The following is a 57,671-nucleotide window of genomic DNA, read 5'->3' as shown; positions in this document are numbered from 1 at the left end:
TATTGTGGCAATGCTGGCAAAAAGAACAAGTGTTGCCATATAGGAAATCTAAATGGCGTGCTGTGTTCGAACAAACCTTAGTGATCAGGCGTTGGGGAATCAAAGAAACCTTGCGCGAAACTGGCATGATCGAACGTTGGCACGATTTGCTCGACCCTATTAACCCAGCCCAGGAAATTTATTGTCAGATCGAATTATTCTATCGACAGAATCCTGAGAAGCGAAAACAAAGCGAATCAGCCATTACCAAATTGTTGGCTGAAATAGACGGTCAAACTATTAGCTCATTTATTGATATGCCCAACATTGCATTTCATGCAGTCAAAGCCAAATTACCTGCCGATAGAATTCGCCATTTACTGAAGATACTAGAATCACCTGCAAATGAGATAGATATCCAGTTATTCAAATTTCCTGGAGTAATGTATTTCCGCCCAACTGGACAAAGTCTGACAGATTCAGGAAATGAAGTTGGTGAGCCCGGTAAATTTCCAGAAGGTAGTCCGGAATTGCCGCCAGTAGTTGCCATTCTTGATGGTGCACCTAATATTTTGCATGATGCATTAAAAGACCGATTGTTATTCGATGATCCAGATAATTTGGCCGCCGAATATCAGCCCGGAGAGAAAAGACATGGCACGGCGATGGCATCCTTGGTAGTGCATGGAGAGTTATTGGAAGGTTTATCTGCTCCTTTAACACGGAAAGTTTATCACTTGGCAATAATGCAACCAAACCTATTAGCCAGGAGCTTTGGCGAATATGTTGAGCATTTTCCTGATGAAGTTTTCTTCGAAGATCGGATTGAACGCGCCGTACGCCGCATGTTTGAAGGTGAAGGCGCTACACCTGCTCAAGCTCCTGATATCAAAATCATTAATCTGTCGATTGGTGATCCAGAGCGTCCGTTTATTCATACTCCCAGCCCCTGGGCGAGGTTGCTTGACTGGCTATCGTGGAAGTATCGCGTGTTGTTTTGTGTAAGTACAGGGAATTTCTTAGGCGACATTCAAATTGATATTTCGCACAGCGAATTTTCTTCCTTGTCTGATACACAGAAGGTTGTTCGTATTTTAAAGTGTATGGAAGAACAATTATCCGAACGACGTTTACTATCACCAGCGGAGTCGTTGAACTCGCTCACTGTTGGAGCATTGCATGCAGATGAATCTGGAACCTATATGCTGGGTCAGAGAACTGAGCTGTTGCCGATCAGTGGACTGTTTAGTCCAATTTCACGTTTCGGACACGGCTTTCGTCGCTCAGTTAAACCTGAAATACTCTTTCCTGGCGGACGGCAGCTTTTTGCGGTTCCGATACTAACTGATAATCATCCTTATTCAATTGATACCTCACGGAGAAGACCTGGCCAAAGGGTAGCGTGGGATAGCTTGCAACAAGGAAATTTGTCCGAATCAGTTTATGCACGGGGCACTAGCAATGCTACCGCCCTGGCAACGCGAGGGGGAGCAAGAATTTATGAAGTCTTGGCGAAGCTGCAGGAAGAGCACGGCGAGGAGATTCCTGATAATCTGATTGCTGTGCTCATAAAGTCACTACTGGTACATGGCGCACAACACCATGCCCAAGCCGAGAAAGCATTAACAGAATCGCTGAAATCTCCAATAAACTCACGTCGCTTCAAGGAAGTAATGGCTCGTTATATCGGTTATGGTGCAGTTGACATTGATCGTGTGCTCGCCTGTACCGAACAGCGGGCTACGGTAATGGGGTGTGGAGAAATAAAGGAAAATCAAGTTCATGAATATCGTTTTCCTCTTCCATCCAGCTTGTCTGGAAGCCAAGTCTGGCGCCGTATGTTGGTCACATTGGCTTGGTTCTCTCCAATCAATTCTGCTCACCGGAATCTCCGTGAGGCAAAACTTGAACTCCAGCCAGGCGGGAGTTGGGACAAGTTGCCTTTGAAAATAAAAAGAATAAGTTCAGATCATAATCAGGTCTTGCGAGGTACTGTACAACACGAAATTCTTGAGGGGACAAGTCAGATTTCTGAGTATGAGGAAGATGGGTACATCTTATTACATGTGGCATGCAAGGCTGATGCAACTGAGAAGCTCGATCAATTGATTCCTTATGGCTTGGCTGTGACTCTTGAAGTGGCTGAGGGCGTTGAAATTCCAATCTATCAGCAGATTCGCGCTAAAATCAAGCCACAAGTAGCGATAAGAGCGCATGCGGGAGGCTCGTAATAAATTTTATACAAGGATTTGTTTATTAATCTGGAATTCGAAACCGAAAGGAAAGGGCGGTAATATTGATCCTGAGTGCTAATAAGAAAAAAATACTTGCTGATTTCCGAGTGAGGCATAGTCACCAGAAGGCGGTGATGGAGATGCTTACGATACGATACTATCAACAAATAAATTTATTAAAGAAGTATAGATGCTCAAAAAAACCGTCATTCTCTCCATGACTCTCATCGCCACGATTCTGATCTATGCTGCGATGCAACCGGATACTTTCCGTATCGAACGTTCTATCAGCATCAACGCATCACCCGAAAAGATATTTCCGCATATTAATGATTTCCATCGGTGGGAAGCATGGTCACCGTGGGAAAAGATTGATCCCGGGATTAAGCGAAGCTATAGCGGAGCTGAAAGTGGCAAGGGTGCTATCTACGAATGGCAGGGTAACCAAGATATTGGCCAAGGACGCATGGAAATTGTGAAGTCGACACCGTCGAGAAATTTGGTGATTGAACTCCATTTCTTGCAACCTTTTGAGGCAAGGAATACCGTCGAATTCCAATTGGAAGCTGGTGATAATGCTACGGCAGTCACGCAAGCTATGTACGGCTCGAATTCTTTTGTTTCCAAGTTAATGAATCTAATCTTTGATATGGATAAAATGGTCGGCGAGAAGTATGAGGAAGGTCTTGTCAGTTTGAAGACTATTGCGGAGCATTAGAATGAAGAAAAAATTGTGGTTTATGCTTATTTTTGTGATGATTTTTTTATTCATAGGATGCGGAACCATAAACACTGTGGTCCGCGATGATTCCGTAGCTCGTCGTGATCTCAGCCGCGTGAGCTCTCCCTGTGCAACGATCCCGCGAGTATATAGTGGTGTTGCCTACAATATTTGTACTTTACGCGGGAAGCCGTCGCGCACATCGCTATGGATCGGGGGAGTACCTGAACTTATGCTCGTTGATATAGTACTGTCCAGCGCATTGGATACAGTTATTTTGCCGTATACGATTTATGAGCAAGCCCTTGAAGGTAATCTTGAGCTCGAGTGAAAAGCGGCACTAGGTAATTGCCAGATGTGTGATGCCCGAATGGATATCCTGTGTTTTAGCTTCAGCGCCCTCGAGCTTGATTTGCAGGCGCAATTCATTCATTGAGTCGGCATTGCGCAGTGCATCTTCATAACTGATTTTACCGGCTTCATAGAGATCAAACAGCGCCATATCAAAGGTTTGCATGCCCATTTCACGCGAACTTTTCATGATGGTCTTGATTTCATGCACATTGCCTTTAAAAATCAAATCTGAAATTAACGGTGAGTTAAGCAGAACTTCGATAGCCGCAACCCTTCCTTTGCTGTCTTTAGCCGGGATCAATCGTTGTGCCACCAATGAGCGCAAATTCAGCGATAAATCCATCAATAACTGCGCTCTGCGTTCTTCCGGGAAAAAATTGATGATGCGATCGAGTGCCTGATTGGCGCTGTTGGCGTGTAATGTTCCCATGCAAAGATGGCCGGTTTCGGCAAACGCAATCGCGTGTTCCATAGTTTCACGATCGCGGATTTCGCCAATCAATATGACATCGGGGGCTTGCCGCAGTGTGTTTTTCAGTGCGGCTTCCCATGATTCGGTATCGACCCCTACTTCGCGCTGGGTGATGACGCAGTTAATGTGCTCGTGAACATATTCCACCGGGTCTTCGATGGTGATGATGTGGCCATAGCTATTCTTGTTGCGATGTCCAATCATTGCTGCCATGGATGTCGATTTTCCGGAACCGGTTCCGCCGACAAAAATTACCAGACCCCGTTTGCTCATCACAACTTCCTTAAGCACTTGCGGTAGAGCTAAATCATCAAACTCAGGGATTTTGGTGGTGATAGTACGTAATACCATGCCAACGCGTTGTTGTTGAACAAATGCGTTGACACGGAAACGCCCGATTCCGGCCGGGCTAATCGCAAAATTGCATTCTTGCGAGGCTTGAAATTCGTCGGTCTGCTTTTCATTCATGATCGCTTTAGCCAACATTTCGGTGTGCTGTGCAGTTAAGGATTGTTGAGAGACCGGGGTCATTTTTCCGTCGATTTTGAATGCAGGTGGAAATCCGGCTGTAATGAACAGATCCGAGGCTTTCTTGCCCAGCATTAAGCGCAGTAAATTCGATATAAATTTTGCTGCTTGTTCTTTGTCCATTGGTCGCTCCTGAAACATACATTAAACTTGATTGCTCGACTAAACCCTGAAATTGTCCTTATTCATTGCTTGCGTTCTGGCTTCTGCGACTGAGACGGCATTGCGTTTTACCAGGTCGGTTAGGTTTTGATCTAGTGTTTGCATACCTGCATTCTGACCCGTTTGTATCGCTGAATACATTTGTGCAACTTTGCCTTCACGGATTAAATTTCGAATCGCTGGAGTACCAATCATAATTTCATGCGCAGCTACGCGCCCCTTGCCATCCTTGGTTTTTAACAGTGCCTGAGAAATTACTGCGCGCAATGATTCCGATAGCATCGCGCGAATCATTTCTTTTTCTTCCGCCGGAAACACGTCGATTACACGATCAATAGTTTTAGCCGCCGAGCTGGTATGCAATGTTCCAAATACCAAGTGACCGGTCTCAGCTGCGGTCATCGCCAGCCGTATGGTTTCAAGGTCGCGCAATTCGCCTACCAGAATAATGTCAGGATCTTCACGCAGGGCAGAACGCAGCGCATTTGAGAAACTTAATGTATCGCGTCCTATCTCTCGTTGATTTATCAAGCATTTCTTGCTTTCGTGCACGAATTCAATTGGGTCTTCAAGTGTTAAGATATGGCCATACTCATTCTCATTGATGTCATTGACCATTGCAGCGAGAGTAGTCGATTTTCCTGAACCGGTAGGACCTGTTACTAATACAACTCCACGCGGTTGCTTGGCAATTTCAGCAAAAATTTTGGGTGCGCGTAAATCTTCCAAACTGAGCACCTTGGATGGAATCGTTCGCATAACTGCCGCTGCACCGCGTTGTGTATTGAATGCATTTACCCGGAAACGGGCGAGATTTGGTATCGCAAAGGAAAAATCACATTCCAGATGCTCTTCGTAAAGTTTGCGCTGACCATCATTCATAATGTCATATATCATCGCGTGTACATCTTTATGAGGCATTTCCGGCAAATTGATGCGACGGATGTCACCATGCACCCGGATCATCGGAGACATGCCCGCAGATAAATGCAAATCGGAAGCGTTGTTTTTAACCACAAAGGCGAGTAGCTCGACAATATTCATTAGGTGTCCTCTTGTGACGATGCAAAATGTAACGGGAGTGTTCTACAACTGATCAGCCTGAAAAATCGTTGTGAAAGGCCATCTGCACTGCTGTTGCAACGTTGAGAGCTAAACCTATTTTGCTCGCTTTTGCTTTGTGCAGACTGCCTTGAAAACGTATCTCAACTGCTTGTTAATGCGATCAATCATTAGCCAGCTCGTTTGTTAACGGACAGAGCAAATAAAAAATTGAGACAAGTTGGCACTGACTGTTTTCAACAATATTGCAAGATCAAATATAATTTTTACGTGGATTGATTAACCGCATCCTTGATTCGATTAGCCCACGCTGTGGCTTCCAATTCCAGCTTAATGAATTCATCCATGTTGATAAATCCCATTTCTGACAAAATTGATGACACTGTTTCATATTCACCTTTTTCATGGGCTTCAATTAATTCCAGTTGATGCCCCAAATAGCCCCGTCGTGTCAATAGAGCTTCGCCCATATCTTTTTGAATACTTAGCGTGCTAACAAGCTCGGACATTTCCATCCCGAGCAAAGTATCCAGTAACGATAGAACGCCTACCATAAAGGCACGATCCTGATGATTTTTATCGTGTGGACGATCCGCAATGGCAATTGCTTCTAACAATCTGCCACGCACTGTGGCTGTCTGCATTAACGCATCCGACGCGCCACCATCTCTTTGCTTAGCAGCATAGAGCAATATCTGGATCCAGCGTTGAAGCTGTTTCCGGCCAATAATCATAATGGCTCGCTTGATGGAGTTAATCGTGCTAGGCAAACCGCCCGCAGCGGAATTTACCATGCGTAACAAGTTATAGCTTAAGCCGGGCTGAAACTTGAGTTCGTTCTCAATTTCAGTTACTTCACCGTCTTTAACTACTAACAGCAATAATTTCAATAGAGATAGCTTCGAGGGGTCAATACGTTTTCCAGTAATAATTTCTGGTTTTGCAAAATAAAAGCCTTGCAGCATTTGAAAGTTCAGCGCGATACAATTTCGGGCGATTTCCTTGCTTTCAACTTTCTCCGCCAGTAATAACACCGGCCAACGCCTTAGATTCTTTATAAGATTTAGTAGGTTATTCTGGTTTAGTGCGGTAATGTTAATCTTCACTATATTAATGAGCGGCATGATGCGTTCAAACCGCTGATCTAGCTGAACGACATTCGATAGCGCCAATTGATAACCTTTTTGTTTTAAGAATAAACAGCGTTGTATGATTTCATCATTAATCTCTACGCTTCTCAAAATTTCGAGGACTACATGTTTCTTTGGGAGCATGCAGATTGCATCATTCATCAATAACTTAGCATCAACTTTAATAAATCCGCGTCGTTTGCCGATCACATTTTCTATACCTAATTGACCATAGGTATCAATGATGACATTGGCTGAAGCAGCAGAATTATCGGTGACCTCAACGATGTTATTTTGATTGGTGCGAAATAAAAGCTCAAACGCCACTAAATTTTGTTTGCTATCCAGAATCGGTAGTCTGCCAAGATAAACTTCCATCCTATTTTCCTCTATAACTTCACGTTATCCTGCATGCACCTGTTTATCGTCCAGAATTGAAACGAATTGAGTTTTTGTGTAATATTGCAAGCTTATGTAATAAAAGAAATATATAGCGCAAGGCGCGAGAAAGCACGGGTTGACTGAGGACATATTCTTTCAAGCTGTCAGTTAATGGATGGCATTGAATACTTCAATAACTTGCAATTTAGCTACGGTAATAACCGATTCTACAATTTCTGCTGTCAAGCCAAGATAACTCCATGTTTTAAGAGCGCGATCTGATATGGCTGTTTCGAGGTTTATCGGTTGATTAGTACAAGGCTGGATATAATTGGCGATACTTATAGCCGCACAAAGTGTGCTGGCATCAGATTGATATTCTTCATTTTTCATGGGGTCAGATTGATATTCGACCATTTTCCATATGTTAGGTGGTAATTTCCATTGCTTTAAAAGTTCGGCACCCAATTGTGCATTGGTGAAACCAAAAATCTTCCGTTCTTCTTGGATTGCGGCATCTTCCCCTTGATTCAAGCAATGCAATATTTTTGCAGATTCTTTGGGAAACTGACTAAAAAGAATTAATCTACCAACATCATGCAACAATCCAGCGATGAAAAAACGCTCCCGGCTATCAACGCTTGACGTTAATAAGCGCGCGGTTACACCACTCGTGATGCTGTGATTCCAGAACATGTCCATGTTGACTAGATTAGGTGAAATTCCTTTAAAAGTTGTGGTCACTGATGATGCAATCACCAGATTACGTAATTCTTTATGTCCGACGATCGAGATGGCTTTCATAACGGTTTCAATTTTTCCAGAGAAACCAAAATAAGTACTGTTTGCGAACTTCAATAGTTTTGCTGTTAGTGCGGGATCACTTAAGATGATACGTTCTAACTCAGTATTTGTTGCTTCCCCTGAGTCAATTAAATCATTAATGCGAAACACAGCATCAGGTAAGGAAAAAATAGATCGAACGTTAGTGACTATTGTGCAAGGATCCATTTGAGTCTCAGAAAATTTGAGCTGTCGCTGATTTTAACTTTGTTAAGTACATTCTTTATGGTAGCTGCTTCTGATATTTGTGCTGCAACAACCATTCTTGTTGCCAACTTGAGTCATCAAGGTGATGATCCAAGCTTGCGAAGCAAAGATTAAACGAAAATTACTCTTATTGCTCTGAGGATTAAGCGGAGAAAATTGTCTGATTTCTCAGGAAAGGCGTAACTTTATTTGAGAGGATGAATCTATGATCCTGATTTTGCAGAAATAAGTGTCATATATTTTGCTTGAAGCTGTTCTTTGCTTTCCACGATAGCAGGGTTGGTTGTAATGCAATCTACCGGGCAGACCTCTATACATTGAGGTTCATTGTAGTGTCCGACGCATTCTGTACACAGGCTAGAATCAATTTGGTAAATTTCTTCACCTTGCGAAATCGCGCCATTGGGGCACTCGGGTTCGCAAACATCACAGTTGATACATTCATCGGTAATAATTAGTGCCATTTATATTCTCAAGATTATCGGGTTAATTTCTCACGCAGTTTTTTTGCGACCAGTGGGTGTACAAACGTATCAGCATTTCCGCCAAGCGATGCGATTTCACGCACGATGGTTGCAGAAACAAACATATATTGGTCTGAGGGCGTCATGAATAAAGTTTCCACATCAGGATATAACCCACGATTCATTCCGGCCATTTGGAATTCATATTCGAAATCTGAAGCAGCACGCAAGCCGCGCACAATTATTCGTGACCTTTGTTGCTGCAAAAAATTCATTAGTAAGCCAGAAAATGCAATAACTTTGACATTAGAACAATCCGACAGAACCTCCTGTGCCATCTCCACTCTTTCTTCTAAAGTAAAAAAAGGTTTCTTGCCGCTACTTACGGCGACTGCAATAACAACCTGGTCAAATAAACGCGAAGCGCGTCTAACTAAATCTTCATGCCCCCGGGTTATTGGATCAAACGTACCGGGATAAATCGCCTTATCCATTGTGTGCCAACTTCAGCAGTTGATAGCGAACAGTTCCCGCTTTAGCGCTGCGATGTATTTTCCATTGTTTATCCAAATTCCATATGCCTCTGGATTCAGAATAAACCAGTCCATCTTGTTCAAGATGGACTGGCAGCAACGGCATCAATCCAGGTAGTAAATCAAGACGATAGGGTGGGTCAAGAAAAATAACATCAAATTTACGTGCATCAGATTTCATAAAATTTAGCGCATTCATTAGGAGCAATTCAACCTGCATTGCTTGGAATTTCTCTTTATTTTCCTTTAGTGCTTTATATACTCGTGCATCATTATCAACCATAACTACTTGTGCTGCGCCACGTGACGCAGCCTCGAAACCTAACGCGCCACTACCAGAAAACAGATCGAGGCAACGCAGACCACTTAAGTCCTGCTCTAGCCAATTAAAAACTGTTTCACGTATTCTATCGGAAGTGGGCCTTAAATCAGGATGTTCCGGAAAAGTCAGCAAACGGCTGCGCCATTGACCACCGATGATGCGGATTTTTCCTTGAATTAGCGTCATACAGCAAATATTTTTTACTCAATCGCTCCAGCGATGACGGCTACCATGCCATCGGGCTGGATTCGCCGCTGAAATGCTTGCTGAATTTGCTCGGTAGTTACTGCTTCAACGGCTTCCAGGTAATCTGTCAGATAAGTAAGTGGCAATTGATAAAAACCGATTACGGATAGAAAACCTAATATTTTGCTATTACTGTCGAGCCGCAATGGAAAACCACCGATAATATTTTGTTTAGCTGCTACTAATTCTTTTTCCGTTGGGCCATTCAATACAAAATCTTTAAGTACTTTTTGGGTTAAAGCAAATGCTTCCTCGGATTGCTCTTTTTTAGTTTGCAAGCCAATTTGAAACGGCCCTTGCTCTTTATATGGTGCAAAAAAACTGTAAACGCTATAAGCCAAACCGCGTTTTTGTCGTACTTCTTCCATCAGGCGTGAAACAAACCCTCCACCTCCTAGGATATGATTTCCAACCAGCAGGGAAAAATAGTCGGGATCATTCCGGCGCAATCCGGGGTAAGCCAGTTGAATGTGACTTTGTGCGGCGGGGTGAGGTAGTCTTTTTATTTCTGCCTTCGGAAGTATGACTTGCGGAACGTCCTTTGATTGCCCAGTCGAAGGTAAGCTTGCAGTCAATTTTTCTGCAATTGCTGCTGCTTCAAGTCGAGTTACATCACCGATAATTGCTATCACAGCACCTTCCGCTACATAATGGGAGCGATAAAAAGTGAGTAGATCCTCGCGTTGTAATTTATCGAGCGTCTCAATTTCACCCCGCTCATTGAATCCATAGGGATGATTGCCGTATAGCATCTTCATTAATTCGCGCTCGGCGATATAATCCGGTTTAGTGCTTGATTCTCTTATACTTGAAATAATTCTTGCTTTTTCCCTCGACAAGATAGCTTGTGGGAATTCCGGAAATTGAATAATACGGGAAAATACATCCAGTGCTTGTTTGCGTTCTAGTTCACTACTCAAGGTACGTAAAACAATGCCAGCACGATCCCGATCAAAATGACTTCTGGTTTGCGCTCCCACATCGGCTAATGCAGTGGCGATTTTATCTTCAGACAAGCCGCCTGCACCCAGGCTGAGCAGATGTTGCACCAGGTTGGCGCGACCTGATTGACTCGGAATATCCATACTGCTACCTGCCGCAAATTCGACACTCACATCCAGTATCGGTAGGTCATGATTCTCCACGAAATATACTTGTGCCCCAGAAGAAGCCTGCCAAAATTGGATTGGTAGCGAAGCTAATGCCCACGGGGAATAAAGGCCAAGCAGTATAAAAAAGAAGAATTGTTTCATGGGTACCAGAGCCTCCTGCAGTACGCTTATCAGAGCAAGCATGTTATAAAATTTGCAATTAACCACTATTGCGTAACCCTGCTGTTACACCGTTGATGGTGAGATGAATAGAACGTTTAACTTCTTCACTATCTTCGCCAGATCGATAGCGGCGAAGCAATTCCACTTGTAAGTGATTAAGCGGATCGATATAAGGGATTCTATTGCGGATGCTGCGTGCTAATGTCGGATTATCTTGTAGTAACTCGACATTACCAGTGATCGCAAATAGCCACTTTTCACTTCTCACACGCTCTTCTCGGATGCGTGCAAAAATCTGCTTACGCAGTACAACATCGTCTACCAATTCAGCATAGCGTGAGGCAATACCCATGTCTGTCTTAGCTAGTACCATATCCATATTCGACAACAGCGTTTGCATAAAGGGCCATTTTTGGTACATTTCTTGCAATAAGGCGAGCCCTTGGTCATTTTGATCTTGTTGATTTACAAATGTTTCCACTGCGTGGCCGAAACCATACCAGCCTGGCAGCATCATCCGACTCTGACTCCAGCTGAATACCCATGGAATCGCACGTAAATCTTCAATGTCATCGGAATTTCTGCGCGAGGGTGGTCGACTGCCTATGTGCAAACCTGCCATTTCCCGGATGGGTGTTGATTCCAGAAAAAATTGCTTGAATCCCGGAGTTCCGAACACTAAATCTTGATAAGCTGCAAAAGAAACTTCTGCGAGTTTACTCATCGCGGGATAATATCGATCTGCATTTTTGCCGATCGAGTCATGGCCTAGTAAAGTTGCTTCCATTGTCGCGGCCACTAAAGTTTCAAGGTTGCGACGCCCAATCTCAGGTTCTGCATATTTGCTGCTGATGACTTCACCCTGTTCGGTTACACGTATCTGACCATTCACGCTACCGGGAGGTTGTGCCAAGATGCTCTGATAACTCGGCCCACCGCCACGCCCTACAGTGCCACCACGACCATGAAATAGACGTAATCCAATCTGATGTTTAGCAAAAATTTTAGTCAGTGCAATTTCTGCCTTGTAAATCTCCCAATTCGAAGCGATAAATCCACCATCTTTATTGCTATCGGAATACCCTAACATGACTTCTTGTACACTGCCTACTGAACTTAACAGCTTGCGGTAATAGGGTAGTGAAAATAATTGATCCATAATTTCACCGCAACTTTGCAAATCAGAAATTGTTTCAAACAATGGGATAATATTGATATGCAACTGGGGATTTTCTCCGGTTTGCAGCAAATCTACTTGACGTAACAAGTATGCTACTTCCAGTATATTGACCACCCCAGTGGTCATGGAAATAATATAATTCGGCATTGCTGCGTGTCCGAAACGACGATGAATTTCAGCCGCGCACTGCAAAATGTGTAATTCGGATTGCGTCGTTTCAGAAAACTCCGATGGAATAGTCAATAATGGATGTAATCGATTGATTTCCAACAACAACAAATCGATGCGTTCTTTCTCACTCAGTTGCAAATAATCCTTGTGACCGGTGTAGTATTCAAATAATTCGCTTACTACTCCTTCATGGATTTTGCTGTGCTGCCGCATATCCAGAGGCGCAAGATGAAAACCGAATACATCTGCAGCTCGCCGCAAATTACGTAATTCGCCACGCGCTACCCAAGAAGATTTATGCTGTTTCAGGGATTGAATGATTGTCTCGAGATCGTGCATAAATTCAGCGCTATCGACGTAAGGTTCTTTGGTTTCTTCCGTGCTTAGTTGCAAAACTTGATGCCCAAATTTTTTTGCGGTGGCGACCAAGCGAGCACCTATACTCAGAAAAATGCGCCGATAAGGCTCATCAGACCGATTTGGAATATCCGGGGCGGTAGCAAGTAAATTTTTAACTTCGTCACTGATTTCTACCAAGCGTTCGGTCAAGCTCATGGAACGACCGATTTTTTGCACGGCATCAATATAATATTCCAGTGCCACCGCTGATTGACGTTCTACAGCGCGCAACATGACTTCGTGTGTTACAAAAGGATTGCCATCGCGATCGCCGCCAATCCAGCTTCCAATTCGCAGAAACGAAGTCACCAATGGAATATCGTTGACCAGCCGACGCTCCAGCAAATCTTCCATTTTTGCGTAGATATATGGGATTTCACTTAAAAACGTATAGCTGTAATACGCTAAACCATTTTCAATCTCATCATAGACGGACAAACGAGTCGGACGTAACATGCGTGTTTGCCACAAAATTTGAATTGTAGCGCGCTGATTCTCTTCATTATGACGTAACTCATTTGGAGTCAGCTCAGTCCATGCTCGTTCTTTTAGTAAGCGCTCAATGGCTAATTGGCAATCCAATATGCTTCTGCGCTGTACTTCAGTTGGGTGCGCGGTCAGAACTGGAGAAACAATCGCTTTCTTGAAAAAATCAGCAAGGACTGTTCGTGTATTACTACTGCTTTCCAATACACGCTCTAGCGCTAATGTTACACTCCCTGCTTGTGGCGTTGAACCGGCTCGTAGGTGAGCCCGCCGCCGCCGGTTATGATGCACATCCTCTGCTATATTGGAGAGCAGTGAGAAATAACTAAAGGCACGAACAACTGGCAATGAGTCTCTATCGCTTAATTGCTTGAGTATCGCTTCCAATTCATGCCTTGCAGTGGGATCCTGCTCACGATGAAAACGAATCGCTATTTGGCGTATATTTTCCACCAATTCGAAGGCGTTATCTCCTTCTTGCTCACGTACCGTGTCGCCCAGAATGCGTCCAAGAAAACGAATGTCCTCGCGCAATGGTAAATCTTTATCATTTGCTAACTGATTATTAACATCATCATTCTCTGAATCAACATCATTCATTACGTTCTGCATCCGCTATAAAATATGAAACCAGCGACCACTCGCGATACGCCAAGTCAGGGCTGGCCATGCTAAAATGATCGCCAGTAGGAATTTTTTGTAATTTTTTCATTTATATTATTAATGCCCAATTCATTTTTATTTCCCAAGAAAATTGTCATTGCTTCACGAGAAAGCTTACTTGCTATGTGGCAAGCCAAGTTCATTCAAAAATGCTTAAGCGAATTATACCCGCAAACTGAAATCAGCATACTTGGTATGACAACACGCGGTGATCAGATACTGGATCAATCATTATCTAAAATTGGCGGAAAAGGCTTATTTATTAAGGAACTTGAACAAGCTCTGGAAGATGGTCGCGCTGATATCGCAGTGCATTCCATGAAAGACATGCCTATGAATGTTCCAGCAGGATTCAAGCTAGCTGCGATAACTAAGCGAGAAGATCCACGCGATGCGTTTGTTTCTAATCACTATGCGAGTTTGGACGTGTTACCTGCAGGTAGTGTCGTTGGCACATCAAGTTTGCGACGCGAAAGCCAATTGCGTGCACATTTTCCGCAACTTCAAGTGCAACCATTGCGAGGCAATGTTCAAACCCGGTTACGCAAACTCGATGAAGATCAGTATGCAGCGATTATTCTGGCTGCCGCCGGTTTAAAACGGCTTGAACTTTCCAATCGCATTACAGCATTACTCAATCCTGAACAAAGCTTGCCTGCGGTTGGACAAGGTGCTTTGGGGATCGAATGCAGAGCGGATCGTCTAGATTTGGTTAAGCTTATGCAGCCATTACACCACCAGGAAACTGCTTATTGTGTCGAAGCTGAGCGTTCGGTGAGTCGTGTATTGGGAGGCAGTTGTCAGGTGCCATTAGGGGCTTTTGCTGAAATTAACAATAACAAACTGCAACTTCGTGGATTTGTTGCGCAACCTGATGGTAAACGTATCGTGAGCGGAGCATTAGATGGCGAGCCGGAAACGGGTATTGCAATGGGGCAGCAATTGGCGCAAAAGCTAATTAAGCAAGGTGCAGATAAAATTCTGGCTGCTTTGGTATCTGCCGAAGGCTGGAATTGACTGCCAGTAAACAATTAGCTGGGATTAATATACTGGTCACTCGTCCAATACATCAAGCTACTCTTCTTGCAGAAGGTATTCATGCTAGCGGTGGCAATCCGATTTTACTTCCAGTATTGGAAATCGCTGATGTCGCGAATATTACCCCACTGATCGATCTGATCAAACGCTTGGATGAGTTTGATTGGGCGGTATTTGTCAGTCCTAATGCTGTTACCAAAAGTATGGATTTAATTGCCAAGCAGCGTGTGTTCCCTCCCCACTTAAAAATAGCTGCTGTAGGAAAAAGCACTGCGAATACATTAAGAAAGTATGGCGTCAACGAGGTTCTTATCCCAATCGAACGCTTTGATAGTGAGGAGCTACTTAAATCGAGGGAATTACAGAATATGGGCGGCAAACGTGTTGTAATTTTTCGTGGTAATGGCGGGCGGACGCTATTGGGTGACACGCTTGTACAACGCGGTGCGTATATCGAATATGCCGAATGCTATCTACGCAGAAAACCAGATATTGATAGCGCACCTTTACTTGCCGCCTGGTCACAAGGGGAAATACACGGAGTAATCATTACGAGCAGTGAGGGATTGCATAATTTATTTGACATAATAGGCAAGCTTGGCCAACAATTACTCAAAGTGACTCCGGTTTTTACAGCCCATGAGCGCATAGCTCAAGTGGCCAAAGAATTAGGGTTGGAAAAAATCGTAAAAGTAGCATGCGCTGGAGATGAAGGTTTACTGAAAGGTTTGCATATATACTTTCAGACAATGGGAAGATAGCTTTTGTTTTGAATGAAATATAAGGAAAGGGGCCCAGAAAATAAAGTATAAATAGTCGCGCATCAATTGTACTCACTGGGTGGTGGGTGTGTATTTGTAATCCGTGATATAAATTAATAATGATCGACTCTAATGCAATGGGGAGAATATATGAAACTGATAGTCTGGCTAATAGCACTATTCACTGCTGCTGTAGCTGTTACACTTGCTGCTAAAAACATCACTGGGCAAGCTTCACTGGTGATGCCGCCCTATCAATTAGAGCTACCGCTCGATCAGTTTATTATTGTTGTGATCGTGGCTTTTATAGTTTTCTATTTGCTAGTACGATTCATCCTGGGGGTATTGGGATTCAGCAAAAGGCACCGCCACAAAAAAACAGATGAGATGCTGCTATCCGGACTAAAAGCCTACTTTGAAGGTGATTTTGTTAAAGCACAAAAAAATACCGCCACTGCATTAAAGTTAGCAAATTCAGAAACTATCAAAACAATTAGCGCTGTCATTGCAGCTCGTTCAGCACACAAACTTGATCAAGATACAGCACGAGATCAATATTTAAATGATGCTCTTAATCAAGCGCCGAGTGAAAAATCTTTGTGCCTTGCCACTAAAGCTAAGTTCCAGTTAGATGATGGACATTATCAGGATGCACTTAAAACCTTACAGTTATTGTATTCAGAAGGAGGGTTGCAACCTACTGCGGTGTTGCAACTGGAGCTGGAGGCTCAGCAACAGGGTGGAAATTGGGATGCAGTATTGGAGTTAACTGAAGTACTGGCGAAACGTCAATCGGCTAATAAAGCACACATAAAGCAGTTAAGACACGATGCGCAAATAGAAAGTATTAGAAGCAAAGCAACCGATTTGCAGTCCTTGAATCAGTATTGGTTGCACATATCGCCGATGGAAAAGATGGATAGTAAACTTTGTGCAGCTGCAGTGCGTGCCTACAGTTCTCTAGGAGACTGCGTAGCAGCAAATCGGATTATTGAACAAAATGTTCCGATCACATGGGATAGTAACTTAATTGAACTTTATGCGGAATGCTTGGGCTCTCATGTCAATAGGCAGATTGAATGCGCAGAAGTTTGGCTGAAATCACGACCTAACAATGCGCAATTGTTGTTGACGCTTGGTAAACTTTGTACTCATTGTGAGCTTTGGGGTAAAGCGCAAAATTATTTAGAAGCTAGCTTATCGGTTGAGCCAAGTTATAAAGCACATTTTGCATTAGCACAACTAAACGAGAAGCTGGGTAAACATGAATTGGCTATGAATCATTAAATAAAGGACTCGAATTTATTCCTAAACGGCTTATTAACTAAGCCGTTGGGGGATTTCCAGTGGGGATTACAAAAGCATGGGCAGGCGGAAGTGAGTGCTAAAAAGCATTTAAATTTGTTTCGTTTCAACCTCATCACCGTGACTTAAGCTGGCTACTCAGCGTCTTTGCTTTATATGGCTCCGGATTCCTTAGTTATTGAGGGATTGTTTGTCGAGGGTGTGAATACATCTGAGAAAAAAGCATTTTTAGGTAATTTACAATAAAGGGTGAAGTCATGGTATGCTGCTTTTATCATAGCGGGGATGCCACAGGCGTATACTTGATATTTTTCTAGATTCTCGAAATCCTGCATCACGGTTTCATGAACTAATCCTATTTTCCCTGTCCAGTTATCAGTTGACAGAGGTTCAGATAATACAGGCACAAAGGTGAAGTTTTCATGCTGTTGCTGCCAACTGCCAGCTAATTCAGATAAATATAAATCGGCTTTTGTACGTGCGCCCCAGTAAAGAACCATTTTTCTTTTGCTGCTTCTGTTTTTTTCTTGATATAAAACGTGTTCAAGAATGCTTTTTACTGGCGCAAATCCGGTTCCACTCGCTAGAAAAATAATTGCAGTATCTTCGGGTGCATCGCGCAGAAAGAACGATCCAAGTGGTCCGATAAATCGAACAATATCTTTAACCCTCATTTGGTTAAAAACATATTCTGTGAATGCGCCTCCAGGGTAATTGCGTACATGTAATTGCAGAAACTCATCATTATGAGGCGCATTTGCCAAAGAAAAGCTCCTATGCTTTCCATCTTTGAGCAAGATGTCGATATATTGACCTGGCAAAAATTGTAGCCGCTGCTTGGCAGGAAGTTTTAATGAAATAACCATGACATCGGGAGCGACAAGATCCAGCTTATGTACGCGACAAGGCAAGGTCTTTATTTCGATATCTTTAATTGCGTTGATTTCCTGGCATTCAATGATCAAGTCGGTCAATGGAGAAGCGCAGCAGAACAACGCGTTACCAGCTCTTTTTTCTTCTTCAGTCAAGGCCTCTTCACTATGACGACCGTAGTTCACCGATCCTCGTATGATTTTTCCTTTACAAATTCCGCAGGAACCGTTACGACAGCCGTAAGGTAGTGAGAATCCTTCTCGTTGAGCCGCATCAAGAATGGTTTCTCCCGGCTTTACTGTTAATATATGTCCACTGGGTTGAATAAGGATTTGGTACGACATTGAGTAGCAGATAAATAATAAATATTATTTGGAAATGGAATAGATTGTATGAAAAAAAAACTGTTAATTATCGGCTGCGGCGATGTTGCTTTGCGGACAGTGCCACTGTTAAAAACACATTACCGTATCCTCGGTTTATACCGTAGCGTAGACCGTGCTGATCTGTTACGCGCAAATGGCATTACTCCAATTTACGGTAATTTAGATTGCCCAAAAAGTCTTAAGAAGCTCGCGGGAATAGCCCATTTAGTATTACACTTGGCTCCTCCACCCAATCATGGGAAACGGGACACAAGAACGCTGCATTTATTGTCTGCTCTAACAAAACAAGCCAAAATCAATTCGACGATTTTACCACAACGGCTTATCTATATCAGTACTAGCGGGGTTTATGGTAATTGCCATGGGGATTTAATTGATGAAACTCATCCTGTTCATCCTGAAAATGATCGAGCTATACGACGTGTCTTTGCTGAAAGGCAAATACGTAACTGGGGAAAACGTAATCACATTCCAACGTGTATAGTGCGCGTACCTGGGATCTATGCAGCTAGTAGATTACCTTTGCAACGTCTGCGAGATGGCCATCCCGCATTATTGGACGTGGAAGATAGTTATACCAATCACATACATGCAGATGACCTTGCTCAGATTATTTTTGCTGCTATACGGTTTGCCAAAACAAATAGAATTTATCACGCTTGCGACGATTCTCATCTCAAAATGGGCGAGTATTTTGATTTAGTTGCTGATCATTTTGCTTTACCACATCCTCCTCGCATCACTCGAGATCAAGCTCGAGAACAAATAACACCCAGTATGTTATCTTTTATGAAGGAATCCAGGCGGCTTAGAAACTTCAGAATAAAAAAAGAATTACACGTTAGCTTGCTCTATCCGACAGTCCATGAAGGTGTTAAAGCCGCATTGATCACTAATCAGTAAATCAACGCTCAGTCTGGTATTAATCGTCAAATTTTTAGTTTACGCTAAGTAATAATCAATCAATGCCGTTAAATTCGCACAATTTAAAAAATAATTTTCTGATCTTGTTGCCAAGAAAGAACAAAATTAGAATTTTTGTGACTCTGGTTAAGAATGCTTAACTATCAAGAATATATTGAGTTTTAAAGGAACTGATTATGGCAACCATAACCGCAAGCGCTGAAAAAAAAATAAAAGAAATTAATTATTCTTGGGAAGGAAAGGATAAGTCTGGAAAGCAACTAAAAGGTGAAATGCGCGCCGCAGGAACTGTGGTTGTAACTTCCACTCTGCGCCGTCAGGGCATCAAAGTTACAAAAATAGAAAAAATGCGATCCAATGGCAGAATCATTGAGAAAGACATAACGTTATTTACGCGCCAACTAGCAACCATGATGAAATCGGGTGTGCCATTGCTACAGGCGTTTGAAATTATAGGGAAAGGCCATAGTAACAGGGCCTTGAGTAAGTTGTTGATGGATATTAAAGCTGATGTTGAAACTGGTAGTAACTTGACGGATGCATTTCGCAAATACCCACTTTATTTTGATGCTTTATATTGTAATCTTGTTGGTGCAGGAGAGGCCGCGGGTATTCTTGATACTATTCTAGATCGCCTAGCTACTTATAAAGAAAAAATTCAAGCTATCAAGGGAAAAATTAAATCAGCTCTTTTTTATCCTATTTCAATTATTGTAGTTGCATTTGTCATTACAGCGATAATAATGATTTTTGTGATCCCGGCTTTTAAAGATTTGTTTGAGGGTTTCGGTGCCGATTTGCCCGCTCCAACACTCTTTGTAATGACGATCTCAGATTTCTTTGTCGCCTATTGGTGGGCAATCTTTGGGATTGTGTGGGGGGGAATTTATGCTTTCTTTTATACCTGGAAAAGATCTGTTCCTATGCAGCGATTTATTGATCGTGTTGCGCTTAAGATTCCTGTTTTCGGAGAAGTAATTCGTAAAGCTACTATTGCGCGTTGGTCGCGCACACTTTCAACGATGTTTGCAGCAGGCGTTCCTTTGGTAGAATCATTAGATTCCGTCGCAGGTGCCGCTGGAAATTATATCTATTATGAAGCTACAAAGAATATACAGCTTGAAGTTAGCACAGGTAATAGCTTAATGTCATCTATGGCTAACAGCAATGTATTTCCCAACATGGTTATTCAAATGGTAGCTATTGGTGAAGAAGCAGGATCGCTGGATTCTATGCTCGGAAAAATAGCCGACTTCTATGAAGCGGAAGTTGACGATGCTGTTGCCGCACTTTCAAGTTTAATGGAACCTATGATCATGGTTGTTCTAGGAACACTTATTGGTGGCATGGTAGTCGCAATGTATTTGCCTATCTTTAAGATGGGCATGGTTGTTAGTTAACGCTATCTTAGGTAATCCAATTTATACAGAATAACCATGACCTTACTCACCATGCTGCAAGATTTTCCTACTTTTTTTATCTCCTTGATCGCGCTTCTTGGTTTAATGATAGGTAGCTTTCTGAATGTCGTGATTTATCGACTGCCCGAGATGCTTAAAAGAAGTTGGCTGCAGCAATGTGCAGAGTTACAGGGTCAAGCAAACAAAACATTGCCAACATTTAATCTTGTTACTCCGCGCTCAGCTTGTATTCATTGCGGACACAAGCTGAGCCTATGGGAAAACATTCCAGTGGTTAGCTATCTATTTTTACGCGGTCGTTGCTCCCAGTGCAACGTGCACATTTCTTCTCGTTACCCTATTGTAGAAGCTTTAACAGCCTTAATGAGCGGCATAGTTGCCTGGCATTTTGGATACGGTTTGATAACGATCGCGGCATTGATTTTTGTATGGGCGCTCATTACCTTGGCGATGATTGATCTCAATACACAACTATTGCCGGATGATATAACTTTACCGTTATTATGGCTGGGGTTATTGGTTAATATTAATAATGGCTTTACCGATATTCAATCAGCAGTTATTGGTGCCGCAGTGGGCTATTTTTCCTTATGGTCGATTTATTGGTGTTTTAAATTGTTAACCGGGAAAGAAGGTATAGGATTTGGTGATTTTAAATTATTATCCGCAATTGGTGCTTGGTTGGGCTGGAGTATGCTACCGCTGGTTATGCTTTTTTCTTCACTGGTTGCTACCATCGTAGGTGTTGGGTTGATCATCGCAGCAAAACTCAATAAGAATATTCCTATCCCATTTGGTCCTTATCTGGTTGGCGGAGCGCTTATCGCATTATTCTGGGGAGAAAAGCTTAATCATGCCTACCTTGGATTGTTCTAATCAATGACCTTTATTGTAGGACTAACTGGAGGAATTGGTTGTGGGAAATCAAGTGCTAGTCAATGTTTTGTGGATTTGGGTGTTGATGTTATTGATACTGACGTAATTGCTAGGATGCTAACTGAGCCTCACGGTTTGGCAATGAGCTCACTTAAAAATTCTTTTGGAGAAACCATGATAGCTGCAGATGGTTCTCTGGATAGGAAAAAAATGAGAGACTTAATTTTTTCTGATAGTAATTATAGGGTTACATTGGAAAAAATTCTTCATCCACTCATTCTTTCCGAAACTCTGCAGCAAGTCAAAAAAACTCGATCATCCTATATCATAGTCGTCATCCCGCTTTTATTTGAAACGGATGATTACGACAAAGTAATTCAGCACAGCTTGGTTGTTGATTGTGAAGAGCAACAACAAATATTGCGTACGATGGAACGTAGCAAGCTGACTGAACATCAAGTAAAAGCAATCATTGCAACACAGGTATCACGAAAGAATCGCTTACAAAAAGCGGACGATGTGATTGACAACAGTCAAGATCTTGCATATCTAAAAGCACAGGTAGTTAAGCTACACAGGAAATACCTGTCTTTGTCATAATAAACATTATGTTGCGACATGATGATCAAGAATTTAACTGGGAAACTTGCTTCTTTTGTGAAATAATCCTTCTCGGGCAAGACCTAATGTTTCTAATCCTTGTTGTGGACGCATAGTTGTGATTTGTTATGAACACCCGCTTAATGAGCGTATACGCACCCTCCTGCGACTTGAAGACCTGTTTAATAGAATTGATTTTTTTTCAACTAAAGAGAGCGCTTCTGAACATCATGCTTCGCTCATGGCTTTATTTGAAGTTCTAGAAATCACCAATCGTGCAGATATTAAATCAGATTTATTGCAAGAACTGGAACGGCAAAAACTGATACTCGAAATGTTACGAAAAAATCCAGATGTTTCTGAGGAAGCGCTTGATAGTGTCCTAAATGACATAAAAGTCACTTTCAGGGAAATACTGGACTTTCCCGGAAAAGTTGGCGAACACCTGCGTGGAAATGAATGGCTGATGGCGATTAAACAGCGAATTGGAATACCTGGCGGTTGTTGTGTGTTTGATTTGCCATCCTATCATTATTGGCTCAATTTAGATCCTGTACATCGGCATGAAGATCTTAATGAATGGTTGTCTCCATTTCAACCTATACGTAACGCATTCAGAATTGTTTTGTTACTATTGCGAAAGAGTGGAAGAACTCTAAGGGTGGTTGCGAATCAAGGTGTTTTTCAGCATAATGGCTCAGAATACTCAGCGCACATGCTAAGACTCAACATAAGTGATCAGCTTCCCTGTGTACCCGAAATCAGCGCCAACAAATATGCATTAAACATTCGTTTTATTCCGGCACAATCAGTGCAAAAAAACAAAGTTTATGAAGGCGACGTAACATTTGAAATAACCTTCTGCAATCTTTAGTTCCAGTTAAAATTTTTGGATTTATCAGAATAATAGCGCCGGAACTACCATCCTGATGCAATACGATTATTAATTTGCCCAACTGATTGTTTTCTTATTGACAAACATTCGTTTGAATTCAGAATAACGAAAGTTCGTTTAAAATTACTATCAATTCATTACTTCAATTAGAGGTGCTCCTTGGAAGATATACCGTTGCACATCATGCTGATTGCATTGGTGATCCTGTTGATTGTGTCAGGTTTTTTCTCGTTATCTGAAACCAGTATGATGGCAATTAATCGCTATCGATTGAGGCATCTAGCCAAGCAAGGCCACCGTGGCGCCCGATTAACGGTAAAATTACTTGAAAAAACAGATCGGCTGTTGGGTGTCATATTGCTCGGAAACAACTTGCTAAATACTGCTTCTGCTACGCTGGTGGCGGTCATTGTTGCCACACTCTTTGTGCAAGATGAGTTTGCGTTGTTTATGGGAACAATAGCGGTAACCTTCGCCATTCTCGTGTTTAGCGAAATCACTCCGAAAGTGATTGCTGCTGCTTATCCTGAGCGCATCGCTTTGGCAGCAAGTTATGTTCTGACGCCCTTGCTGATTATTTGTTACCCCATTGTGTGGTTTGTCAATTTGTTTGTGAGTGGATTATTGGTCCTATTTCGATTGAAGCCCCAGAGTGCAGAGCTTGAGCAGAAAATAAGTACGGAAGAACTTAAGATGCTAGTGCTGGAAGGAGGACACTTCATACAGCATAAGCACCAAAGCGTGCTGTTAAATCTATTTGATCTTGAAGAAATCACAGTTGACGATGTCATTGTTCCACGCAACCAAATTGAGGCTATTGATCTCAATGCTGATGATGAAGTTATTCACGCACAATTGTTAACCTGCCATCATACTCGCCTGCCAATTTACCGTGAGCGTATGGATAACATAGTTGGTCTTGTGCATGTGCGTAAGGTTCTGAATCAAATGCAGGGAGGGAAAATCACGGCATCAACTCTGGAGAAGGTCATGCGCAAACCTTATTTCATTCCTTCTGGTACCTCATTATTTTCGCAACTACAGCTATTTCAAGAAAACCAGAAAAGGGTCGGGTTGGTCGTTGATGAATATGGGGAATGGATGGGGTTGGTCACACTGGAAGATATTATTGAAGAAATTATTGGTGAATTTACTACTCAAGCACCTACCCAAACCAGTATTTTTCTGAAACAGGAAGATGGCAGTATCGTTGTCGAAGGAAGAACATTGCTGCGAGAATTAAATCGCAAACTTGATTTTCAGTTTCCGCTAGATGGGCCGAAAACTCTAAATGGATTAATTTTAGAATATTTTGAGGATATTCCAGAGGCGGGCACTGGTCTCAATATTTCCGGTTATCCAATGGAAGTTATTCAAACCAAAAATCGAACTGTAAAAACTGTTAAAATTTTTCCCGCTTCTGCTGAAGCTGAAACAAAGCAATCTGAGTAATCAGATTGGAAAGATACATTATTTAGCGTCACTACTACAACATGATAGACACACTCTGAACAATCCAGGTTGGACGGGAATAATAAAAGCAGTTATTCTGTCGCTCGGCAAACATTTAACTAGTTTGTTTATCAGAGCGCCCATAGCTCAGCTGGATAGAGTACCGCCCTCCGAAGGCGGGGGTCGCACGTTCGAATCGTGTTGGGCGCGCCAAAATCCGTCAAAAACTGCTATCATAAGTATTTGCTTTCAAGCGCAAATGTGCTGTTAGTTATTTTACTGCTTAGTTTTTCTAGTCTATGTGGCGTTGAATATTTGGTCATGGAATCAACTGAATACAGAATTACTCTGGTGAGATTAGACCCACTTCTTGAATCTGGTAATAATAGCAATTATTGATCAATCGATCGATTGATGATTTCCTATTTATGTATTGGGTATGGTAAGGTGTAAAAGATGTTCTTTGGCAATTTCTTTGCCATATAAGATGCTAATTTCTAACCAAATAAGCAATATATTTTTTAGCGGACTCAAAACTGTATTGTCTGAAACAGCTGCATCATGAATTATCTTGCTCTGAAGTGAGCCTCAAGATTTCGCTATGTAATTAAACCAAAAGTGTAGTTGGTATCCATGGCATCTATTAAATCAGAAACGATAATATTGTTCGGAGAAGTTCTGGTAGACATATTCGATGATCGAAAAGTGTTTGGAGGTGCTCCGTTTAATGTTGCACGTCACTTGCAAGCATTTGGGCTGCATCCGGTATTAATATCGCGTATCGGAAATGACGAACTGGGTTGTGAACTACTTGCTCAGATCAAAGATGCCAATATGGACGATTGTGGTATACAGCGTGATAATTTACATCCGACCGGGCAAGTAATGGTTCACCTGGAAGAACGTGGACATCGCTTTGAAATTTTGCCGGAACAGGCTTATGACTTCATCCATGCAGGTATGGCGGATAGGGTTTCTTCGACCATATGCCCGCAATTAATTTACTTTGGTACCTTGGCTCAGCGCAACTCAATATCCGCTCATGCTTTGGTAACATTGCTTCGCAGTAACAAGGCGCCACGCTTACTGGATATCAATTTACGTAAACCTTGGTATGACATGCACACCATAAAACATTCTTTAATACATGCAGACTTGGTTAAGATAAATCAGGAGGAGCTGGATGTATTGGTGCCACTTTTCCGGCTACCTGGCATAAATCGAGTACAAAAAGCAGCAGCGCTGATAAAACACTTTAACTTGGATAGTATGCTGGTCACCTGTGGTGAAGAAGGTGCTTGGCAACTCGGCAAAGATAGTAAAGTGACAAATATAGATGGATTGGTGTCTTCGCGTCCTGTGGTGGATACAGTCGGTGCTGGGGATGGTTTTGCTTCTGTGTATATACTGGGTCTGTTGCGCGGGTGGCCTATCATGCTTACCTTATTGCGTGCAAACGCTTTTGCCGCTGCTTTGTGCGAAATACGGGGAGCTATTCCTGATTCTTCTGATTTTTATGGATCGTTTATTGCGGATTGGAAGACATAACGATGGACTCGATCAATAATGAGAATACCTTGTATATTTTGATGATCAGTACGCATGGATTGATCAGAGGAAATAATATGGAGTTGGGTCGTGATGCCGACACGGGTGGGCAAATCACCTATGTGGTGGAGCTGATGCGCGCATTGGCCCGCCATCGCGAGATCGGACAAGTGGATTTGTTGACGCGGTTGATCGAAGATCCCGCACTGTCGCCAGATTATTCCCAGCCCGTTGAAGAAATCGGTGATGGCGCGCGTATTCTGCGCTTGCCTTTCGGCCCATCGCACTATGTACGCAAGGAACTGCTGTGGCCTCATCTTGATCAGCTGGCGGATCGCAGTCTGCATTTTTTGCGTCAACAAGGCCGATTGCCGGATCTGATTCATACACATTACGCGGATGCCGGATACGTAGGTCAACAGCTATCGCAGCTACTTGGCATACCTCAGGTACACACGGGTCACTCATTAGGACGTCCCAAACAATTACACTTGCTGGCGAGTGGTCGCAAGAAACAAGCTATTGATCGTCAATTCAATTTTGAGCGACGCATCACGATAGAAGAGGATTTATTGGTTAACGTTGCGATGGTGATCACTAGCACTCGACAGGAAGTTACCGAGCAGTACGGTATGTATCACAATCACGCAAGTGGCCGTTTTGTAGTGATCCCTCCGGGTACCGATATTGCTCGTTTCTCACCACCGGGGCGTAGGAAAATCAACGCTAATGTCGTTCATATGGTGGATAAATTTCTTTCTGATCCTGTCAAGCCGATGATACTTGCAATCTGTCGTCCTGCCATTCATAAAAATCTGAAAGGATTGATCAATGCTTACGGAAGTAATCCAGCATTACAAGAGAAGGCCAATCTGGTCATCGTCGCAGGCAATCGCGACGATATACGCGAACTCGATGAAGCATCACAAAAAGTACTGAGGGAACTGTTGCTGGACATTGATCACTTTGACATATGGGGTAAGGTTGCAATACCCAAGCATCACAGCGCTGAAGACATTCCAGAGTTATATCGCCTTGCTGCACGTCGTCGCGGCGTATTTGTTAATCCGGCATTAACCGAGCCTTTCGGCTTGACCCTGATTGAAGCAGCCGCCAGCGGCCTACCCTTTGTGGCCACGGAAGATGGTGGACCTCAGGACATTGTGGCCAATTGCTGTAACGGGTTACTGGTAAATCCTCTTGATCCAGCCGCTATTGCTTCTGCACTTGATAGCGTGCTATCGGATAAACAGCAATGGCGATTGTGGGCAAAGAATGGCGTTACAGGAACACGCCGCCATTATAGTTGGGACGCTCACGTCAGTAAGTATGTGAGAGAGGTGCGCAGGTTGCTGCGCCGCGATCGCAAACGTATGCGTCGGCAGATTGCGTTTACCATGCAAGATGGTAAATCGCCCATGCCGTTGGCGCGTAAGGCGCTGATCAGCGATATAGACAACACTTTGATAGGCAATAGAAAGGGATTGCTGCAACTAGTCGACTGGTTAAAAAATCACACAGGATCGATAGTCTTCGGTATTGCCACTGGACGCTCTCTGGAAAGCGCGGTCAGTGTACTCAAGAATGCGCGGGTTCCAATCCCCAATGTATTAATCACCTCAGTCGGCAGTGAAATTAATTATAGTTATAAGCTTCAACCGGATATTGGCTGGGCGAATCGTATCGCGCACTTGTGGCGACGGGAGGCGCTGGAGCAAGTATTGTCCGAGATTCCTGGGTTGACACTTCAACCTGTCGAGAATCAACGTAAATTTAAGCTGAGTTATAACGTGGCGCCAGAGCAGATGCCATCTTTGCATGATCTTTGCCAGCTACTGCAGGAACATCATTTGCATGCGCGGCTTATATACTCGCATGAGGAATTTCTGGATGTGTTGCCGGTACGTGCTTCCAAAGGGCATGCTATCCGCTATTTGGCTTACAAATGGGGATTACCTCTGGAAAATTTTTTGGTCGCGGGTGATTCAGGTAACGATAAGGAAATGTTGCTTGGTGATACGCTGGGTATAGTGGTTGGCAACTATGGTGCGGAACTTGAGCAGTTGCGCGGTATGGAACGAATATATTTTGCTCAGGGCCATCACGCGGATGGCATTCTTGAAGGGCTGGCGCATTACGGCTGGCGGTCTATGGATAGCTGAAAATTCTAGGTATATAAAATCATGTATGAACAGATTTCGCACTCATTGCTTAATGATATTTTGGTTGAGTTGAGGCAAAAATCAAAGCCACAGAATCTGCAACTCTTTTATACGCGATTAGGCGCAAACTTCTATGCGATTTATTCGCTATTCAATACGCTTTATGGGAATCGGCCAGATTTCAAAGAACAGATGCGGAATCTGGTAGAAACACTTATGCGCCAATACGCTACTAGACCCAGCCATCTCAAGAAAACAGACTTGGAGCGCGAAAAAGATCACAATTGGTTTCTAAGCCAGAAATGGGTGGGTATGGCACTGTATTGCGATGGATATGCCGACAATCTGCAGGGTATGCTACCCAGATTAAGTTACCTGCAAGAATTAGGTGTTAACCTGGTACACATTATGCCTATTTGTGATTGCCCTGAAGGCAAGAGCGATGGCGGCTATGCTGTTAGAGACTATTGCAAGATTGATAGTCGATTCGGCACCTTTAAGGATTTTGATAAACTAGTTGACAGCATGAAAAAGCGCGACATGTTACTAGTGCTGGATGTGGTGGTTAATCATACTTCTGATCAGCATGAATGGGCTGAAAAAGCGCGTGAAGGTGATAAAACCTATCAGGATTACTACTTCACATTTGATGATCGATCAATCCCTGACATCTATGAAGAGTCAATGCCGGAAGTATTCCCGGAAACTGCGCCGGGCAACTTCACTTGGGATGAAAAGATGGGTAAATGGGTGATGACTGTATTTAACCACTATCAATGGGATTTAAATTATCAGAATCCGTCAGTACTCATAGAAATGCTGGACATTCTTTTGTTTTGGGCTAACCGTGGTGCCGATATTCTACGGCTTGATGCGGTAGCATTTCTCTGGAAAAAAATAGGTAGTTCTTGCCAGAATGAGCGTGAAGCTCATCTGATTTTGCAGCTAATGAAAGATTGTTGCCAAGTTACTGCCCCAGGCGTGTTGTTTATTGCAGAAGCTATTGTCTCGCCCACCGAGATTATTAAGTATTTTGGCGAAGATGCTATCAATGCGAAAGAGTGTGAGATTGCCTACAATGCTACTTATATGGCGCTGCTGTGGGATGCTGTGGCGACAAAAAAGGCCATACTGCTTAATATCGGTATACAGAATATTCCTCAGAAACTTGAACGAGCAACTTGGCTCAATTACGCACGTAGCCATGATGATATTGGCTTGGGGTTTAGCGATTCCGACATCGTTTCTGCTGGATATGAACCATTATCGCATCGACGTTTTCTGGTTGATTATTTTACTGGAAATTTTGAAGGGTCTCTGGCAGCCGGACTTGCTTTTGGAAGAAATTTGGAGACGGGCGATGCACGTATTTCGGGATCGCTCGCTTCGCTCGCAGGACTTAAGCACGCGCTGGAAAATAATGACGTTAATGCTACGAATATGGCTATTAAGATTATTCTACTGTTACACGGAATGATCCTTTCGTTTGGCGGAATTCCGATGCTTTATTATGGAGATGCCATCGGAACGCTCAATGATGATTCTTATCTTAATGATGAATCAAAGAGCACGGATAATCGTTGGGCACACCGTCCCAAAATGGACTGGAACAGAGCAATGTTAAGAACACAGCCAGGAACAGTCGAATACAGCATTTTTTGTGCGGTAAAGAAAATGATTGCTGTGCGCAAGGAAGTGCCAGCTTTTGCAGATAGAAACAATCGCGAATTATTGAACGTAGACAATCCCCATCTTTTTGTGTTTTCACGATTTGATCAAATCAATAACAGCCCACGAGTTCTGGTGGTTGGAAATTTTGATGATGAGCCGCAACCTTTAAAGCTATCCCCGCTCCAACATATGGGTTTTTTTCAGCACGAGTTAATCAAAGATTTAGTAAGCGGAGAAACCCTGCATGTGACAGATGAAAGCTTAATTTGTCCTGCACGGTCTTTTTATTGGTTGCAAGCATAATAAAAAGTATGCGATCAGATTTTTGCAACTCACGAGTGGGGAGAGATGATATTCCATCGAACCTGTTGATTTAAAATTACATTGATTCATTGAGAACCGAGGTTTGCTTCAATCATAATTTAGCTTCAAGTAAAAGTTTCCTAGAGATAAGTAATTGCGATTTTAGCAAGGTATACTTGCAACAGCTCTAGCAAACTGTTTGTTGAATGAACATTGATTCACAGTCCTTGATACCTCTTTTTGCCATTCAGAATTAATACGTAGCGAGATGTTTACCGGAATCATACAGGCAGTGGGTGAAATAACTCAGACTCAACCCAATATGGATCATAGCAATAATGGGCTATCCTTAAGTATTTTTACTGGAGAGCTGGATCTGAGCGATGTGAATGTCGGTGATAGTATTGCTGTGAACGGTGTTTGTCTCACGGTTACTTCATTGACCGTTAATAAATTCACTGTGGATGTTTCGCAAGAAACACTAAACTGTACTCAAGGACTTAATCAGACCGGTATACGCGTCAATTTGGAAAAAGCTTTGCGCTTGTCGGACCGATTGGGTGGCCACTTGGTTAGTGGCCATGTGGATGGAATTGGTATCGTAATTAAATTTGAACCCGCTGGGGAGAGTTATGAGTTGATCATTCGGGCGCCAGATTCAATATTGCGATACCTGGCACATAAAGGCTCGATCACAGTGAATGGAGTTAGCCTGACAATTAATCAAGTTGAAGGTAATGAGTTTTCCATCAATCTTATTCCGCATACTTTAGCGATGACCACTTTAAATGAGCTGGCGCCAGAAATACGTGTAAATTTGGAGACTGATATGTTGGCGCGCTATGTGGCAAAGTTGTTAAATATCTAACGTCATTCGGAAAAAATGAATATGAGTATCAGTGCGATTCAGGAGGTCATTGCAGATCTGAAGCTGGGTAAAATGGTCATCCTGATTGATGAGGAAGATCGCGAGAATGAAGGCGACTTGGTTCTTGCTGCTGATTTTGTAACACCGGAAGCCATCAATTTTATGGCTACCCATGGCCGAGGGTTGATTTGCTTAACCTTAACCGAAGAAAAATGCCATCAGTTAGATCTGCCTTTAATGGTATCTTCTAATCGTGCGCCGCTGGGTACCAATTTTACACTTTCCATTGAATCCGCCAGTGGCGTCACTACGGGTATTTCGGCGGCGGATCGTGCGCGCACCATTCAAGCTGCTGTTAATAAAGATGCGAAACCAGAAGACATTGTACAACCCGGGCATATTTTTCCGCTGATGGCCCAGAAAGGTGGAGTGCTGATGCGTGCCGGACACACCGAGGCGGGCTGCGACTTAGCCAGGATAGCGGGTTTGACTGCGGCTTCGGTAATCTGCGAAATTCTAAAAGAAGATGGCAGTATGGCGCGGTTGCCAGATCTCATAACTTTTGCACATAAACATCAACTTAAAATTGGTGCAATCTCGGATTTAATCGAATACCGTAATCAAATCGAAAGCCTAGTTACCCGTGTTGCTGAGCGCGTCATCCAAACTTTGCATGGCGAATTTCAGTTAGTGGCCTACCGTGATGAGATAACGCATATGACCCATTTGGCATTGGTCAAAGGTAAAATAAATCCCGCAACCGAAACATTGGTGCGTGTGCATGAACCATTGTCGGTGATTGATTTATTGGATATTAATGACAGCACGCATTCCTGGAGTATTCATGCTGCGATGAAATTGATTGCTGAGGCAGGGTGTGGTGTTATCGTACTATTGCATCGAAAAGAAAGTTCAGCCAAACTGATCGAACGCATCCAGTTGCAGGGACCCCATTTCCCCAACGCGATTAAGACAGATCTACGCGATCATGGTATTGGTGCACAAATACTTAAAGATCTTAGTGTAGGAAAAATGCGTTTAATGGCAGCCCCAAGAAAAATGCCCAGTGTGACAGGATTTGGATTGGAAGTGACGAGTTATGTTGAGACACACGGGTAATATTTTAACTTTATATTAATCAGTTTTAGGCTAAATAAACAGGAGTCTGGTATGTCGTATTATGACAATATTCTTGAATTTGAACCGAATCTGGATGGATCAGATTTACGCGTGGGTATTGTCATGAGCCGTTTTAATATTGATATTGGTGAAGGGCTGTTGAGCGCTTGTACCGCAGAGTTGAAAAAAAATGGTATGCAGGATTCAAATATTCTCATTGTAACGGTACCGGGTGCATTAGAAATTCCGCTCACGATGAAAAGAATGGCTATGTCCGATCAATTTGATGCGATGATCGCACTGGGTGCGGTGATACGCGGTGATACCTATCATTTCGAAGTAGTTGCCAACGAATCCGCGCGTGGTTTGCTTATGGTACAGCTCGAAGTTGAGATTCCTATCGCTAATGGCATATTGACGACCGATAATGAAGATCAGGCGATTGCACGGATGAGTACTAAAGGCATGGAAGCAGCCCAAGTTGCGCTGGAAGTGGCCAATTTGCATATCAGAATTGATGAATTCGAGATATGAACGGCACACTTCCTGACATAAGCTCTCCCACAGACAAAAAAACGGAGAAGTATAAAAGCCGTCGCCGGATTGCGCGTGAATTTGTATTGCAGGGCATCTATCAATGGCGCACTGCGGGCGGCACAACAAGTTTTATCGAACAGCAGTTGCGCGAGTCCGACGAATTCAGGCATGTCGATGATAAACATTTTACCCATGTGCTGCAGGGTGCATTGCAAAGTGTGGATGAATTGGAAAAAATCATCCAACCATGCTTGGATCGGCCCCTCAATGAACTGAGTCCGGTAGAGTTTGCAATTTTATTATTGAGTACGTTCGAGTTAAGTCATCATCCGGAAATCCCTTATCGTGCCATTCTCAATGAAGCGATTGAATTAGCTAAAACCTATGGGGGTAGTGACGGACACAAATACGTAAATGGCGTACTGGATAAACTGGCTGCTCGATTGCGTAGCGTTGAGATTCAAGCGCAAAAAGCGACTAAAAATCGCGCGTAGTTTTCCAGCATGCATTCAGAATTTGATATTATCCGTCGTTATTTCAAACGGCCTGCTTCGACCGCAGTACTGGGAATCGGTGATGATGCAGCACTGATTGCAGCAACAACAGGAACCGAATTAGCCATTTCAACGGATACGTTGGTGTGTGGTAAGCATTTCTTTCCTGAAGCTGATCCTTACAGGCTCGGATACAAATCCCTGGCAGTTAATTTGTCCGATATGGCCGCGATGGGCGCTAAACCGCGATGGGTACTGCTGACATTAACATTGCCGGAAGATTTGGTTAAGCAGAATATTGCTTGGTTATCTAAATTCAGTGAAGGTTTCTTTGCTTTGGCTGATTTACACCAAATCGAGTTGATCGGAGGAGACACTACCGCCGGGGCGCTGAATATCGGAATACAAATTATCGGTGAGGTTACAGCAGGTAAAGCATTACGTCGAAGTGGCGCCAAGCTGGATGATGACATTTGGGTTTCCGGTCAAATAGGTGATGCGGCTTTGGCGCTACAGCATGAATTGCGGCAATTCACTTTGCATCCCGTTGAGATTGAGCAATGCTTGCCAGCGCTCCTGACACCGACTGCTAGAGTGGAGCTTGGTCAGCGTTTGATTGGCCTGGCGCATAGTGCCGTCGATATCTCGGATGGATTGATGGCCGATTTGGGGCACATTTTGACTGCTTCCGGAAAAGCAGCCTGGATTAATCTGACCGATATACCATGCTCCCCAGTATTGAGAAAATACCGCCAGCAATCAGTAGCGATGAGTTGCTTGCTGGCTGGCGGCGATGATTATGAGTTATGTTTTACGGCGCCGAAAATAAATCGCCGGAAGATTGAAACGCTTGCCGCCGAGTTGGCCATCTCGCTCAACCGCATCGGTAAGATTCATTCCGGTACAGGTTTAATTGTGAAAGACGCGCAGGGAAACACAATGACTTTGGAAACCCAAGGATATGACCATTTCAGAATCTGATATTCACAATCCATCCAGTGCCTTATCTCCACCAATCCGACCGAATGTGGATTTTCTCTACAGCCATCCTGCCTATATGATTGCATTCTCCGGTGGAGCCGGATTAAGTCCTATTGCACCAGGAACGGTGGGAACATTGGTCGCTTTTCCATTATTCTCATTGTTTAATCATTATCTTAGCCCTTTTTATTTTTTGTTGCTTATTGACATCCTTTTTATCATAGGCATTTGGGCATGTGGTCTAACTGGCAAAGCACTGAGAGAGCCTGATCATAGCGGCATGGTGTGGGATGAAACTGTGGCATTCCTCTTGGTATTATATTTCACCCCGGATCACTGGGCCTGGCAAGTGGCTGCATTTGCATTGTTTCGTCTGTTTGATATCGTCAAGCCCCAGCCCATTCGCTATTACGATCGTAACCTAAAAGGTGGGTTTGGCGTCATGTTCGACGATTTATTAGCCGCATTCTTCACACTTCTATGCTTGGCCGGATGGAAAACGTGGGTGTTATCTGAAGGCTATTTTTGACTTTGTTAGTCTTTTAACCTCAACGATTATCCGCACCATTCATTCAAACCTCGGATTTGTTATGCAACCAAGAAATAACATACCAACGTAATCACCATCGCACCGATAAAATTCAATGCCGCCCCCTCTCTGACCATATTGGCAATAGAGATGTGACCACTGCCAAAGACGATGGCGTTTGGTGCGGTCGCAACGGGCAACATAAAGGCGCAACTCGCACTCATTGCAGCGGGCACCATCAGCAGGCTTGGCTCAATGCCTGCCGCCAACGCAGCGGGCGCCAGAATCGGCATCAACAATATCGTGGTTGCGGTGTTACTGGTAGCTTCCGTAAGAAAAGTCACACTTAGTGTGATGACGGCAATGATTATCAGTGGGTGCAAGTTGGCGAGAACCGCCAATTGATCGCCGATTGCGCGGGATAGTCCGGATTCTACAAAGGCCTGAGCAATGGAAATACCTGCGGCAAACAGGATAAGAATGCCCCAGGGCACTTTCTCTGCGGTTTCCCAGTCGAGCAACTTGCTGCCGCGACCGTTAGGTACTAAAAACAAAATCACCACAGCAACTAATGCAACAATCGCATCATTCGCGCCTTTGAGATCAAACCAAGTGCTCCAACCGCCGAATGGTTCAAGGCGCGTAATCCACGCTAAGGCAGTCAAACCAAAAATAATCAGTACGCGGCGTTCTTCGGGGCGCCAGTCACCCGCCGGAGGAATCACCAATACGCCACGATAATCCAATTTGCGCGTGAGCCACAGCCCGGCAATTGGGATAAAGATCACCACGACGGGTAATCCCCAGCTCATCCACTGTGAGAAACTCACCGCTATTCCGGTGAAATTTTCATATTGTTGAATGAAGACCAAGTTTGGTGGTGTACCGATGGGCGTTCCAAGACCACCGATATTGCTGCCGTAAGCAATCGCCAATAGCAAAGGGATGGCTAATTTTTTATCCGGACTCTGTGCAATGACCGCCAGTGCAATTGGTAGCATCATTAACGTCGTTGCAGTATTCGATATCCACATGCTTAACACGGCAGAGGCTACCATAAATCCCAGTACAATCCGGCGGCTACTGGTTCCACCGACCAGATTGACCATCCCGAGCGCAATCCGCCGATGTGCGCCGGAACGCTCCATTGCTGCTGACAAGATAAAACCGCCAAGCATCAACAAAATCAGCTCGTTGCCATACGCCATGGCTATTTTTTCCTGCGGTAATACACCAAGGAGCGGGAAAACCGCTAGTGGAATAATGGAGGTTGCAGGAATAGGGATCGGCTCAAAAACCCACCAAACCACGCACAGAATGGCCACAGCTCCGGTCCAGCAGGCGTATTCTTCCCAACCAAACTGAGACATGGCAAAGAACATAGCGATTGCAAGCAAAGGACCAACAATCAAAGCCCATTCGCGATTGGGAGTAATGGTCATAAAATTTAAATTCTAGTGATGATAAATCTGCAACAGATGCTGTGCATCAAAGGATTTGCATCATGCCGGAGTGGGGGAGGTGCGTCAATCATGCTTTATGAGACTGAAGCAATGTAGGTACTATGTTCTTTTATGAAATGTTACTGAACGCTCGGCCATGCCGACGTGAGCAGAATTCAGTTCAATATTTGATTTGCGACCAAATGTTTGGTTTCGGGGGATACGAGATAACCAAATATCGACGATGAGGTCAAAATAGTTTCATTATCACAGTGATGAAGAAAATCGTAATCGGAAATGGAAATAAAAAACAGCCATCGGTCACCCGACGGCTGTTAGCTCCCAGTGGAATCTATTACAGATCCAATTGAGTTGCGCCTAAATTATCTAATTGCTGATGCATCTTCATTAAGATTAAGTCGCGCTTTGTTGACTGCTGGATTACCTTGATCCATTGCTATTTTCTTATGCAGGTCTGCATGATTCAGACTTTCTGCCAACACGGTCTCGTATTCGCGAATATTCGCGGTGGTGTGTGATTTAAAATCCTGTCCTCGTCTACCATAGTAATAAGGATGTGCCTCGTATTCTTCGAGTGCTGCTTTATTTTTTTGCAATTTTGTTTCGGTTTCCTTGGCAACACTTTCATAATATTGCGCCAATGCGGCATGATTGTTGTCATCAATACCTTCTACTGCGAATACTGATGAAGCAGTTAAGCTAAATGCCAAAACAGAGATTAGTGCTAAGAGTTTTTGTGCTTTCATGATCAGTTCCTCCAGTGGTAAGTTGATGACTGTCATAATAACTGCACTTAATGCAATGAGTATATTGGGGAAACCCTGTTTTTTATCTAATGGTTTCCATTGGAAGCTAGGATTGTAAGGTGCTATTCCGGGTTTAATCTGGCAGTCATCTTTACCAGATGATGGGACTATACGGTTTGATAGAGGTATCGATCAAATGAATGATTGACCAATTCATGCGCCCGCTATTTCTCTTTTGACCGGATTTCCCGTCTCGGCGCTTGTTTATCTGTGGGCTAACATTTGGATCCAGCGGGGCGTGGTTAGGTTAACATTCAGCGAAACGTAGCGTTGATGCATAAGAAAAACACAAAAACCTGAACAGCGCTTAGTATCTCGGAGGGCAAATCTATTTCGAAAGTCTGTTTCCAAAACGTAAAGCCTGTTACGTCGTGGATGTGGCCAATTTTTTGCCCGTTCTGGAAGATGTCAAAACGCATCTTAAAACAATTGCTTCTTTTTACTAAATTGTAGCGCTGATTATTCACATCAATTTCCCATCTGATCTTTTTTAAAATATATACATTTGCCGATGCCAAGATCTTTTCTCCGTCTATCAAGAGAAATTTCAGGTCATTTCCACGCACGGCCCGGTTACTGAGAAGTTCATATTCCACCGTGTACTCTCGCTCGGGTAACTGGATTTTCACAAAGTCTTGTAGACAATAAGGAGCAGCATCATTCGTCGGGCTGTTTCTTGGAGCCGCAAAGTATGTTGGTAGCTTTAAGATCCCAATCGATGAACGATTAATGTCAGAGAGAAAGTACTTAAATTTGGAAAAGCCACTTTCTGCGATGATCATGTTGTGGCCAACCCAATTATCATTTGATTCCCAAAATAATGTGATATATCGATTGAAATTTCATCATAGTAAGCTTTGTTGGATCAGAGAAATATGCTGCAACCATCACCAGGGCTTATTAAGCTAGACGTAATCAACCTAGACAAAGCTCGCGCGAGTTAATTTTCCGGCTTGCAAATCGCGATATGCTGAATCAGCCCATCCGAGGTGAAGTAAATGTGTTCCAGCCCATGTCGTGTCACTGATTCGCTGGTAGAGGCATCCGTGCCGGTCATGGTAAACGCGAATTCAACACTACTTTTTTCATTGTTGCGATATTCCAGGACTTCCCAATGCACATCAGGAAAGCGGGTGAAAAAGCTGGTCATCATGGTATGAATGGCATCGCTACCTTGGTATGTTCCGAAATAAGCGGAGTGGTAGGTGGCATCACTCGCAAACAAGCATTTTATGCGGGTAAGATCGTGATCGTTGGACAATGTCACGTATTTTCTAGCCAGCTCAATGAATTGTTGATTAGTCATGGCGTTCTTCTGTTAAAAATTCACAAGATTGTGCATTGTAAATTACGCAGCCTTCGATTCTGCGCGAGTGAAAATCCATTCATCTTGACTACTGTTTTTTTCATCAAATTGATAGCCTGAAACATCAAATTCTTTAATGGTTTCAGGGTCTGTAAGTTTATTCTGGATGATATAGCGGCTCATCATACCTCTGGCTTTTTTAGCAAAAAAACTGATGATTTTATATACTCCATTTTTTTCGTCTTTAAAAACAGGGGTAATGATACGCGCTTCCAGATTTTTCGTTTGGATGGACTGAAAATATTCATTGGATGCCAGGTTAATTAGAATACTATCTTTCTGTTGCTTTAAATCTTGATTCAGTGCTGGGGTAATTTTGTCGCCCCAGAACTCATACAGATTTTTGCCGCGCGAGTTTTTAAATTGAGTACCCATTTCCAGCCGATACGGTTGCATCAGATCCAGTGGATGCAACAAACCATATAATCCGGACAAAATACGCAAATGATCTTGTGCAAAAGCCAATTCAGCAGCAGTCATCGTCTCGGCGTCCAAGCCGGTATACACATCTCCTTTGAATGCGAAAATGGCTTGTTTGGAATTCTTCAACGTAAACGGGCGTTTCCAGGTGTGGTAACGGTTTGAATTCAAAATACCCAGCTTGGGGCTGATTGACATCAATTGGCAGATTTGATCCGGTTCCAGTTTTCGGAGCGCATCGATCAGCTTGGCGGAATCAGCGAGAAAGATAGGCTGCGTAGATTTCCGAGTGATGGGTGGGGTTTCAAAATCCAGTGTTTTGGCCGGTGAGATAACAATAATCATATATTTTCATCCCGAAATAAAAAATATTATCAGATTTACTCGCTGAGTAATCTCAAATCGGCGATTAGATCGTTCGTGACGATAAACAGTATACTGTCTCAGTAAAAATAGAGAGACTGACTGAAAATAGGCCGGCGGCACAAGCACCACCGCAATCCAGCAAGAAACTAAGCGTAATTATGCAAACGATAACCGTCGATTTGGCGCGGCAGTCCGATTACATTTTAGTAATTGTTAACAAGCGTTCAAACTGATCGGCAGGAACCGGTTTACTGTAGTAATAGCCTTGCGCTTCATCACAGCCTTGCTCGCGCAAAAAAGCGAGTTGTTCGCTTGTCTCTACGCCTTCAGCAATAGTTCTCAGGCCAAGACTCTTTGACATGCTGATAATCGCTGCAACGATAGCTTTATCTTCCAGATCGGTATTAATGTCGCGCACAAATGACTGATCAATCTTGAGCTTATATGCTTTGAATTTCTTCAGGTAGTTGAGTGATGAATAACCTGTGCCAAAATCATCAATCGACATTTGGACGCCGAGTTCATGCAGATTATTCATTACCGCAATCGCCTCAAGCGGTTCATGCATTGCTGCTCCCTCGGTTAATTCCAGCTCCAGATATTCAGGGGGCAACTGCGCTTCTTTCAGAATGAGCGTGACCATATCGAGCAAATTAGGGTGACGAAACTGTACTGCTGACAAATTGACCGCAATGATGATAGGCGGGTGGCCATTATCAATCCAGCGTTTTAGCTGCATTACAGCCGAGCGTAATACCCATTCCCCAATTGATAAGATAACGCCGCAATCTTCCGCGACGGGGATGAATTCGTTCGGCGATACATTGCCCAGTACTGGATTGTGCCATCGTAGCAAGACTTCCGCGCCGATGATATATCCATTTCTAATGGATATCTGCGGTTGGTAATATACTTGAAACTGATTACCTTCTAGCGCATAACGCAAGGCGTTGACTAATTGTAAGTTGCGCATTGCATGTGCCTGCATTCTTGCAGTAAAAAATCGATAGCCGTTACGACCTTCCTGTTTTGCTTGATACATTGCGATATCGGCATTCTTTGAGAGTGTATCCACATCCGAACCATCATCAGGGTAGAGGGCAATGCCGATTGATGCGGTCACGATCAGATCATAGTGCTCGCTCTTGTATGGCTCTGAGATGACTCTCAGTATTTTTTGCGCAACTTGTGCCGCACCGCGTGCATTGTTACCGGGTAACAGCAAAATAAATTCATCCCCGCCCAAACGCACCGCCGTATCCTCCTCACGTAAAGCCTGTTTCAAACGCTTGGAAACTTCTATTAGAAATGCGTCGCCAGCATTATGTCCAAGCGTATCGTTGATGTCCTTGAAACGATCAATATCAACGAACATCAAAGCCAGGCACCCATTGCTGCGCTTTGTCAGACTCAGGGCGTAATTAAGATGATTGTTTAATTGAGCCCGATTGGGCAGGCCGGTCAGGGCATCAAAATTTGCCAAATAGTTAATTCGCGCTTCATTGCGTTTTCGCTCAGTAATGTCTCGAGTAATGCCAAGCAAGGTAGAGACCTCACCATACTCATTTCGCATGGGTGCCGCATGCGTTTCAAGCCAACGCTTTGCACCTTTCAGTCCCAATATTTCAAACTCTAAGGTGACATGTTCCCCGTTCATTACGCGCTCGTGTAGGGCTGTAAAAGCATCGCGGTATTGAGGAAGGATAAACTGCAGGAGATTATGCTGCTTCGCTATCTCTAAAGAATCTACCTCAAGCATTGCAAGACCTGCGGGATTCATCTCCAGAAGTTTGCCATCTTTGTCGACAATCTTTACACATTCCGGTTCTGTTTCAATAATAGTCCGCAAATGTTGTTCATTTGTGCGTAATGCTTCTGCCGCTTGTGCGCGCTGCTTCTCAAGGGCAAAGTTATTCAATGCGAAGCTGATATCCGTTGCCATTTCAATCACCAGTTTTTGTGTCGCTGCATCGAACGCATAGGCGTCACCGCTATATAAATTGAAAACCCCTGCAGTCACTCCCTGGCAATATAAAGGAAGAGAAGCAGAAGCTTCCCAGCCGAATATTTCCGCATTCTTGTGCCAGATGGCAGTGGCTGGATCACGCTTAAAATCTTGACACCATACGGGCGTTTTCTTAAGGATTGCGGCTTCAGGTACTCCATGTTCAGTGGTAAAATTAGCATCTATCGAGAATCTGATTTCTTCCAGATAGGCGGTGCCCGCACCGAATGAGGCGACCGGTTTGATCAATTTGCTTGCTTCGTCAATCATCCCGATCCACGCCATTTTCATCCCTCCAAAATTTACAGCGTCGCGGCAGATCTGAGGCAATAATTCCACTTCACTGGTGCAGCGTACGATTGCCTGGTTGCACTGACTTAATGCTGCATAAAGTCGCGTTGCTTGTTTCAACTGGGATTCGCTGGTTTTTCGTTCGGTGATGTCGCGAAACATACTCAACAGGTTACTGTCTGGCATGGCGGTTGTCATTACATCTACTGCAAACATCGATCCATCTTTACGTCGGAACTGGTATTCTTGCTGGTTATTTATCTTAATTTCGATTGCTTGGAAGGTGGGGTCGGTACGTTGGATTTCCATCTGCACAACGATGTCATAGGAATGCAGTCCAATCAACTCATTTTGGCTATAGCCCAGCATCTGGCATGCACTCGCATTGGCGTCGAGATAGAAGCCCTGACTATCCGTTATGACGATGCCATCAGGTGCATATTCGAACAGCGAGCGATATCGCGCTTCGCTTTGGCGCAATGCTTTCTCAGCTTTATGGCGATTGATAGCAATGGCCGCGATATGCGTGACGGCGTCGATGAGTCGCAGATGCTCCGGCCCAGGTAGATCAGGCTGTCGATAGTACATCGCAAAAGTTCCGAGCACCTGTTTGTTAACGTCAAAGATCGGGGTAGACCAGCAGGCACGTAATCCGAGCGGAAGCGCTGCAGCTCTGTATGGCTCCCAAAATGGATCGGTAGCGATATCTTCGACAAATACCGCTTTCTTGAGGTAAGCGGCCGTGCCGCACGATCCGGCGACAGGCCCGATCGGCAAGCCATCTATTGCCGCGATAAATTCCGTTGGCAAGTTCGGCGCAGCACCGTGGCGAATATGAACGCCGTCCTCGTCGAGCAGGAGGATGGATCCCATCATTCCGGGTACTTGATCTTCGGTAATCTGAATCAGCATGGTTAACGTTGTTGATAGCGAAATTCCGGAGGCAATCATATCCAGCACTTGATTCTGTCCACTGAGCAGGATTTCAGCGTGCTTGCGTTGAGTAATGTCATGGGCAATGCCCAGTATCTGGTTTACCAGCCCTTTCTCGTCACGAGAAAAAGGGGTTTCATGACTGATCAACCAACGCCAGTCACCTTGTTTATCCAGGATGCGGAATTCGATCGAGCGCATCTCTCCATCTAAGGCATCCAGCAATGTATTGTGATTTGCAACAATACCGGGCAGATCATCCGGATGCAGAATCTGAGTCAATTCTTGCCCCAGTGCTTGAATTTCTTCGATCGTATAGCCCAAGGCAGTGAACCACTTTGGATTGATATATACGTTCTTCTGTTCGGTAAAATCAAAGATGTAGATCAAACCAAGTTCAGTGTTTAGAATCCTTTCAAGAAAATGGTTGTGATTCTGTTGTTCCGGCGCAAAATTTTTTCGCAAGCTGGTGTCGCGGATACTGAAATAAATGACATGCTTACCATTATGAATAATTGGGTGGGTATAAACCTCTACCGGTAATTCGCTGCCATCTTTGCAATAGTGTTTCCAGTTAAAGAATTCCTTGGATCTCTTTAGTTTAGTGAGTTTGATCGGAAGATTGCTTCCCATTTCCTGGGAAGTCAGGTCCGAGATGTTCATTTGCTTTAATTCCTTGAGACTGTAGCCGTAACGTTTTGCTGCAGTCCGATTCGCAACGAGAATCCAGCCTTTCGTATCAACGATAAAAATAGCATCAAGGCTTGTGTTGAAAATTGTTCGGAAATTTATATCAGCAAATCCTGATGTGCTTTTTTTCATTTGAACCTTTTCGAACACTTTAGAACGACATGCTATAACTCTACCAGCTTTTCTATCAGCTGTAATTTGCGCATGCAATCCCCAATGTATTTGGCTAGCATTTCAAATCAGTAATAAGATCGTTTGTTGTCAATAAAAGGAGAGGGTCATTTTTGGATAGCGTAATTTTCTTAGTGTTGGTGTGTGGAAGGATTTCTTGATGTAAAGCAATGGCATTTATACGGGCAGTGTATGAAGTCTTGACGTCGATGCTGATTCAGGTAGGAAGTGTAAGAAAATGCTAATTAAAGACACGTCTTAATTAGATTCATGGGGGTTGCGGTTCGTGAGTGCTAATATCATTTCATGAATACAAAAGGTGCTCAACGACAGCGAGGACGTTGAGCACCTTTATAAGGTAGAAGTCACTTATTTTGCTTTAGTTTTGACTAATAAGCACCTTTTTTAGTACCTTCTTCACCTGGCTTTGCTGAGGTAGCCTCACGTGCGCCATCCTCGCGCGGCCCCCCTGATGTAACATCCCGCTTTTCGGAAGCGTTTTGATGTTCTTTATTGCCATCATCTTTCTTGTCGGATGAAGAATGGGGTTGTACTTGCTTAGGTGAATTCTGTTTATCATCAACTTTATTTTGAGTTTGAGAATAATCAGCAAATACATGCATGCTTGTTAATAAAAATGCCGCACTAATAATAAGCGCCAGTGTTGATTTTTTTCCTTGAATCATAATATTGCTCCTTTTTGATTAATAGGATTTTTATAGTGCGTCAAATTCTTTTTTCCGTCTGTGCGCCACCTAACAAACAGGCATAATTTATGCAAGAGTAAAATTTATACGTTGGTATTTTCTAAAAAGTCACATTGCTTAGTTAGATTCGAAGTGTGAAATTATTAAATGTTGGCTATCGTACATACAGATTCTTTTTCAACAGATAACTTAAAAAATGATGATGAGGAAAATAGTTCATTGTTCTGATCATCACGTAAATTAAAAACTTATTAAGGAGAATTAATTATGAACTGGGATCAAATCAAAGGAAATTGGACACAAGTTAAAGGTAAGGCGCAACAACAATGGGGTAAATTGACTAATGATGACTTGGACGTTATCGAAGGCAGGCGTGAGGAGTTTGTAGGTAAAGTTCAAGAGAGATATGGAATTGCAAAAGAGGAAGCTGAAAAACAAGTTGATGATTTTTGCAAAAAATGTGACTAACTGAGTTAGTTAAATACCGACCCGATTACAGAGCTAATAAAACCTTAAACTCTGTAATCGGGAAAATTAAATTCACGGGTAATGTTACCTCCTCAGCTATCAGAGTTCCGTATTAACAGCAATATCTTCTCGCAACCAAATCTGCTGGCTTAGAGAACTTCCAGTACTTCGCAAACCTTTTCTTTAATTGGATATTTATTTCCGATATTTCGCCTCGTTTTTTCAGAGCTGCTTTCAGTGTGATCATTTTTTTCATCATCATTTTTGTTTGTAGTTTGCTTCGAATGACAATGAATCGAAGCTGTCTCTGAGTCGCTCAGAGAGTTTTGTATAACTTGGCGCTTTGTGTGTGATCGCACATACCAGCGAAAATTCCTGCTGTAGTATGACCTTTGTAACGCTTCAAGTGCGTGACACAATCGGTCAGAAGCACTAATGCTTCTGAACATACATTTCCAGGTTGAAGTGCCGAGTTAATGTGCTAATCTGGAACCATAAACAAGGAGAAATCTTATGATAAATTTGGCGATTACTTTCTTAGTCATAGCAATAATTGCAGCCCTACTAGGCATTACCGGTGTCGCAGGCATGGCTATGGAAATGGCGTGGATTTTATTTGTTATCGGCGTTATTTTAGCGATTGTATTCTGGGTGCTAGGTCGACGTCCGCCGCCTGTATGACTCTTAAATTGTGATAAATCAGTGGATAGAAATGTAATTTTCTATAAGCAATTAAAAGCATTAATTTTGCAAATGTATTTAGCACAAGTTAGAAACATAGTTTCAATAAAAGGAGTTTTACTATGAATTGGGATCAAGTCAAAGGAAACTGGGCACAAGTTAAAGGCAAAGCGCAGCAGCAATGGGGCGAATTAACTAATGATGACCTGGATATTATCGAAGGAAAACGTGAAGAGCTGGTTGGCAGAATTCAGGAAAGATACGGCATTGCCAAAGAAGAAGCAGAAAAGCAAGTTGATGATTTTTGCAAAAAAAATTGAAATAAGCATTCTTATAAGATGGAGATTTGAAATGAATAATTTAATCAAAACAATTTTGGCTTTAAGTGCTTTTCTATTAATTGTTGTTTCACCCCAGGGTTATTCGCAAAGTGCGGTTCAAAGAATGGATGATGCAGAAACGCGGGCTGACAGATTGGAAGATAAAGCCGATCAGATAAGAGAAGCCGATGAGGATGCAAAAGAAGAAATGGGAGAGTTGCGCGAAAATCAAGCCGACAGAATGGAGGATCGCGCGGATCAGCTTAGAGAGTCAGCCGAAGATCAAGCCGATAGAATCGAAGATCGTGCAGATAAAGTCAGGGGCGGTTATTAATTATATAGTTGCAATGCAACTAGCCCAGACTTAAACTCGAATCTAAATTGATAACTATCAATTTAGATTCGAGCCGAACCCAACACAGGCTTAGTATAAACCAAACAAAATAGGGGGTAGTCATGAGCATGAAAGAAGCCTACGAAAAGAAACTGCAAGCGCAGCTGGATGAATGTGCTGCAGAGATTGATAAACTCAAGGCAAAGGCAGATAAAGCAGAAGCTGATGCGCAAATTGAATATTACAAACAAATCGAAGAGTTGAAATCCAAGCAAGCGACCGTGAATGGGAAACTTTCTGAACTCAAGGATGCCAGTGAGGATGCCTGGGAAGATCTCAAGGCTGGTGCTGAGAGCGCGTGGGATTCTCTGAGCGGCGCGCTAAAATCGGCCGCTTCCAGATTTAAGTGATATTTTTGCAGAAGTTTCTGTAAACGGTTTTAACATTAATATTTTTTAAAAACAACAAGAAATTTGACTTTATATGAGGTGCATTACATGAACAAAATAATTTTATCAGCTTTCCTGATTGCGGCATCCTTAATGCTTGCAGGCTGTGAACAAAAAGGTCCTGCCGAGCAAGCAGGGGAGAAAATAGACCGAGGCGTGGAAAATACCAAAGATACAGTGAGTGATGCTATTGAGGATGCTGGTGATAAGATTGAAGATGCCACTGATCGTTATTAATAATAAATAATAGCTCCATGTTGATTCAAATTTATCACAGGAAATTTTATCACTTACTATTTTTCTTATTTTAACTGTAAGATTATATGAATAAAATTGAAATTGAACAATCAAAAGATAAGCTGAATCGACTAGCCTGGCTATTAGACAGCACTTTCCGCATTCCAGGAACACAAATACGATTCGGTCTTGATGGACTCATTGGATTAATTCCCGGAATCGGGGATGCTGCAGGGGCGGTAATTTCCAGTCATATTCTGACACAAGCCGCTCAAATGGGTGTTCCCAAGTCAATTCTTCTGAAGATGGCTTTCAATATTGGATTAGATGCAATTTTGGGAATAATTCCTGTTTTAGGAGATGTTTCAGATTTCATGTGGAAAGCTAATCAACGTAATGTTGAGCTGCTTAATGAATATCTCGAGAAACCAGAAAAAACAGTAACGCACAGTCGTTTTTTTGTTGCAATAATGGGGCTTGTGGTATTTAGCGGGGTAGTTTTTATCGGTATGTTAGGTTTTCTTTTGATACGCTGGCTTTGGTTGTCAGTCGAAGGAAGCTGACATATATGAAAAATCCACTCTCATCGATCTTGTGCCTCCATGAACAATAAAAGAAAGAGATAGGAGATCTTGTGTTTGAATGGCTGACAAGCCCTGAAGCTTGGATCGCGTTAGGTACACTAACCGCGTTAGAAATTGTTCTGGGAATCGACAATATTATCTTTATCTCCATTCTTGTTGGACGACTTCCTGAGAAGCAACGAGCTTTTGCCAGAAGAATGGGGCTTGGTCTCGCCATGATAGCGCGCTTAGCATTGCTATTTTCAATTTCCTGGGTTATGGGATTAACCGAACCATGGGTCACGGTGTTTGCTTATGCGATTTCAGGGCGTGACGTGATTCTGGTCGGGGGCGGTTTGTTTCTAATTGCCAAAGCGACACATGAGATTCACAATAGCCTGGAAGGAGTAGAGGAGCAGGGACCTAATGTGGTGGTTTCCAGCATAGGGATGGTTTTGCTTCAAATTGCAATTTTGGATATTGTATTTTCACTGGATTCAGTCATTACGGCAGTGGGATTGGTTGATGAAGTTTCTCTCATGGCGATTGCCATCATTTTGGCAGTAATGGTGATGCTAGTGGCGGCGAAATCGATTGGCGATTTTGTGGATGAGCATCCTACGATCAAAATACTGGCGCTTTCTTTTCTTATTTTGGTGGGTGTTACACTCATGGTGGAAGGGTTTGGCGTACATGTGCCGAAGGGTTACATTTATTTTGCGATGGCTTTCTCCGTCACAGTAGAAATGCTCAATCTTCGCATGCGAAAAAAACGAGCCGAGCCGATCAAACTTTACAAAAAGATTTCTGAGTAGCAGACAGATTAGCGCGGCGATTCACTGCTATTTGCTTTTAGTGTGACATCGTACATACCAGACAACTGATTCCTGTAATACTTTTAGCCAGTCAAAAAATATTTTGCTTCATGTCTGAATAATGCCAGGTGATTGCAGGCCAATAAATCTCAGTTAGTTCGAGCAACCATTCTATTTTTATATGAGGCTATTATGCGTTCATTGCCTTTCCACTCATTCTTTCTAAATCTTGCGGTATCTCTATCATCTCTAATGCTTTTCGCTGCTTGCAATGCTCCATCGGAAAACTTGGTGGCGGAGACAACGCTTACCAGCAATCAATTGGCACCAGGCAGTGATATCGAATATGACGCAGAGCTCGGTGAGTCGCCCTGGCCAGATGAACAAGCTGCAACGCTGGCTATTAAGGCGAGCATTGAGCAAACGATCAGGTCGCGTTATTCAAATAATCTTCCCGCGCTTCGTCATGTTCATTCCAAAGCGCACGGCTGTGTGCTGGCGGATTTTAGAGTTAATGAAACGCTTCAGGACGAACATCAGCGCGGTGTCTTCCAGGCCGGCGCACATTATAAGGCCTGGATTCGTTTTTCAAATAGCGACAGCGATCCATCACGTGAAGATAAAGAAGGTGATGGGCGCGGTATGTCAATAAAATTGATGGGAATCCCCGGAAAAAAACTTCTGTCGGATGAGAGCAGCACACAAGATTTCTTAATGATTACTCATCCTGTATTTTTCATCAATGATCCGCAAAAATATTTAAGCCTCATTCAGTCGCTCAGCAGCTCAAATCTTTTGCGTCAATTGTCTGCGCCTCTCTCACTTGGCATTGAGGGATCAATCATTGCAGTAAAGATCAACAGTAAAAAGATTGCTAATCCACTCTATACGCGTTACTGGTCGGCAGTGCCTTATCAACTTGGCTCAGGATCGGACCGACGTGCAATGAAATATTCAGCCAAGCCCTGTAGTCAGGTGGATAACGTTCCCAATGAAACTCAGTTTCAGGATCCCAATTACCTGCGCACGGCAATGAAACAACATCTCAGCACCAATGATGCTTGTTTTGAATTTTTGATTCAGATGCGAGATACCGGTTCAGTAGAGGAGGATAAGCTTAGTGTCGAGATGGCCACAAGTGAGTGGAAGGAAAGCGTGGCACCTTTTTTTCAGGTTGCAACTATCACGATTCCCCGGCAAGATTTCGATAAGCCGGGGCAGCATAAATTCTGCGAAAATATTTCGTACACACCTTGGCATACTGTACCTGAACATCGCCCACTAGGTGGAATCAATCGAATCCGGAAAGTCGTTTATACGTCCATTGCTAATCTTAGGCACAACATGAACGGCGTCAGATCTATCGAACCAACAGGCAATGAGAGTTTTTAAAATCAGGAATTATTACAGTTGATGAAGAATTCGTTTGTATTTCTTAATGCTATGGTTTCATTGTGGGCCGGAGATTACAGTGGCAAATAGTAATATGGGCGTAAGCCAAGGAGAATCTAGGATGAACACGAAGGAATATGTTCTGCAATTTGCCCGATTAGTTGTAATTGCTATTCTGCTCATTGGTTGTTACCAGATTCTCCATCCGTTTATTCCCGCGATCGTGTTCGCAATGGTGGTATGTATTTCAACTTGGCCGATTTATCTGTGGTTGCGCGAAGCATTGAGGGGGAACACTACGCTGGCATCACTACTGATGATAGCGGGGATGATAATGCTCGTGATCATTCCGTCAACATTGCTTACTTTTAGTTTGGCAGAGAATGTTACGGCCATAATTGACGCGGTCAAAGTGTTCATGCAACAAGGTTCGGTTGAGCCTCCTGCATGGCTCAAAGACACTCCCTTCATTGGTGAGCAACTCATCCGGTATTGGCAAGGACTCATGTCTGGGGGGAAAGAAGTCGGTGTGTTGCTCACAGGATCACTTGAGCCGATTAAGAATTTTCTCCTTAATCTGGGTAATGTAATTGGCAAGAGCTTGCTGCAAATGGTTTTTGCCGCATTTATTGGCTTTTTTTTCTATCGAGACGGCGAAGCGCTGATACAAATGTTGCATATTGGTGTTGCAAAACTTCTTGATGGTAGCCTTGGCGTAGAACCTTTGGCACAAATTCACAATACCGTTACGGGGGTTGTGTATGGTATTTTTGGTTCAGCTTTAGCGCAAGCTATTGCGGCCATGATCGGATTTCTCATCGCTGGCTTATCAGGCTCGGGCGCATTTCTGCTCGGTGCTGCCACTTTCTTTCTATCAGTAATTCCCATGGGGCCATCCTTGATATGGGGCGGTGTCGGTATTTGGTTTCTCTACGATGGATCTTACGGGTGGGCGGCTTTCATGGTGTTATGGGGTGTTTTGGTGATCAGTAGCATTGACAACTTTGTCAGGCCTTATCTCATCAGCCGCGGAAGTAATCTATCTTTTTTATTGGTAGTTTTGGGCGCATCGGGTGGTATTATAGCTTATGGTTTTATCGGTATTTTCATTGGCCCACCCATTCTGGCCATAGGTATAACTCTCGTGCGGCTATGGACGTCGCAACCAACACCTCCAATTAAAAATACTCCGGTAAATCAACAACACTAATGATTTGTTTTTTGATATACCCTATTGATTCTTAATCTTATCTATACTATTCAAGCTGCAGTGCAATGCAAAAAGTTTTTAATAATTTGTCAGAGAGAATGAGACATTTCTCTATAGTCATTTCTGTGATTATAATGATCAATAAACTATTTTTTCCCATTATTTATCTTTTTGTGCGGCGCCGCACATACCGCTAAAAGTTCATGCGGTAGCATGTCATTGCGGTTGCGTGTTATGTTGGCAATCGATTAGGTTAACAAAACAATTTTCACAAATTAGAAGGAGACTCAAATGGGTAAATATTTTCTAGCATGGTTGCTTGGGGTACCAGTGAGCGTATTGGCAATTATTTATTTGTTCAATATGTAAGCGGTTAAATATTTCTATAAACTTTAGTGTATCGAGAGGTAAAATGAGACTGTTAAAGTTGGATATTGCTTGAAGTATTCTTGTTCAAAGCATTTTAATTGAATAATGGGCTAAGAACAGGTTCAATTTCTTGTTATTTGATTATCAATTGTCGAACTTAAGTTCAAAAGGAGGTAAAAGCATGGCAGCAGCAGATGAGTTTAGTAAAGAAATGGATCAAATAAAAAAAGATTTTGCTAGTCTACGGAATGATATTGGATCGATCATGACTTCAGTGAAGGATCTGGCAGAAAAGCAGGGGCAGAACGTTTCTGATTTAGCGCATGATGCGGAGAATACTGTTAAAAATCAGGCTAAAGAAACAGGAGAAAATGTAGAAAAGTATATCGAAGAGCGGCCACTAACCAGTGCTCTTATTGCATTTGGCAGTGGTTTTGTAATCGGTATGTTGTTGAGTAATAGACGTTAAAACTTTTATCTGGGTTTAAATGCTACCAAAATTGCTTGCAGAGATCGTTGCTGCTGAAACGGCTAAACTGTGGAAAGGTTCGGTCAGTTTGGCGGTGATGTTGTCTCTGTTGGGGCTGGCCTCGATGGCAATAATCGTTGGCATGATTTTTGTGCTTACTGGTTTGTATTTGTCTTTAGCAGAAACAATTCCGCCCTGGCAAGCAGGGATGATTGTTGGCGGCGGGGTGGCATTCATTGCCGGAGTGTTATTAATGGTTATTGCGCGACAAGGCGAGGATCCGCCGATTAAAGGTATTGACGCACCCGATCAGGCATTTGATGACCCAGCTGGTCAGCTGGGATCCGTGATAGGCAATATTGTTGGTAAGTCTAATATTAAACCTAGCGACATTGTGCTGACGGTTTTGATCTCTGGAATAGTGCTCGGTGCTAGTCCGAGTTTACGGCAACAGATACTAACTACTTTGTCAGAGATGGCTAAATCTAATGATAAAGAACATTGATGTTAAGTTTCCTTTTATCAAGAATCAAGCAATTATATTTCTCCGATAGTTGATGCTTCTTCCTTTGGTTTGCCTGAGTTTTGACATATTTCTAAATCGCTCAATTTGCTCTTTATCCTTATCCTTTAGTCGTCCCAATAGATATAAGCTTATGTTACTATCAGTAGAGTTTTAAGCAGTGCTTAACAAAGTGGTTGTTCATAACTGATCACAATATATTAATATTGAATAATATGATGAATTGGCAATTGCTATGATTTTGATTAAATCGTTTTAGAATAATCGACATTTTCATTTTCTATATTTAGGCTATTAAAGATCATGCTGACAATAACTGCAACTGATTATAAAGAGAATAGTATTCTTGGTGCGTTGACAGCGGCTGAGATCGAGAGTTTAATTCCTCATCTGGAACTTGTAACATTGTTACACTCTGAGGTTGTCTTCGAAGATAATGATAAATTACAATATGCTTATTTTCCTGTTTCAAGTACGGTGTCTTTGTTATGTTGTCTGGAAGATGGTTCGTGTGTGGAAGTAGCAATGGTAGGCAAAGAAGGAATATTAGGAATTTCGGTTGTGTTGGGTAATGCTAAAACATTAACTCAAGCAATAACCAAAATAGAAGGTCAAGCTTATCGAATCTCTATAAGAGCGTTACAAAACGCTTTGGCACGTAGTGAAGGCCGTCGCGCCGGAACATTAAAGAAATTGCTATTACGCTATGCCCAAACGCTATTTGTACAAATTTCACAGGCTACCGCGTGTAATCGACGGCATGCCCTAGAACAGCAGTTGTGTACTTGGTTGCTCTCCTGTTTCGACCGTGGTGATTCAAGTAATTTGTCAATCACCCACGAGTTAATTGCTTATATTTTGGGTGTTCGCCGTGAGAGTATTACTGTCATAGCAAAAAAATTGCAGCAGGATGGGATGATAGAATATAGTCGCGGCCAGATAGAGCTTAAAGACAGAGAGAAACTTGAAGTCAATGCGTGCGAATGTTACAGTGTCGTGAAGAATGAGTCTTCTCGCTGGATAATTGATACTAGTAGAGCCGCCTAAGCAACTTTATATTTTATTAAGCGCGCTTATAGTCATGGCATGTGAACGGCACAAGTAGTTGGTGTTCATGCAGGTGGCATGCGAGGTACTGTATCGTCATTAGCAGTTAATTTTTCGACTACTTGCTTCCACGCAAGCTCAAAAGAATCCAGCACTGCCGTACTTCCAGAAGGTAAAAATGAATCAGGATTTTCTAAAGGTATGTGATGTGTGTGGCATCTACAGATGCGCTCCAGAGCCTCCTCATAAGCATCAGGATCAATATGATTCAGCGAGTAGGTGCAAAGCAGTGAAAATTCAAATGTTTTGAATAAGTCATTCCATAAATCCTCGAGCTGCATAGCCATATCGTGTGAATCGTTTTGCCAAAGAATGTCAACCATTTCACCAAAGATACGAAGTTTGCCATATTTTAATTTTATGGTTCTCATGGGATTCGCAACAAATTTTTCGAAGGCTTCCGCATCAATTTCACCATCAAGCGATATGCTTGACAGTAGAAATTCTGCATCAAAAAATTTAATTTGGCCTTGATCTTGTAAAGACTGTGTATCAAAATCCAACGTACCCATACAATCAATTAAGGATTTTCTCAGCCTGGATCGTGCGATAACTGTAACCGCTTCACCATTACGTAAACCTTCAGCAACGTAATGCGCAACCGCTTCAAGTTTGACCTCGCGATCTCGACACACTTTAACTAGGTGACTGCCAGCAAGGGGATTTGTTAACACCCCGAGTCCAGGTTCGATCATAATGCACCTTGAATTTAGACGATTATTAGAATATTTACATAATTCAGAGAGAAGGACCATGGTTTCTCAAAAAAACTGCCAAATTTTGGCTTCATTCTCCCTTCTAAAATTTCAATATAATTATAATACATTTTATTGAAATATCTATCTGCAATTAACTTTCGGATTGCCAAGAGAAATTGATCTTCCCATTTAAGCGACTCCATGCTTTAATCTCTTCCGGGTTTAATTCCTCGCCCCTTGGGGCGAAGGCTGGTTGAAAACCAGCAGTCTGAAGAGCGCTTTTAATACCTCGCTGCTTGCGGCGGGGTGCTTTATTTCTGCTTCATATTAATCTGAGCGGATTTATTCGAATTGATAAACGCATATCGAAACCGGAACTGAGAATTTCATTGCGTAACCCATGACAGTGTATATGATTCGGGGAACGGGCCAGATTTATAATCAATGTTGCCTTTGGGTTCAATATTCTTCTGAAGAAATACTTGACGTATCATTTCGGGAATCATGACCATGCCCACATAACGTCCTAGGCATTGATGCGCACCAAACCCAAAATGAAAATAGTTATACCAGTTACGTTGTGGGATAAATTCTTCCGGCGACTCAAAGGCTCGTTCATCGAACGTAGCCGATAAAGTTACGGGCAGCACATGAGTGCCTGCCCGTAATACTGTTTCATGGTCGGTGCCTTTTGCGGCAGTGTAATCGCTTGCGGTCGTCCGGAATAAATAGGGCGTGATCGGAACAAAACGTAAGGCTTCCCAGACAATTCCGTCGAATTCAGTGGCGTCATCTTTCTGTGCAGCAGCTTTTGCTTTTTCCAGCCATTCCGAATGCTGAAACAGGTATTGCAGTACTTGCGCCACGGCCTGAGCGGTCGTCTCGATTGCACCAATCAGTAATCCACCCGCATTAATACCTAAACGTTTAATATCGAAATCCAGTTCTTTTGCAAAGCTGGTACGCAGCATTCGAGTGACAATATCATCCTCCAATCTCACGATCGTTGAGAATGTCAACTTCTCAATCTTAACTGCAAGAAGGCGTTTTGCAATCAGCATAGTGATAAAGTCGCTTAGCTTCTTGGAAGTTTCATTGTGACGATCAATAATACGTTGCGACAGTTGCGACGGAACTAAGTCGAAAGGTTGGTTATGAAAAGTATCATATTGATTCCAGTAGGACCATTCAATCAAATCCTCTCTTTTCGCCCCGGTCAGTCCAAAATAGTTTTGTACCAATGTTGCCGGAACCATGCGGCAGAAACTGTTGACCACTTCAATCTGCCCATTGGCATTACTTAGAATCCCTTTGGCAATATCTGCAATCATATTGCGTACGCGCGGTAAATCGTCTCGATTTAGCATGAACTGCATCAATGATTTTTCACGCGTATGCAGTGCGTCATCATCATGTGCCATCAAATAATTATCCATTTTTGGGACATATGGCTTGACGGTAAAAACCTTGTACATGGTCAGTATTTCTCTGACATCATCAAAACGCGTTACCAGCGTGCAGTCAGGTGTCACCAGGATGGGGCGTTTGGCACGCAATTCCTTAAAAAAAGGCAAAGGCTCGGTATCCATCCAGCGGCGAACTAAGGGAAATTTCTCTGCGTCTGCGGTAGCGTCGTAGCGCTCTAGATAATTTGTACTCATTTCATCACTCCCTGTTCATTAATAAATGATAGCTGAAGATTCTAATTACAGAGTTTTAAGATATTCAAGCAAATCCAACCGCTCTTCTTTATTGAGTTTCGGCAAAGTGTTGCCATCAGATTGAGCCGTCCCGCCGGATGAATACTCGTGCCCAGCATTACTATTGCCCTTTAAACGAGTATCAAAGGTAAAGCCGTCGTATCCTTCACTTTTAAGGCCAACTTTCTCAGGATCGAATTCGCGCGATCCTACTTGGAACTCGTCAGGTCGATATTCACCATCTTCCGGGTCACCTTCGCGTTTCTTGGGTAGCAATAAATCATAGAGCGTTGGTACAGATCCGTTGTGGAGGTAGGGCGCTGTCGCCCAAATGCCATTTAATGATCTCGCCTTATAAGCGTTTAATGAAGCAAATGGATCGACTGTCGTATCAGGATCATAATTACCGTGTTTTAGCGAAGGATTGATTTTGTTGCGGATAAATGCCGTGCCGATATCTACAAGCCAATCTGCCCAGCGCCGGAGAAACCATTTGTCGGGATCTGGAGTGGCCACTACATTTAAGGTCGCCTTTGTCAGCAATGAGGCAACAGGTGCTTTCTGATCGAGTAAAATATCTCCAATACCTACGCTTACATACTGGTTGCGCAAAATACCCGAGTAGCCCTGGTACTCCCTGCCGTTCTTGGCCATAACCGGATCGGTCCCTACATCACTGACTCTAGACATATTTGCAACGATGCGACGCTGAGGGTCGGTGCGATCAATTCTGGCATGGCAGCTTTCACAATATTGATTAAACAATAATTTGCCGCGAAAAACACGTTCCTTATCAGGTTCTCCCAGAATCTCTTCCGGCCATACAGGGGATTGCAGTTTATCCAGGTGTGACTCAATTCTGCTTAGATTGTGTACGTTGACGGAAGAATCAAAGCTAATCTTTTTGGTTCCAGCGGCTTGTCCACCGATAAGCGTCGATATGCTAAACCCTTTTTCTTCTTTCCAATCTAACGTGCCAAAAACTCCGATAACTTCTCCGGTATTACGTCCAAGCGGACCTAACCCGGCATTGGAAGCTAACCCGTTCCACTGCACGTAATCATGTTGAGGTATATCCCACAAGAAAGGGTAACTGACAGGCGCATTAGGTGAGTTAAATAATTTCTGACGCAATTTTCCTAATTGCTCCCACTCGAGTGTTTTGGTAAGACGCGCAACCAAATGATCGCGCTGATCACCTGTCATAATCTTGTCCACATTTTGCATGATTTTATTGAGTTCTTCTTCTGTCATGCCTGTATTGCCCAATGCTCCACCGTCACTCAATAGTTCCTTTAATACGCTATCATTGACGAGGTGTTCCAGCACACGGTTATAAATGCGCCCAAACGCATCCAGTCGTGCATAACCGTAGGGAATATTAGTGCCGTCCTCATCGACACTGCGATTAATAGTTATATAGCTGGAGAGACGTTGTTTGTATTTCTCCAGATCACTAAGCACTTCAGCCTCTGATTTGTAGTTGCCCAGCGCAAGTACATTCTTGACAAATCGGTCTTCTTTCTCCTTATCCCTTTGAGTGTGGTGCATAGCTTTCGTTATGTCCTTCATAATGCTATCCATATCTGCACTAGCCGGGCCGCCATCAATACGAATGCCCACACCATTATAGTTTATTTGCCCGGTGTGACAGGCAGCACAAGTCAACCCTATGTATTCTTTATCCCTGTAACTATCTTTTACCCATCCGACAGGTAATGCATCCGGATTACTGGAAGTAGCTTTCTGAGGTAAGTAACGATAGGAGTTCATGTTTTCATCGGTACGGAAAAGCTCGGGTTTTTTTTGCTGTTCCAATGCCATGAAGAAATCATAAGGCATAAGATTCGATCCCTGCGTGGTGGTATAAAACCACAGGCTGTCAGCGATGTCCCAGCCTTGGTCAAGGTACTGCACCGTTGTATAACTATCTCCAAAGGGATCTTGGGTAACAGTAGTCGCTCCACGTTCAGGATCAGTTTCCGGAATCAGCGTGCAACCAGAAATTCCAGTCAAAAGAAGCAAAGCTGAAATAAAAGATAGCAACTGTTTTCTTGATGATTTAAATGATTGCTTCACGATGGTTCCCCTTTTGCTTGATTTTGTTTAACCATTACTGTTAAGAACAAGAAATACTTACATAACAATGATAGTTCTACATTCCACAATTATCTTGCAATGTTGTCATGATTTCTGGTTCTTTACATTACATGACTCTTGATTATATCTATTCGAGGTCCGTGCTCAACGCTAAATTCTGGCGTATTGTTTTAGTCTTACGGCTGCGCCAATTCAGAATTATATTCAGAATTTACTGTATAGATAATAGCAATACTAACATGTCTTATAAAACATATCAGAAATCGACATCTAACTAATAGATAAAAACACAAGCTTCTATCCTGAGAAAAATTTTCTTCATTCATGAACATCGCTATTCCTGGGATTTACACTGACACGGCAGTCACCCCATCATTAACCGAATTTAAAAGTAGATGTTAATGAGCTAATTGAGCAAGTTTTTGTTTTGGTGTTATTCCTCCGATAGGCTGTATTAGGCCGTT

54 protein-coding genes and 1 tRNA gene (1 of these 55 running past the window's edge) are annotated in these 57,671 nt (G+C 43.0%); 35 read left to right on the top strand and 20 right to left on the bottom strand.

Features of this window, described 5'->3' with window-relative positions; all coding sequences use genetic code 11:
- From K2Q13_RS11650 to K2Q13_RS11640, 3 genes are all read left to right on the top strand, one after another.
- A protein-coding gene (locus K2Q13_RS11650) for a S8 family peptidase (RefSeq protein WP_292921299.1) crosses the window boundary here: on the top strand, window positions 1-2,210 show its 3' portion. The gene continues 613 nt to the left of window position 1, outside the view; only the last 2,210 of its 2,823 coding nucleotides appear in the window; its start codon lies beyond the left edge, outside the window; it ends in the stop codon at window positions 2,208-2,210.
- Window positions 2,211-2,403: 193 nt separating this feature from the next.
- Window positions 2,404-2,931, top strand: a complete 528-nt coding sequence (locus K2Q13_RS11645; protein ID WP_292921298.1) for an SRPBCC family protein — start codon at window positions 2,404-2,406, stop codon at window positions 2,929-2,931.
- A 1-nt stretch (window position 2,932) separates the two neighbouring features.
- Window positions 2,933-3,265 carry a YceK/YidQ family lipoprotein gene (locus K2Q13_RS11640; RefSeq protein ID WP_292921297.1) on the top strand — a complete coding sequence of 111 codons (333 nt, stop codon included), beginning with the start codon at window positions 2,933-2,935 and terminating at the stop codon, window positions 3,263-3,265.
- A gap of 9 nt (window positions 3,266-3,274) precedes the next feature.
- On the opposite strand, the gene K2Q13_RS11635 is transcribed toward K2Q13_RS11640, so the two are convergent.
- From K2Q13_RS11635 to ppc, 9 genes are all read right to left on the bottom strand, one after another.
- Window positions 3,275-4,411 (bottom strand): PilT/PilU family type 4a pilus ATPase, encoded by a 1,137-nt coding sequence (locus K2Q13_RS11635; protein ID WP_292921296.1) that lies wholly within the window; start codon window positions 4,409-4,411, stop codon window positions 3,275-3,277.
- A 39-nt stretch (window positions 4,412-4,450) separates the two neighbouring features.
- Window positions 4,451-5,494: a type IV pilus twitching motility protein PilT gene (locus K2Q13_RS11630; RefSeq protein ID WP_292921295.1), complete on the bottom strand. Its 1,044-nt coding sequence runs from the start codon at window positions 5,492-5,494 to the stop codon at window positions 4,451-4,453.
- Between the two features lie 284 nt (window positions 5,495-5,778).
- Entirely contained in the window at window positions 5,779-7,020 is a 1,242-nt protein-coding gene (locus K2Q13_RS11625; RefSeq protein WP_292921294.1) for an HDOD domain-containing protein, read from the bottom strand.
- A 171-nt stretch (window positions 7,021-7,191) separates the two neighbouring features.
- Window positions 7,192-8,034, bottom strand: coding sequence for an HDOD domain-containing protein (locus K2Q13_RS11620; RefSeq protein WP_292921293.1), 843 nt, complete (start codon window positions 8,032-8,034; stop codon window positions 7,192-7,194).
- A 242-nt stretch (window positions 8,035-8,276) separates the two neighbouring features.
- Window positions 8,277-8,537: a YfhL family 4Fe-4S dicluster ferredoxin gene (locus K2Q13_RS11615; RefSeq protein ID WP_292921292.1), complete on the bottom strand. Its 261-nt coding sequence runs from the start codon at window positions 8,535-8,537 to the stop codon at window positions 8,277-8,279.
- A 14-nt stretch (window positions 8,538-8,551) separates the two neighbouring features.
- Complete coding sequence (gene coaD, locus K2Q13_RS11610) at window positions 8,552-9,031, bottom strand: pantetheine-phosphate adenylyltransferase (protein WP_292921291.1); 480 nt, start codon at window positions 9,029-9,031, stop codon at window positions 8,552-8,554.
- Entirely contained in the window at window positions 9,024-9,578 is a 555-nt protein-coding gene (gene rsmD, locus K2Q13_RS11605) for a 16S rRNA (guanine(966)-N(2))-methyltransferase RsmD (protein ID WP_292921290.1), read from the bottom strand. The genes coaD and rsmD overlap by 8 nt, the downstream gene beginning before the upstream one ends.
- A gap of 14 nt (window positions 9,579-9,592) precedes the next feature.
- Entirely contained in the window at window positions 9,593-10,891 is a 1,299-nt protein-coding gene (locus tag K2Q13_RS11600) for a pitrilysin family protein (protein WP_292921289.1), read from the bottom strand.
- 58 nt (window positions 10,892-10,949) lie between these two features.
- On the bottom strand, window positions 10,950-13,748 hold the full coding sequence (ppc, locus tag K2Q13_RS11595) for a phosphoenolpyruvate carboxylase (protein ID WP_292921288.1): 2,799 nt from the start codon (window positions 13,746-13,748) through the stop codon (window positions 10,950-10,952).
- A 123-nt stretch (window positions 13,749-13,871) separates the two neighbouring features.
- Here ppc and hemC point away from each other — a divergent pair, with 123 nt between their 5' ends.
- The 3 genes from hemC (at window position 13,872) to K2Q13_RS11580 (ending at window position 16,897) form a co-directional block, all read left to right on the top strand.
- Window positions 13,872-14,828 (top strand): hydroxymethylbilane synthase, encoded by a 957-nt coding sequence (gene hemC, locus K2Q13_RS11590; RefSeq protein WP_292921287.1) that lies wholly within the window; start codon window positions 13,872-13,874, stop codon window positions 14,826-14,828.
- Window positions 14,825-15,610, top strand: a complete 786-nt coding sequence (locus K2Q13_RS11585; RefSeq protein ID WP_292921286.1) for a uroporphyrinogen-III synthase — start codon at window positions 14,825-14,827, stop codon at window positions 15,608-15,610. The genes hemC and K2Q13_RS11585 overlap by 4 nt, the downstream gene beginning before the upstream one ends.
- Window positions 15,611-15,760: 150 nt before the next feature.
- Window positions 15,761-16,897, top strand: coding sequence for a heme biosynthesis HemY N-terminal domain-containing protein (locus K2Q13_RS11580; protein ID WP_292921285.1), 1,137 nt, complete (start codon window positions 15,761-15,763; stop codon window positions 16,895-16,897).
- A 170-nt stretch (window positions 16,898-17,067) separates the two neighbouring features.
- Here the strand turns inward: K2Q13_RS11580 and K2Q13_RS11575 are convergent, their stop codons facing one another.
- On the bottom strand, window positions 17,068-18,132 hold the full coding sequence (locus K2Q13_RS11575; RefSeq protein ID WP_292921284.1) for a CDP-6-deoxy-delta-3,4-glucoseen reductase: 1,065 nt from the start codon (window positions 18,130-18,132) through the stop codon (window positions 17,068-17,070).
- Window positions 18,133-18,180: 48 nt separating this feature from the next.
- Here K2Q13_RS11575 and K2Q13_RS11570 point away from each other — a divergent pair, with 48 nt between their 5' ends.
- The 16 genes from K2Q13_RS11570 to K2Q13_RS11495 all read left to right on the top strand — a co-directional run bounded on the left by K2Q13_RS11570 (window position 18,181) and on the right by K2Q13_RS11495 (window position 34,554).
- Window positions 18,181-19,077, top strand: a complete 897-nt coding sequence (locus tag K2Q13_RS11570) for an SDR family oxidoreductase (protein WP_292921283.1) — start codon at window positions 18,181-18,183, stop codon at window positions 19,075-19,077.
- Window positions 19,078-19,274: 197 nt separating this feature from the next.
- A complete protein-coding gene (locus tag K2Q13_RS11565) occupies window positions 19,275-20,498 on the top strand; it encodes a type II secretion system F family protein (RefSeq protein ID WP_292921282.1) in 1,224 nt (407 codons plus the stop codon).
- 36 nt (window positions 20,499-20,534) lie between these two features.
- The gene (locus K2Q13_RS11560) at window positions 20,535-21,395 is read left to right on the top strand and encodes an A24 family peptidase (protein ID WP_292921281.1); all 861 of its coding nucleotides are present in this window, start codon (window positions 20,535-20,537) and stop codon (window positions 21,393-21,395) included.
- Between the two features lie 3 nt (window positions 21,396-21,398).
- The gene (gene coaE, locus K2Q13_RS11555; protein WP_292921280.1) at window positions 21,399-21,995 is read left to right on the top strand and encodes a dephospho-CoA kinase; all 597 of its coding nucleotides are present in this window, start codon (window positions 21,399-21,401) and stop codon (window positions 21,993-21,995) included.
- 118 nt (window positions 21,996-22,113) lie between these two features.
- Window positions 22,114-22,869 (top strand): cell division protein ZapD, encoded by a 756-nt coding sequence (gene zapD, locus K2Q13_RS11550; RefSeq protein ID WP_292921278.1) that lies wholly within the window; start codon window positions 22,114-22,116, stop codon window positions 22,867-22,869.
- A gap of 189 nt (window positions 22,870-23,058) precedes the next feature.
- Window positions 23,059-24,342, top strand: a complete 1,284-nt coding sequence (locus K2Q13_RS11545) for an HlyC/CorC family transporter (RefSeq protein WP_292921308.1) — start codon at window positions 23,059-23,061, stop codon at window positions 24,340-24,342.
- Between the two features lie 136 nt (window positions 24,343-24,478).
- Window positions 24,479-24,555, top strand: a tRNA-Arg gene (locus tag K2Q13_RS11540).
- Between the two features lie 420 nt (window positions 24,556-24,975).
- Window positions 24,976-25,890 carry a carbohydrate kinase gene (locus K2Q13_RS11535; protein WP_292921277.1) on the top strand — a complete coding sequence of 305 codons (915 nt, stop codon included), beginning with the start codon at window positions 24,976-24,978 and terminating at the stop codon, window positions 25,888-25,890.
- A 2-nt stretch (window positions 25,891-25,892) separates the two neighbouring features.
- Window positions 25,893-28,052 (top strand): HAD-IIB family hydrolase, encoded by a 2,160-nt coding sequence (locus tag K2Q13_RS11530; RefSeq protein ID WP_292921275.1) that lies wholly within the window; start codon window positions 25,893-25,895, stop codon window positions 28,050-28,052.
- A 21-nt stretch (window positions 28,053-28,073) separates the two neighbouring features.
- Window positions 28,074-30,026 carry an amylosucrase gene (locus tag K2Q13_RS11525; RefSeq protein ID WP_292921273.1) on the top strand — a complete coding sequence of 651 codons (1,953 nt, stop codon included), beginning with the start codon at window positions 28,074-28,076 and terminating at the stop codon, window positions 30,024-30,026.
- Between the two features lie 268 nt (window positions 30,027-30,294).
- Window positions 30,295-30,894, top strand: a complete 600-nt coding sequence (locus K2Q13_RS11520) for a riboflavin synthase (RefSeq protein WP_292921272.1) — start codon at window positions 30,295-30,297, stop codon at window positions 30,892-30,894.
- 21 nt (window positions 30,895-30,915) lie between these two features.
- Window positions 30,916-32,013 carry a bifunctional 3,4-dihydroxy-2-butanone-4-phosphate synthase/GTP cyclohydrolase II gene (ribBA, locus tag K2Q13_RS11515; RefSeq protein ID WP_292921271.1) on the top strand — a complete coding sequence of 366 codons (1,098 nt, stop codon included), beginning with the start codon at window positions 30,916-30,918 and terminating at the stop codon, window positions 32,011-32,013.
- Window positions 32,014-32,064: 51 nt separating this feature from the next.
- On the top strand, window positions 32,065-32,547 hold the full coding sequence (ribH, locus tag K2Q13_RS11510; RefSeq protein ID WP_292921270.1) for a 6,7-dimethyl-8-ribityllumazine synthase: 483 nt from the start codon (window positions 32,065-32,067) through the stop codon (window positions 32,545-32,547).
- Entirely contained in the window at window positions 32,544-33,044 is a 501-nt protein-coding gene (gene nusB / locus K2Q13_RS11505) for a transcription antitermination factor NusB (RefSeq protein WP_292921268.1), read from the top strand. Before ribH ends, nusB begins: the two co-directional genes overlap by 4 nt.
- 9 nt (window positions 33,045-33,053) lie before the next feature.
- On the top strand, window positions 33,054-34,025 hold the full coding sequence (gene thiL, locus K2Q13_RS11500) for a thiamine-phosphate kinase (protein ID WP_292921266.1): 972 nt from the start codon (window positions 33,054-33,056) through the stop codon (window positions 34,023-34,025).
- Entirely contained in the window at window positions 34,006-34,554 is a 549-nt protein-coding gene (locus K2Q13_RS11495) for a phosphatidylglycerophosphatase A (RefSeq protein ID WP_292921265.1), read from the top strand. The genes thiL and K2Q13_RS11495 overlap by 20 nt, the downstream gene beginning before the upstream one ends.
- A 59-nt stretch (window positions 34,555-34,613) precedes the next feature.
- Here K2Q13_RS11495 and K2Q13_RS11490 read toward each other — a convergent pair whose 3' ends face one another.
- From K2Q13_RS11490 to K2Q13_RS11460, 7 genes are all read right to left on the bottom strand, one after another.
- Window positions 34,614-35,996, bottom strand: coding sequence for an SLC13 family permease (locus K2Q13_RS11490; RefSeq protein WP_292921263.1), 1,383 nt, complete (start codon window positions 35,994-35,996; stop codon window positions 34,614-34,616).
- A 383-nt stretch (window positions 35,997-36,379) separates the two neighbouring features.
- Window positions 36,380-36,799 (bottom strand): hypothetical protein, encoded by a 420-nt coding sequence (locus K2Q13_RS11485; RefSeq protein ID WP_292921261.1) that lies wholly within the window; start codon window positions 36,797-36,799, stop codon window positions 36,380-36,382.
- 278 nt (window positions 36,800-37,077) lie between these two features.
- Entirely contained in the window at window positions 37,078-37,605 is a 528-nt protein-coding gene (locus tag K2Q13_RS11480; protein ID WP_292921260.1) for a hypothetical protein, read from the bottom strand.
- Between the two features lie 158 nt (window positions 37,606-37,763).
- Window positions 37,764-38,129: a nuclear transport factor 2 family protein gene (locus tag K2Q13_RS11475; protein ID WP_292921258.1), complete on the bottom strand. Its 366-nt coding sequence runs from the start codon at window positions 38,127-38,129 to the stop codon at window positions 37,764-37,766.
- A gap of 42 nt (window positions 38,130-38,171) precedes the next feature.
- A complete protein-coding gene (gene yaaA / locus K2Q13_RS11470; protein ID WP_292921256.1) occupies window positions 38,172-38,954 on the bottom strand; it encodes a peroxide stress protein YaaA in 783 nt (260 codons plus the stop codon).
- Window positions 38,955-39,171: 217 nt separating this feature from the next.
- The gene (locus K2Q13_RS11465; RefSeq protein ID WP_292921255.1) at window positions 39,172-43,026 is read right to left on the bottom strand and encodes a PAS domain S-box protein; all 3,855 of its coding nucleotides are present in this window, start codon (window positions 43,024-43,026) and stop codon (window positions 39,172-39,174) included.
- 428 nt (window positions 43,027-43,454) lie between these two features.
- Entirely contained in the window at window positions 43,455-43,751 is a 297-nt protein-coding gene (locus K2Q13_RS11460) for a hypothetical protein (protein ID WP_292921254.1), read from the bottom strand.
- 288 nt (window positions 43,752-44,039) lie between these two features.
- Between K2Q13_RS11460 and K2Q13_RS11455 the strand changes: the two genes are divergently transcribed.
- The 13 genes from K2Q13_RS11455 to K2Q13_RS11395 all read left to right on the top strand — a co-directional run bounded on the left by K2Q13_RS11455 (window position 44,040) and on the right by K2Q13_RS11395 (window position 52,649).
- Entirely contained in the window at window positions 44,040-44,240 is a 201-nt protein-coding gene (locus K2Q13_RS11455) for a CsbD family protein (RefSeq protein ID WP_292921253.1), read from the top strand.
- A gap of 513 nt (window positions 44,241-44,753) precedes the next feature.
- Complete coding sequence (locus K2Q13_RS11450) at window positions 44,754-44,921, top strand: DUF1328 domain-containing protein (protein WP_292921252.1); 168 nt, start codon at window positions 44,754-44,756, stop codon at window positions 44,919-44,921.
- A 122-nt stretch (window positions 44,922-45,043) separates the two neighbouring features.
- Window positions 45,044-45,241: a CsbD family protein gene (locus K2Q13_RS11445; RefSeq protein WP_292921251.1), complete on the top strand. Its 198-nt coding sequence runs from the start codon at window positions 45,044-45,046 to the stop codon at window positions 45,239-45,241.
- A 31-nt stretch (window positions 45,242-45,272) separates the two neighbouring features.
- Window positions 45,273-45,575, top strand: a complete 303-nt coding sequence (locus K2Q13_RS11440; RefSeq protein ID WP_292921250.1) for a hypothetical protein — start codon at window positions 45,273-45,275, stop codon at window positions 45,573-45,575.
- Window positions 45,576-45,697: 122 nt separating this feature from the next.
- Window positions 45,698-45,985, top strand: a complete 288-nt coding sequence (locus K2Q13_RS11435; RefSeq protein ID WP_292921249.1) for a coiled coil domain-containing protein — start codon at window positions 45,698-45,700, stop codon at window positions 45,983-45,985.
- Window positions 45,986-46,072: 87 nt separating this feature from the next.
- On the top strand, window positions 46,073-46,261 hold the full coding sequence (locus K2Q13_RS11430; RefSeq protein ID WP_292921247.1) for a lipoprotein: 189 nt from the start codon (window positions 46,073-46,075) through the stop codon (window positions 46,259-46,261).
- An 86-nt stretch (window positions 46,262-46,347) separates the two neighbouring features.
- Window positions 46,348-46,824: a DUF4112 domain-containing protein gene (locus K2Q13_RS11425; RefSeq protein ID WP_292921245.1), complete on the top strand. Its 477-nt coding sequence runs from the start codon at window positions 46,348-46,350 to the stop codon at window positions 46,822-46,824.
- Window positions 46,825-46,895: 71 nt separating this feature from the next.
- A complete protein-coding gene (locus K2Q13_RS11420) occupies window positions 46,896-47,639 on the top strand; it encodes a TerC family protein (protein ID WP_292921244.1) in 744 nt (247 codons plus the stop codon).
- 192 nt (window positions 47,640-47,831) lie between these two features.
- The gene (locus tag K2Q13_RS11415; protein WP_292921243.1) at window positions 47,832-49,031 is read left to right on the top strand and encodes a catalase family protein; all 1,200 of its coding nucleotides are present in this window, start codon (window positions 47,832-47,834) and stop codon (window positions 49,029-49,031) included.
- 121 nt (window positions 49,032-49,152) lie between these two features.
- Window positions 49,153-50,241, top strand: coding sequence for an AI-2E family transporter (locus tag K2Q13_RS11410; RefSeq protein WP_292921242.1), 1,089 nt, complete (start codon window positions 49,153-49,155; stop codon window positions 50,239-50,241).
- 550 nt (window positions 50,242-50,791) lie between these two features.
- On the top strand, window positions 50,792-51,079 hold the full coding sequence (locus K2Q13_RS11405) for a DUF883 domain-containing protein (RefSeq protein WP_292921240.1): 288 nt from the start codon (window positions 50,792-50,794) through the stop codon (window positions 51,077-51,079).
- Between the two features lie 19 nt (window positions 51,080-51,098).
- Window positions 51,099-51,584, top strand: a complete 486-nt coding sequence (locus K2Q13_RS11400) for a phage holin family protein (RefSeq protein WP_292921238.1) — start codon at window positions 51,099-51,101, stop codon at window positions 51,582-51,584.
- Between the two features lie 321 nt (window positions 51,585-51,905).
- A complete protein-coding gene (locus K2Q13_RS11395; RefSeq protein WP_292921236.1) occupies window positions 51,906-52,649 on the top strand; it encodes a Crp/Fnr family transcriptional regulator in 744 nt (247 codons plus the stop codon).
- Between the two features lie 65 nt (window positions 52,650-52,714).
- Here the strand turns inward: K2Q13_RS11395 and K2Q13_RS11390 are convergent, their stop codons facing one another.
- From K2Q13_RS11390 to K2Q13_RS11380, 3 genes are all read right to left on the bottom strand, one after another.
- A complete protein-coding gene (locus K2Q13_RS11390; RefSeq protein WP_292921235.1) occupies window positions 52,715-53,404 on the bottom strand; it encodes an MEDS domain-containing protein in 690 nt (229 codons plus the stop codon).
- 389 nt (window positions 53,405-53,793) lie between these two features.
- Window positions 53,794-55,068, bottom strand: a complete 1,275-nt coding sequence (locus K2Q13_RS11385; RefSeq protein WP_292921234.1) for a cytochrome P450 — start codon at window positions 55,066-55,068, stop codon at window positions 53,794-53,796.
- 45 nt (window positions 55,069-55,113) lie between these two features.
- A complete protein-coding gene (locus K2Q13_RS11380) occupies window positions 55,114-57,186 on the bottom strand; it encodes a di-heme-cytochrome C peroxidase (RefSeq protein WP_292921233.1) in 2,073 nt (690 codons plus the stop codon).
- Between the last annotated feature and the right edge of the window lie 485 nt (window positions 57,187-57,671).

This window comes from Nitrosomonas sp. (genome assembly GCF_019752095.1).
Taxonomy (GTDB): domain Bacteria; phylum Pseudomonadota; class Gammaproteobacteria; order Burkholderiales; family Nitrosomonadaceae; genus Nitrosomonas.
Note: the sequence above shows the minus strand (reverse complement) of the source record. Positions and strands in the feature narration are given on the sequence as shown.

Excerpts from the sequence above, each read along its gene's own strand:
- K2Q13_RS11520 (WP_292921272.1), top strand. The coding sequence starts at position 30,295 with ATGTTTACCGGAATCATACAGGCAGTGGGTGAAATAACTCAGACTCAA.
- K2Q13_RS11430 (WP_292921247.1), top strand. The coding sequence starts at position 46,073 with ATGAACAAAATAATTTTATCAGCTTTCCTGATTGCGGCATCCTTAATG.
- K2Q13_RS11580 (WP_292921285.1), top strand. The coding sequence starts at position 15,761 with ATGAAACTGATAGTCTGGCTAATAGCACTATTCACTGCTGCTGTAGCT.
- K2Q13_RS11465 (WP_292921255.1), bottom strand. The coding sequence starts at position 43,026 with ATGAAAAAAAGCACATCAGGATTTGCTGATATAAATTTCCGAACAATT.
- K2Q13_RS11570 (WP_292921283.1), top strand. The coding sequence starts at position 18,181 with ATGAAAAAAAAACTGTTAATTATCGGCTGCGGCGATGTTGCTTTGCGG.
- K2Q13_RS11620 (WP_292921293.1), bottom strand. The coding sequence starts at position 8,034 with ATGGATCCTTGCACAATAGTCACTAACGTTCGATCTATTTTTTCCTTA.
- K2Q13_RS11560 (WP_292921281.1), top strand. The coding sequence starts at position 20,535 with ATGACCTTACTCACCATGCTGCAAGATTTTCCTACTTTTTTTATCTCC.
- K2Q13_RS11405 (WP_292921240.1), top strand. The coding sequence starts at position 50,792 with ATGGCAGCAGCAGATGAGTTTAGTAAAGAAATGGATCAAATAAAAAAA.
- K2Q13_RS11390 (WP_292921235.1), bottom strand. The coding sequence starts at position 53,404 with ATGATCGAACCTGGACTCGGGGTGTTAACAAATCCCCTTGCTGGCAGT.
- K2Q13_RS11625 (WP_292921294.1), bottom strand. The coding sequence starts at position 7,020 with ATGGAAGTTTATCTTGGCAGACTACCGATTCTGGATAGCAAACAAAAT.
- coaD (WP_292921291.1), bottom strand. The coding sequence starts at position 9,031 with ATGGATAAGGCGATTTATCCCGGTACGTTTGATCCAATAACCCGGGGG.
- K2Q13_RS11415 (WP_292921243.1), top strand. The coding sequence starts at position 47,832 with ATGCGTTCATTGCCTTTCCACTCATTCTTTCTAAATCTTGCGGTATCT.
- K2Q13_RS11425 (WP_292921245.1), top strand. The coding sequence starts at position 46,348 with ATGAATAAAATTGAAATTGAACAATCAAAAGATAAGCTGAATCGACTA.
- K2Q13_RS11475 (WP_292921258.1), bottom strand. The coding sequence starts at position 38,129 with ATGACTAATCAACAATTCATTGAGCTGGCTAGAAAATACGTGACATTG.
- K2Q13_RS11440 (WP_292921250.1), top strand. The coding sequence starts at position 45,273 with ATGAATAATTTAATCAAAACAATTTTGGCTTTAAGTGCTTTTCTATTA.
- K2Q13_RS11535 (WP_292921277.1), top strand. The coding sequence starts at position 24,976 with ATGGCATCTATTAAATCAGAAACGATAATATTGTTCGGAGAAGTTCTG.
- yaaA (WP_292921256.1), bottom strand. The coding sequence starts at position 38,954 with ATGATTATTGTTATCTCACCGGCCAAAACACTGGATTTTGAAACCCCA.
- K2Q13_RS11645 (WP_292921298.1), top strand. The coding sequence starts at position 2,404 with ATGCTCAAAAAAACCGTCATTCTCTCCATGACTCTCATCGCCACGATT.
- K2Q13_RS11395 (WP_292921236.1), top strand. The coding sequence starts at position 51,906 with ATGCTGACAATAACTGCAACTGATTATAAAGAGAATAGTATTCTTGGT.
- K2Q13_RS11455 (WP_292921253.1), top strand. The coding sequence starts at position 44,040 with ATGAACTGGGATCAAATCAAAGGAAATTGGACACAAGTTAAAGGTAAG.
- rsmD (WP_292921290.1), bottom strand. The coding sequence starts at position 9,578 with ATGACGCTAATTCAAGGAAAAATCCGCATCATCGGTGGTCAATGGCGC.
- K2Q13_RS11530 (WP_292921275.1), top strand. The coding sequence starts at position 25,893 with ATGGACTCGATCAATAATGAGAATACCTTGTATATTTTGATGATCAGT.
- K2Q13_RS11450 (WP_292921252.1), top strand. The coding sequence starts at position 44,754 with ATGATAAATTTGGCGATTACTTTCTTAGTCATAGCAATAATTGCAGCC.
- K2Q13_RS11490 (WP_292921263.1), bottom strand. The coding sequence starts at position 35,996 with ATGACCATTACTCCCAATCGCGAATGGGCTTTGATTGTTGGTCCTTTG.
- K2Q13_RS11480 (WP_292921260.1), bottom strand. The coding sequence starts at position 37,605 with ATGATCATCGCAGAAAGTGGCTTTTCCAAATTTAAGTACTTTCTCTCT.
- K2Q13_RS11640 (WP_292921297.1), top strand. The coding sequence starts at position 2,933 with ATGAAGAAAAAATTGTGGTTTATGCTTATTTTTGTGATGATTTTTTTA.
- coaE (WP_292921280.1), top strand. The coding sequence starts at position 21,399 with ATGACCTTTATTGTAGGACTAACTGGAGGAATTGGTTGTGGGAAATCA.
- nusB (WP_292921268.1), top strand. The coding sequence starts at position 32,544 with ATGAACGGCACACTTCCTGACATAAGCTCTCCCACAGACAAAAAAACG.
- K2Q13_RS11400 (WP_292921238.1), top strand. The coding sequence starts at position 51,099 with ATGCTACCAAAATTGCTTGCAGAGATCGTTGCTGCTGAAACGGCTAAA.
- K2Q13_RS11460 (WP_292921254.1), bottom strand. The coding sequence starts at position 43,751 with ATGATTCAAGGAAAAAAATCAACACTGGCGCTTATTATTAGTGCGGCA.
- K2Q13_RS11630 (WP_292921295.1), bottom strand. The coding sequence starts at position 5,494 with ATGAATATTGTCGAGCTACTCGCCTTTGTGGTTAAAAACAACGCTTCC.
- K2Q13_RS11615 (WP_292921292.1), bottom strand. The coding sequence starts at position 8,537 with ATGGCACTAATTATTACCGATGAATGTATCAACTGTGATGTTTGCGAA.
- K2Q13_RS11600 (WP_292921289.1), bottom strand. The coding sequence starts at position 10,891 with ATGAAACAATTCTTCTTTTTTATACTGCTTGGCCTTTATTCCCCGTGG.
- ppc (WP_292921288.1), bottom strand. The coding sequence starts at position 13,748 with ATGAATGATGTTGATTCAGAGAATGATGATGTTAATAATCAGTTAGCA.
- K2Q13_RS11495 (WP_292921265.1), top strand. The coding sequence starts at position 34,006 with ATGACCATTTCAGAATCTGATATTCACAATCCATCCAGTGCCTTATCT.
- K2Q13_RS11385 (WP_292921234.1), bottom strand. The coding sequence starts at position 55,068 with ATGAGTACAAATTATCTAGAGCGCTACGACGCTACCGCAGACGCAGAG.
- ribH (WP_292921270.1), top strand. The coding sequence starts at position 32,065 with ATGTCGTATTATGACAATATTCTTGAATTTGAACCGAATCTGGATGGA.
- K2Q13_RS11635 (WP_292921296.1), bottom strand. The coding sequence starts at position 4,411 with ATGGACAAAGAACAAGCAGCAAAATTTATATCGAATTTACTGCGCTTA.
- K2Q13_RS11410 (WP_292921242.1), top strand. The coding sequence starts at position 49,153 with ATGAACACGAAGGAATATGTTCTGCAATTTGCCCGATTAGTTGTAATT.
- K2Q13_RS11565 (WP_292921282.1), top strand. The coding sequence starts at position 19,275 with ATGGCAACCATAACCGCAAGCGCTGAAAAAAAAATAAAAGAAATTAAT.
- hemC (WP_292921287.1), top strand. The coding sequence starts at position 13,872 with ATGCCCAATTCATTTTTATTTCCCAAGAAAATTGTCATTGCTTCACGA.
- K2Q13_RS11445 (WP_292921251.1), top strand. The coding sequence starts at position 45,044 with ATGAATTGGGATCAAGTCAAAGGAAACTGGGCACAAGTTAAAGGCAAA.
- K2Q13_RS11525 (WP_292921273.1), top strand. The coding sequence starts at position 28,074 with ATGTATGAACAGATTTCGCACTCATTGCTTAATGATATTTTGGTTGAG.
- thiL (WP_292921266.1), top strand. The coding sequence starts at position 33,054 with ATGCATTCAGAATTTGATATTATCCGTCGTTATTTCAAACGGCCTGCT.
- K2Q13_RS11485 (WP_292921261.1), bottom strand. The coding sequence starts at position 36,799 with ATGACAGTCATCAACTTACCACTGGAGGAACTGATCATGAAAGCACAA.
- K2Q13_RS11435 (WP_292921249.1), top strand. The coding sequence starts at position 45,698 with ATGAGCATGAAAGAAGCCTACGAAAAGAAACTGCAAGCGCAGCTGGAT.
- ribBA (WP_292921271.1), top strand. The coding sequence starts at position 30,916 with ATGAGTATCAGTGCGATTCAGGAGGTCATTGCAGATCTGAAGCTGGGT.
- K2Q13_RS11575 (WP_292921284.1), bottom strand. The coding sequence starts at position 18,132 with ATGTCGTACCAAATCCTTATTCAACCCAGTGGACATATATTAACAGTA.